General features: G+C 70.7%; 35 protein-coding genes, 1 tRNA gene and 1 pseudogene. 26 read left to right on the forward strand and 11 right to left on the reverse strand.

Annotation, left to right across the window (positions count from 1 at the left end; translation table 11 throughout):
* Nucleotides 1-113: 113 nt before the first annotated feature.
* The 3 genes and pseudogenes from AC08OJ_RS02275 to AC08OJ_RS02285 form a co-directional block, all read left to right on the forward strand.
* The gene (locus AC08OJ_RS02275; protein WP_476594945.1) at nt 114-416 is read left to right on the forward strand and encodes a hypothetical protein; all 303 of its coding nucleotides are present in this window, start codon (nt 114-116) and stop codon (nt 414-416) included.
* A gap of 2551 nt (nt 417-2967) precedes the next feature.
* Entirely contained in the window at nt 2968-3159 is a 192-nt protein-coding gene (locus tag AC08OJ_RS02280) for a hypothetical protein (RefSeq protein ID WP_476594946.1), read from the forward strand.
* Nucleotides 3160-3297: 138 nt separating this feature from the next.
* Nucleotides 3298-4263, forward strand: a pseudogene (locus AC08OJ_RS02285) (recombinase family protein); the annotation flags it as partial.
* A gap of 620 nt (nt 4264-4883) precedes the next feature.
* Here AC08OJ_RS02285 and AC08OJ_RS02290 read toward each other — a convergent pair.
* Nucleotides 4884-4956: transfer RNA gene (locus AC08OJ_RS02290), tRNA-Leu, on the reverse strand.
* Between the two features lie 247 nt (nt 4957-5203).
* On the opposite strand from AC08OJ_RS02290, the gene AC08OJ_RS02295 reads away from it, so the two are divergent.
* From AC08OJ_RS02295 to AC08OJ_RS02315, 5 genes are all read left to right on the forward strand, one after another.
* The gene (locus AC08OJ_RS02295; protein WP_009399419.1) at nt 5204-5803 is read left to right on the forward strand and encodes an ANTAR domain-containing response regulator; all 600 of its coding nucleotides are present in this window, start codon (nt 5204-5206) and stop codon (nt 5801-5803) included.
* Nucleotides 5804-5864: 61 nt separating this feature from the next.
* Nucleotides 5865-7472, forward strand: a complete 1608-nt coding sequence (locus AC08OJ_RS02300) for a branched-chain amino acid ABC transporter substrate-binding protein (RefSeq protein ID WP_476591651.1) — start codon at nt 5865-5867, stop codon at nt 7470-7472.
* 354 nt (nt 7473-7826) lie between these two features.
* Complete coding sequence (locus AC08OJ_RS02305) at nt 7827-8981, forward strand: branched-chain amino acid ABC transporter substrate-binding protein (protein ID WP_476594947.1); 1155 nt, start codon at nt 7827-7829, stop codon at nt 8979-8981.
* 189 nt (nt 8982-9170) lie between these two features.
* A complete protein-coding gene (polA, locus tag AC08OJ_RS02310) occupies nt 9171-11933 on the forward strand; it encodes a DNA polymerase I (RefSeq protein WP_476594948.1) in 2763 nt (920 codons plus the stop codon).
* Nucleotides 11934-12203: 270 nt separating this feature from the next.
* Nucleotides 12204-14273 (forward strand): putative bifunctional diguanylate cyclase/phosphodiesterase, encoded by a 2070-nt coding sequence (locus AC08OJ_RS02315; protein WP_476591631.1) that lies wholly within the window; start codon nt 12204-12206, stop codon nt 14271-14273.
* A 27-nt stretch (nt 14274-14300) separates the two neighbouring features.
* Here the strand turns inward: AC08OJ_RS02315 and AC08OJ_RS02320 are convergent, their stop codons facing one another.
* Together AC08OJ_RS02320 and AC08OJ_RS02325 are read right to left on the reverse strand one after the other, a co-directional pair.
* Nucleotides 14301-15374, reverse strand: a complete 1074-nt coding sequence (locus AC08OJ_RS02320) for a M4 family metallopeptidase (RefSeq protein ID WP_476591632.1) — start codon at nt 15372-15374, stop codon at nt 14301-14303.
* Nucleotides 15375-15537: 163 nt separating this feature from the next.
* Entirely contained in the window at nt 15538-16209 is a 672-nt protein-coding gene (locus AC08OJ_RS02325; RefSeq protein ID WP_476591633.1) for a hypothetical protein, read from the reverse strand.
* Nucleotides 16210-16308: 99 nt separating this feature from the next.
* On the opposite strand from AC08OJ_RS02325, the gene coaE reads away from it, so the two are divergent.
* Nucleotides 16309-16980 carry a dephospho-CoA kinase gene (gene coaE / locus AC08OJ_RS02330; protein ID WP_476594949.1) on the forward strand — a complete coding sequence of 224 codons (672 nt, stop codon included), beginning with the start codon at nt 16309-16311 and terminating at the stop codon, nt 16978-16980.
* A gap of 25 nt (nt 16981-17005) precedes the next feature.
* Here the strand turns inward: coaE and uvrB are convergent, their stop codons facing one another.
* Together uvrB and AC08OJ_RS02340 are read right to left on the reverse strand one after the other, a co-directional pair.
* Nucleotides 17006-19135, reverse strand: coding sequence for an excinuclease ABC subunit UvrB (uvrB, locus tag AC08OJ_RS02335; RefSeq protein WP_476591635.1), 2130 nt, complete (start codon nt 19133-19135; stop codon nt 17006-17008).
* Nucleotides 19136-19219: 84 nt separating this feature from the next.
* Complete coding sequence (locus tag AC08OJ_RS02340; protein WP_476594950.1) at nt 19220-20731, reverse strand: PucR family transcriptional regulator; 1512 nt, start codon at nt 20729-20731, stop codon at nt 19220-19222.
* Nucleotides 20732-20945: 214 nt separating this feature from the next.
* Between AC08OJ_RS02340 and AC08OJ_RS02345 the strand changes: the two genes are divergently transcribed.
* From AC08OJ_RS02345 to AC08OJ_RS02355, 3 genes are all read left to right on the forward strand, one after another.
* Nucleotides 20946-22253 (forward strand): peptidase M50, encoded by a 1308-nt coding sequence (locus AC08OJ_RS02345; RefSeq protein WP_476594951.1) that lies wholly within the window; start codon nt 20946-20948, stop codon nt 22251-22253.
* Nucleotides 22254-22421: 168 nt separating this feature from the next.
* The gene (locus AC08OJ_RS02350) at nt 22422-23408 is read left to right on the forward strand and encodes a TerC family protein (protein ID WP_476591638.1); all 987 of its coding nucleotides are present in this window, start codon (nt 22422-22424) and stop codon (nt 23406-23408) included.
* A gap of 720 nt (nt 23409-24128) precedes the next feature.
* Nucleotides 24129-24896, forward strand: coding sequence for a glycosyltransferase family 2 protein (locus AC08OJ_RS02355; protein ID WP_476594952.1), 768 nt, complete (start codon nt 24129-24131; stop codon nt 24894-24896).
* A 165-nt stretch (nt 24897-25061) separates the two neighbouring features.
* On the opposite strand, the gene AC08OJ_RS02360 is transcribed toward AC08OJ_RS02355, so the two are convergent.
* On the reverse strand, nt 25062-25760 hold the full coding sequence (locus AC08OJ_RS02360) for an MBL fold metallo-hydrolase (protein WP_476591640.1): 699 nt from the start codon (nt 25758-25760) through the stop codon (nt 25062-25064).
* A gap of 244 nt (nt 25761-26004) precedes the next feature.
* Between AC08OJ_RS02360 and uvrA the strand changes: the two genes are divergently transcribed.
* Nucleotides 26005-28944, forward strand: coding sequence for an excinuclease ABC subunit UvrA (gene uvrA / locus AC08OJ_RS02365; protein ID WP_476591641.1), 2940 nt, complete (start codon nt 26005-26007; stop codon nt 28942-28944).
* Here uvrA and AC08OJ_RS02370 read toward each other — a convergent pair.
* Nucleotides 28887-29300, reverse strand: coding sequence for an SsgA family sporulation/cell division regulator (locus AC08OJ_RS02370; RefSeq protein ID WP_476591642.1), 414 nt, complete (start codon nt 29298-29300; stop codon nt 28887-28889). The genes uvrA and AC08OJ_RS02370 overlap by 58 nt on opposite strands.
* A 250-nt stretch (nt 29301-29550) precedes the next feature.
* Between AC08OJ_RS02370 and uvrC the strand changes: the two genes are divergently transcribed.
* The 13 genes from uvrC (at nt 29551) to AC08OJ_RS02435 (ending at nt 43584) form a co-directional block, all read left to right on the forward strand.
* Entirely contained in the window at nt 29551-31662 is a 2112-nt protein-coding gene (gene uvrC / locus AC08OJ_RS02375; protein WP_476594953.1) for an excinuclease ABC subunit UvrC, read from the forward strand.
* The gene (gene rapZ, locus AC08OJ_RS02380) at nt 31659-32528 is read left to right on the forward strand and encodes an RNase adapter RapZ (RefSeq protein WP_462186159.1); all 870 of its coding nucleotides are present in this window, start codon (nt 31659-31661) and stop codon (nt 32526-32528) included. The genes uvrC and rapZ overlap by 4 nt, the downstream gene beginning before the upstream one ends.
* A gap of 7 nt (nt 32529-32535) precedes the next feature.
* Complete coding sequence (locus AC08OJ_RS02385) at nt 32536-33618, forward strand: gluconeogenesis factor YvcK family protein (RefSeq protein WP_476591644.1); 1083 nt, start codon at nt 32536-32538, stop codon at nt 33616-33618.
* 5 nt (nt 33619-33623) lie between these two features.
* The gene (gene whiA, locus AC08OJ_RS02390; protein ID WP_476591645.1) at nt 33624-34610 is read left to right on the forward strand and encodes a DNA-binding protein WhiA; all 987 of its coding nucleotides are present in this window, start codon (nt 33624-33626) and stop codon (nt 34608-34610) included.
* Between the two features lie 448 nt (nt 34611-35058).
* The gene (gap, locus tag AC08OJ_RS02395) at nt 35059-36066 is read left to right on the forward strand and encodes a type I glyceraldehyde-3-phosphate dehydrogenase (RefSeq protein ID WP_476591646.1); all 1008 of its coding nucleotides are present in this window, start codon (nt 35059-35061) and stop codon (nt 36064-36066) included.
* Between the two features lie 183 nt (nt 36067-36249).
* Nucleotides 36250-37452, forward strand: coding sequence for a phosphoglycerate kinase (locus AC08OJ_RS02400; protein ID WP_476591647.1), 1203 nt, complete (start codon nt 36250-36252; stop codon nt 37450-37452).
* 33 nt (nt 37453-37485) lie between these two features.
* Entirely contained in the window at nt 37486-38412 is a 927-nt protein-coding gene (gene tpiA, locus AC08OJ_RS02405) for a triose-phosphate isomerase (RefSeq protein ID WP_476591648.1), read from the forward strand.
* 59 nt (nt 38413-38471) lie between these two features.
* On the forward strand, nt 38472-38681 hold the full coding sequence (locus tag AC08OJ_RS02410; RefSeq protein WP_476594957.1) for an oligopeptide/dipeptide ABC transporter ATP-binding protein: 210 nt from the start codon (nt 38472-38474) through the stop codon (nt 38679-38681).
* Nucleotides 38682-38912, forward strand: a complete 231-nt coding sequence (secG, locus tag AC08OJ_RS02415) for a preprotein translocase subunit SecG (protein WP_462187980.1) — start codon at nt 38682-38684, stop codon at nt 38910-38912.
* Between the two features lie 74 nt (nt 38913-38986).
* The gene (locus AC08OJ_RS02420; protein WP_476591653.1) at nt 38987-40756 is read left to right on the forward strand and encodes an ABC transporter substrate-binding protein; all 1770 of its coding nucleotides are present in this window, start codon (nt 38987-38989) and stop codon (nt 40754-40756) included.
* Nucleotides 40757-41013: 257 nt separating this feature from the next.
* Complete coding sequence (locus AC08OJ_RS02425) at nt 41014-41349, forward strand: RNA polymerase-binding protein RbpA (protein ID WP_011436081.1); 336 nt, start codon at nt 41014-41016, stop codon at nt 41347-41349.
* Nucleotides 41350-41430: 81 nt separating this feature from the next.
* Complete coding sequence (locus AC08OJ_RS02430; protein ID WP_476594954.1) at nt 41431-43083, forward strand: serine/threonine-protein kinase; 1653 nt, start codon at nt 41431-41433, stop codon at nt 43081-43083.
* 111 nt (nt 43084-43194) lie between these two features.
* Nucleotides 43195-43584, forward strand: a complete 390-nt coding sequence (locus AC08OJ_RS02435) for an SHOCT domain-containing protein (RefSeq protein WP_476594359.1) — start codon at nt 43195-43197, stop codon at nt 43582-43584.
* A 98-nt stretch (nt 43585-43682) separates the two neighbouring features.
* On the opposite strand, the gene pgl is transcribed toward AC08OJ_RS02435, so the two are convergent.
* From pgl to tal, 4 genes are all read right to left on the reverse strand, one after another.
* On the reverse strand, nt 43683-44480 hold the full coding sequence (pgl, locus tag AC08OJ_RS02440; RefSeq protein ID WP_476594360.1) for a 6-phosphogluconolactonase: 798 nt from the start codon (nt 44478-44480) through the stop codon (nt 43683-43685).
* Complete coding sequence (locus AC08OJ_RS02445; protein WP_476594955.1) at nt 44477-45556, reverse strand: glucose-6-phosphate dehydrogenase assembly protein OpcA; 1080 nt, start codon at nt 45554-45556, stop codon at nt 44477-44479. Before AC08OJ_RS02445 ends, pgl begins: the two co-directional genes overlap by 4 nt.
* 20 nt (nt 45557-45576) lie before the next feature.
* The gene (gene zwf, locus AC08OJ_RS02450; protein WP_476594363.1) at nt 45577-47109 is read right to left on the reverse strand and encodes a glucose-6-phosphate dehydrogenase; all 1533 of its coding nucleotides are present in this window, start codon (nt 47107-47109) and stop codon (nt 45577-45579) included.
* A 130-nt stretch (nt 47110-47239) separates the two neighbouring features.
* Nucleotides 47240-48355 carry a transaldolase gene (gene tal / locus AC08OJ_RS02455; protein WP_476594956.1) on the reverse strand — a complete coding sequence of 372 codons (1116 nt, stop codon included), beginning with the start codon at nt 48353-48355 and terminating at the stop codon, nt 47240-47242.
* Between the last annotated feature and the right edge of the window lie 620 nt (nt 48356-48975).

Raw genomic sequence — 48975 nt, forward strand, 5'->3', positions numbered from 1 at the left:
CTTCCCGTAGACCCGACATAGAATAATCAAGTTATTTCAATGCAAATCCCAAGCCCACGTCTGAGGGCACGACACCGGAAGCGGCCGAGCAGCGTGCGCGGCATCTGGCTTCGGTGACGTACTTCGCGGCCATGTCCGAAGTGGTCTTCGCGTCGGCGTGGGGCGATGGCAGCGACTTCCCCACCCTTCGCAAGATCATGGACGTGGCGAACTGTGCCGATGACCTTGGTCGTGCCGGCGTGTTCTCGACAGTGGCTCAGCAGACGTACGGCGGCAAGTACGGATCACGCCGTGTCATGATCAAGACTCGGGACGCCGCACGCGCGGAGGCCCGCGAACTGTCTGCGCGCTGCGACGCCATCCGCGATGACCTCGCCCATCGCGACCGGCCAACGAAGCGTACCCCTGAGCACTGACCCCGTCTCTCGTCCTCACGGAGCCTCCGAGCGCCACGCTCGGAGGCTCCGCCCATTTCACCAGCGAATCCCGCTGGTCCCGCTGGCTCCGCCGGTCGCGGTGGTCGGGCCGGTCGCGTTGGCGCGCCGCGGTTCGTGCCTGGTCGCTTTCCTGCCCGCCCGCCTTCCTACCTTCCTTCTCGCCTCCGGGCTGTCCTGGCGTGGTGTGGTTTCTATCGTCCGGTTCCGCCTACTTGGCCTGGTTCAGCCCGGCATTGTCGGCTCCTGGCCGAGCGAGTTGGTTCCGCCGCGTCGCGCGGGCCGCCGATTCCGCGCGGCCGTCCGCCGTTCACGCCTGCGCCGGTCGCGTGTGGGCTGCGGTCGGGTTGATGTCCGGTCAGAGGGCGGCTGGGTCCGGTTGCTGACCGGGGGTCGGGTCCGGACCCGGATCTTTGGGCTTCGAGTGGGGCCGGTCTGCGCCCCCGCTGGACGATCGGGCCGGCGCTCGTGCCGTTCTTTGGGTAAGGCCGCCGATTGATGCGGCGGGTGGGTAACCCGCTCGTCGAACAGGCCGCCGTCCGGTCGGCGCGGCGCTGCGTTCGGCGCTGGGGCCTGATCGGTCCGAGGCATCGGGAGCTGCCTTGTCGGCGCGAGGCGTTTCCATCGCTGGGAAAGGGAAGCCATGTCTACTGGGTACGCCTCCGGCCAGCTCGGATGCCTGGTTTTCGCTGCCAGCGATCAATAGTCCAACCGAACTATTGATCGCTGGCATGTCGCGGCTGGTGTTATTGCGGCGAGTGTGAAGTCATTTTCCAAGATTTTTGGGAAGGTGCCGGCGGGGCCTGTCGCGCGGGCCGCTGGCACTATGCCAGCGGCTGCTGTGCACCGCCGGCAAACTTCACAGCATCACAGCATCACAGGTCAGAGGACTGCTGGGCAGGTTGGAGTGTGCCGCTGGTGGCGGCCCGTCGCCGGGCGAACGAGCTTGTCTGGATGGATCCGCTGTGCCGTTGCTGGCTGCCAGTGATCTTTGTTGGGCGTGGCGCGGAAGATCGTGCTGGCTTTTCGCTGGGCTCGATGTGGTTCGCTGAGGCCCATCCGAATTCGTGGCACCCGGAAAGGGCTCCGCGCTATGTCCGATGAGAAGTTCTCCTTGTATCCACGCGAGCGATTGACACCTGGTTTGGCGCTCACGCTGTGCTGGAGATCGCCTGCGGCTGCTACACGCTGATCACCGTCGCCGTCCCAGCGTCCCTGACCCTGGGCTGACCCCAAAACGTCGGCCGTCGCGCGGATCGCGCGCCAGCGTGGTGGACCTGTCCGCTTGGCGGCCTACCTACTGCCCACGCGCGATGCGCGATGATCGTCGCAGGCCCCTCGGCGGTCGCCACGCGGGCGGCGGCTGGGCGGCGACGGCGAGCCGCGCAGGCGATCTTCGGACCGGGCTGGTCGCCACGTCTGGTGATCATCGAACTATCGGACTAGTTCATGCGCACTATTTTTTCACCGTGAATGCACGTCACGGTATATTTCGATCTTTCAACCTGGTCCCCCGGTGGGTGGGCCCCATTTTTACTATCCGTGCCATGGAAATGACGCCTCCATGCGCTCCATTGCCCCCGCAGGCCTCGCGATCGATTGAACAACGCTCGAACAACTCTGAAGATCGACTGGCAAAAATGGGGCCAAAAACAGGATTCCTCTATAGCGGCGTTCCGTGCCGCGCGGAAGGAGGACCGCCTCGTGACCGACCCGGCCAACGTTCACCCGGACCGTCCCGACTCTCCCTACCTGTCGCCCCCCATGCGCCCGACATCGCCTGCGGCACCGCAGCCAGAGGGCCCGCTCCCCGTCCCCTCGCCCTCAGTACCGGTCCGGACGCCGGTCGATTCGTCGCCCGCAGGAAAGGACTTGGGAGGTGAGTCCGGGTCCGGACCCGGACCTTTTCCCGGTCAGTTCTCCGCCTCCGTCGTTGACGGGAATCCAGACTCGGTCGGAGCGGTCCTGTGCCCGCGATCCATTCCCGGATCGGAGTATTTTCCGTGCTTGTTGGGTTCCCTTCCGGCCCGTCCGGGTGTTACCTTTGTTGTCGATGAGCCGGATACTGCCCCGTGCCCTGCTGGGAGCGGCTGCCCGATCCTGGCCTCCTCTGCCTCTGCCTCTGCCTTTCCTGCGACGTCTGGAGGCTCTGTGACGGCTGCCGGCACCCCCGCTCCCCTCGACAACCCGGACACCGATGGCGGCGAGCCGCCAATCGCCCGGCGCGACACTGGCCACCCTGGCCAGATCGGACAGCCCTCCGCCGTGGACGGCGTCCCGGCGGCAGAAAATCCCCACGGGTCAATGGGGAAGAGGACGGAGGCGGAGAACGAGGGAGTCGTCGCGCTGCGACCCCCTTCGGAAGGCGGGCGGGGACGGCCGGGCCGGCGGTGGGTGTTTCACGGCGAGATCGAGACGATCAGCGGCCCGGGGCCGCCCGGCTTCGGGCGGAGTTCGTGGGTGCGATCCGGGACCTGCTGCTTTGGGACGCTGGCGAGGCCACCGGCAACCGTGGATCAGATGAGGAGGCAGCATGAACGATCCTGGACGACCGTCCCGGAGGGCCGGACGGGACCGTCCGGGACCCGGGCCGGCGAGCCGGGCGGCGGATCCGGCGCTGCGCGGGTTGTCGGATCTGGCGGTGTCGCCGTTCGCGTTGCCGCTGGCGGGGTTGGATCGGGAGATCCGGGTCGCGTTCGCCGGGCGGACCTCGACCGAGGAGTAGCAGGACCCCCGCCAGTCGTTGATCCGCCAGCTGGACCGGGCGAAGTCCGCGCTGCCGGAGTCGTGGGTGATCGTCGCGCACTTCTACGACGTGGAGTCGGGCCGCAAGGAACTCGATCAGCGCGGCCACGGGGCCGACGTGTCCCGGTTCGACATCCCGATTCCCCGCGACGGTGGCATCGACGACCTGCTGGCCGAGGCGGATCATCCGAACTGCCGGTTCGATGCGGTGATCTGCGAGTCGATGTCGCGGATCACCCGGCGGATGTACGAGAACCTTGCGATCGAACGCCGGCTCGAACAGACCGGCGTTGCGCTGCTGGCGTGGAACGAACCGATCAAGGTCGACGGGCCGCGGGCCTCCGCGATCCTGCAGCGGCGGATCAACCAGTCGGTCGCCGAGTACGAGGTCTGGAACACCCTCGAGAGTAGCTGGGGTGGGCTGTGCACCCATGTCCGCGACGGCTGGAACATCGGCAAACCGCCCTACGGTTACCGGCCGAAGAACTATCGGCATCCGAACTCGATAAAAGCCGACCGGGGTGCGACCAAGACCCGCCTCGAACCCGACGGGGCACGCGGGGAGACAGTCACGCAGATCGCGCACTGGCGCTACTACCGCAAGCTCGGCTATGGCGAGATCGCCGAGCAGCTCAACGCCGACCTGGAGCGCTACCCCCCACCCGAGCCGCCTGGCGGGGCCCGCCGGGCACGAGGGGCATGGTCGAAGTCCACGGTGGCCGATCTGCTGCGTAACCCGAAATACACCGGCTATCAGGTATTCAACCGGCGGGCGACCCGGTCCCGACATGGGGCGGTCAACGGGCCGGAGAAGTGGGTGTGGTCATCCGAACCTGTCCACGAACCCCTGATCCCGAAGTGGATGTACGACGAGTTCAACGCCAACCGGCAGACCCGACGCGGCTCCCGCGAGCACAACGAACTCAACCGCCACCCCGCGACCAAACGGACCTATGTGTTCCGGGGCATGATCCACTGCACCTGCGGGCGGCGGATGTTCGGAACCGTCCGCGATCCCAGCGCACCTGTCTGGTACAAGTGCTGGCCCCGAGCGAACAACCGGGGCCGTGACGACAAGTTCGCCGGACACCCCAAGAGCGTCCGTATCCGCGAAGACGTCCTTGAAGCCGCGATCGCCGACTTCTACGCCGAACGCGTCTTCGGGCGCGACAGGATCGCCCTCCTGAGCGCCGAACTCGCGACCTACGACGACCGAGCCGAGCGGGAACGAGCAGCCGAGCGAGGCCGGCTCCAGAAGAAGATCGACGAACTTGATCGCAGGCAGGGCAACCTGCTCCGCCAGGCGCAGGACGGCGACCCCGACGACCCGTTCACCCAGGGACTGCGCAGTAGCTACAACCAGCTCGACGCAGAGCGTAAGACCGTCCTCGGAAAGATCAAGGATCTCGAAGCGGCGGACGAAACCGAGCCCGACCGGCCAGGCCAAGACAGCCTCGCGCTCCTCGGCGCCCTCCCGGAGCTGCACCTCAAGCTCCGCCAGGCGCCGGAAGCGTTGCAGCGACGCCTCTACGAAAGCACTCAGCTCACCGTCCACCTCGATCACGAAAGGCAGGAGGTGCACATGATGATCAAGATTCCGGTGGCAGACCTCGACAAGGTCGCTCATCTGGCGGGAGTGACGGCCGCCGCCCCCGGGCCGCCCCCGGCAGCCACTGGGCATCCACGGCGCGTAGATGCTGTACGTACCCCGGGTGGGATTCGAACCCACACTGTCGGTGGTTTGAGCACCGTCTCTCTGCCGTTGGAGTACCGGGGCCGGCGGGTGGAGCGTGTTGGATCAGACGTAACAGGGGCGAGTTGGGGCAAGTGGAACGGGCGGAGGAACCGGGCGGGACGAGGGCGAGGAGATCGCCGTCGAACCTGGCCGGAACCTCTCCTTGAAGACTCTATCCGGGTAGGGTGCGTTTCGACCTCCAGCCCTCCGTGCCCGGGGCGGGACGGCCACCCCGATCGTCCGTCCTGTCACACTAGGGACGCACCTCCGAGACCAGGAGTCCGACTCGATGAGCCAACCCTCCTCGAACCCGCGCCGGGTTCTGATCGCCGAGGACGAAGCGCTGATCCGGCTCGACCTCAGGGAGATGCTCCAGGAGGAGGGCTACGAGGTGGTCGGGGAGGCGGGCGACGGCGAGATGGCCGTCAACCTCGCCGGCAAGCTCCGCCCCGACCTGTGCATCCTCGATGTGAAGATGCCGAGGATGGACGGCATCGAGGCCGGCGCGAAGATCGCGAAAGACCGTATCGCTCCCGTCGTCATCCTCACCGCCTTCAGCCAGCGGGAGCTGGTGGAACGTGCCCGTGAGGCCGGCGCCATGGCCTACGTGGTCAAGCCGTTCCAGAAGAAGGACCTGCTGCCCACGATCGAGATGGCGATGAGCCGGTTCACCGAGATCGTGAGCCTCGAGGCCGAGGTGGAGGACCTGCAGGGGCGCCTGGAGGCTAGGAAGATCATCGAGCGGGCCAAGGGCGTGTTGCAGACCGAGCACGGCATGACCGAGCCGGATGCCTTCCGCTGGATTCAGCGCACCTCGATGAACCAGCGCCGGACGATGCGGGCGGTCGCCGAGGCCGTGCTGTCGGGTGAGGCGTTGCCGGGCTCGTGACCTCCGTGTCCGTGATCCCGGAAGCCGGGTGAGCGATTCGTCGCGGGCGTCTCTCGCGTCGATGGCCGGTTCGATCGGGCGGTGGACCCGGGCCAGATCGCGCACCGGTCGCGGGCGCGCGGCGCTCGCGGCTCTCGCCGTCCTGATCCTCGCGGTGCCCTCGGTCCTGGGGTTCACGCTGGCCGCCAGCCTTGGCGCCGGCGATGACGCCGACGGCGGCGCTGGCGGCGCCGGCGTCATCCGGGTCGCCACCCTCGGTGTGATGGCGCCGCTGTCCGGGGATCTCTCCACGGACGGGGTGAGCGCGCGCAACGCCGTCACGCTCGCGGTCGACGAGGCCAACAAGTCCGGGGCCATCCCGGGCTGGCGCATCGAGCTGTCCGCCCACGATGACTTGTCCCGTCCGGACGGGGGAGCGCAGGCCGTGGACGCCTTCGTGGCGAACGATCAGGTCATCGGCGTGGTCGGGCCGCTGAGCTCACTCGTCGCGAAGGTGTCCTTGCCCACGCTGAGCGCCGCGGGCATCCCCGTCGTCTCCCCGTCGAACGCGGACCCGACACTGACCGATTCCGGTTCCCGGCCGCGCACCCGGCCCTTCCCGTTCTACTTCCGCCTGGCCGGAACGGACGAGCGCCAGGCCCGGGTCGCCGCCGAGTACGCTGTCAGGACGCTCGGCCGCAAGCGTATCGCCGTCGTCGACGGCGAACCGAGATACGGCACGACCCTGGGCGCCCGCTTCGCGGCGCGCGCCGCCGCCCTCGGCGCGTCGGTGACATCGGTATACCAGGTCCGGGGGGACGAGACGGATGGATCCGAGATCGCCGGCACCGCGCGGGCGATTGAGGAGGACGCCCCCGATCTGGTCTATGTCTCGACGGGTGCGGCCTTCGCCGGGAAACTGCGGGCCCGGCTCGCCGACGCGGGAACGTCGATCCAGGTACTCGGTTCGGACGCGTTGCTCGAGTCCCGCTACACCGACGAGGCGAGGTCGGCGGCCGACGGCGACCTGATCATCGGTCCGCTGGTCCCGCCGACTCGGCTGCCGTCCTCAGGCGCCTTCGTCGCGGACTACTCCGACCGCTTCGGGGGACCGGCGGATGACGAGGGCAGTACCCGTCCAGGGGCCTCGGGCGGCGTGGAATCGCCTGGCACGAGTGGGCGGCCGAGTGGGACCCTGGGCCCGCGGGGCCAGGAGGACCCTGCGGACCTGCGGAGCCAGGAGGATCCAGCGGAGACCGCCTCGCCCGGCCGGGGCGCCACCACCACCCCGAGTGCGGTCCACGGCATCTTGACACCGGCATCGGGGTCGGGGTCGGGCCTGGAGGAGGGGCCCCACGGGCCGCCGGCCGCCGGTACCCGCGGCACGTCCGGGGTGAACGAGCCAGCCGCGGAGCTGGAGCTGCGGCGGGCCGAGGCCATCCCCGCGGTCGCGGCCTATGCGTACGACGCCGCCAGGGCGATCATCCGCGCAGCGGCCACGGTGCTGCCGGGCCGGACGACCGTGGACGCGGCCACCAGGCACGACCTCGTGACGGCGATCGGGAGCGGCTCGTTCGCGGGGATCACCGGCTCCGTCGCCTTCGACCGCTGGGGGGACACCCGATCGCCCACAGTCGTGCTTTACACGGTACTCGGCGGCAGATTCGTCCCGTTGAAGACGGAGAACTGACCGACCGGCGATGACGCTGCGGCGGCTGCCGCAATGGCTGCGGCGACCGGCATCCTCCGACCAGGCCGTTGCGGGTTCTGCCGGGTCGTTCGCTTCTCCGATCAGGTCGTTCGCTTTCGGATCCACCGGCGAAACCTCCTTCAAGTTACGACACGCTCACATTGCGCTTCCCTTCCACTCCTCCGAAGGTTACGTTTTCGTCACTATCCGCTTTCGATCGGTTGCCAATGATGCGGTGGCGGCGGACCGGGTTCTGACGCCGAGGGGGCGGTGGCGGCAGCGATGTGCTGTGGGAGGGCGTGTCATGACGGGTCCTGGACGGCGACGGGGCGTGCCCCGACCGAGCGTGACGCGGTGGGGGCCCTCGGATCCGTGGGTGTGCTGACGGCCGCGGCCGTCCTTGCCGGCTGCGGCGGTGGTGCGTCCGGTGACGACGGGAAAAAGGAATACGTCATCGGCTTTCAGGGGCCGCTCTCCGGCGACAACCAGCAGCTTGGCATCAACGCCTACGACGGGGTGCTGACCGCCGTCGAGCTGGCGAACCGGCGCAAGGATCTGCCGTTCAGGCTGCGCCTGGTCGCCTCGGACGATCAGGGTATGGCCGAGCAGGGGCCCACCGTCGCACAGAAGCTGATCGACAATACGAAGGTCATCGGCGTCGTCGGCCCCGTCTTCTCCGGACCGACGAAGTCGAGTGAGCCGCTCTACAGCAGGGCCGGGCTGCTGTCGGTCAGCCCGTCGGCCACCAATCCGGCGCTTACCGATCTCGGGTTCACCAGCTTCTACCGGGCCATCGCCCCGGACACCGTGCAGGGATCCGCCGCCGCGGAATACCTCGCCAAGGTTGTGAAGGTGGACAAGGTCTACTCTCTCGACGACCGGAGCGAATACGGCACCGGCTTGTCCGGAGCGCTCGAGAAGTCCCTGACCGGCCGAGGAATCCGCGTGATCCACGACGGCATCAATCCGACGAAGGACTACACGTCCCAGGCCACGAAGATCCTCGCCGAGAACCCGGATGCCGTGTATTACTCGGGCTACTACGCGGAACTCGCGTTGCTGACCAGGGCGCTGCGCAGCAAGGGGTACACCGGGAAGGTCGTCAGCGGCGACGGCGCGAACGACGACCAGCTCATCCGCCAGGCCGGTGCCGGCAACGCCGAGGGAATGCTGCTGACCTGCCCTTGCGGTGACCCGAACAGCGATCCTGTGGCGGCGGGGTTCGTCGCCGACTACAAGACGATCAACGCCGATGCGCGGCCTGGAACCTATTCCGGCGAGGCCTATGACGCCACGAACGCCGTCATCGAGGTGCTGCGCGGGCTCGGTAGCGGCGCGATGCGGGAGGCCGTGCTCGCCCGGTTCGGCTCGGTCGACGTTCCCGGGGTCACCAAGCGCATCAGATTCCGGAAGAATGGTGAGGTCGAGGGTTCGACGGTCTACGTGTACGAGGTCCGGGCCGGGAAACGGACCGTGCTCGACCCGGTCAGCTCCCTCGTCAAACCGTGACCCTCGTCAAACCGTGACCGGACGGACCTGACCGATCGGCGGAGCGACGTGACGGAGCGACGTGGTCGACGCGTCGGTCCGCCCGCTCGCGGCGAAACTGTCCGACCCACGGCCTAAACTCGCCGCGTGTCCGTCACCACTTCGTCCCCCACCTCGTCCCCGTCCGGGAGCCCGGCAGCGTCCGCCACTGTGGCCACCACGGCCACTGTGGCCACCGCGGCCGGCCCGGCCGCGCCCTCGCCGAGTCCCGCGCCATCGAGCCCCGCGAAGCCGACCCCGGCGACGCCCCGGTTGTTGCTGCTTGACGGGCACTCGCTGGCCTACCGCGCCTTCTACGCGCTGCCGGTGGAGAACTTCTCCACCACCACGGGCCAGCCGACGAACGCGGTGTACGGATTCACCTCCATGCTCATCAACGTCCTGCGCGACGAGCGGCCGACCCATGTCGCCGTGGCGTGGGACCTGCCGACCCCGACCTTCCGGCACAGCCAGTACGCCGAGTACAAGGCCGGTCGGGCTGAGACCCCGGCCGACTTCGTCGGCCAGGTCAGCCTCATCCACCAGGTGTGCGACGCCCTCGCGGTGCCGGGGGTCAGCGCGCCGGGATACGAGGCCGACGATGTGATCGCCACGCTCGCGACCCTGGGCGCGGCCGAGGGGATGGACGTGCTGGTCGTCACGGGTGACCGTGACACGCTGCAGTTGGTCGACGAGCGGGTGACGGTGCTGATGACCCGCAAGGGCATCAGCGACATGGTCCGCTTCACCCCCGACGAAGTGCAGGCGAAGTACGGCCTGTCCCCGGTGCAGTACCCGGACTTCGCGGCCCTGCGCGGGGATCCCTCCGACAACCTGCCGTCGGTGCCGGGGGTGGGGGAGAAGACCGCCACCAAGTGGATCCAGCAGTTTGGCTCGCTGGCCGAACTGGTCGACCATGCCGACGAGATCGGCGGGAAGACCGGGGCGTCGCTGCGCGCCCACCTGTCCGAGGTCATCCGCAACCGTTCCCTGACGGAGCTGTCCCGTGACGTGCCGCTCGACGTCGTCCCCGCCGGCCTGCGGATGCGGCCCTGGGACCGGGAGGCCGTCCACCAGCTGTTCGACACGCTGCAGTTCCGGGTGCTGCGGGAGCGGCTCTACGCGGCCCTCGCGATCGCGCCGCCTCCCGCCGACGAGGGGTTCGAGATCGAGCTGACCGTGCTCGGGCCGGGCGAGGTGGCCCGGTGGCTCGCCGAGCACGCCCACAGAGCCGGCCGTAACGGCCTGCACGCCCGGGGCACCTGGGGGCGCGGCACCGGCCTGCTCGCCGGTCTCGCGCTGGCTGCGGCCGGCGGTGCCGCGGCCTGGCTCGACCCGACGCTGCTCACCCCCGCGGACGTGGCGGCGCTGGGCGCCTGGCTCGCCGACCCGAACCAGCCGAAGGCCGCCCACGACGTGAAGGGGCCGATGCTGGCCCTGACCGAGCTCGGCCTGCCGCTCGCCGGCGTCACCAGTGACACCGCGCTCGCGGCCTACCTGGCTCTGCCCGGCCAGCGGTCCTTCGACCTGGCCGATCTCGTCGCCCGGTACCTGCATCGCGACCTGTCCGCCGACCCCGTCCCGGGCGGCCAGCAGCTGACCCTCGACGGCTCCGGCGAGGCCGACCAGGCGCACGCGGACGCCGTGCGGGCCCGGGCCTGCCTCGAGCTCGCCGACGCCCTCGACGCGGACCTTGAACGCCGCTCCGCTGCCACCCTGCTGCGGGACATCGAACTCCCGCTGGTCACGGTCCTGGCCGGCATGGAGCGGGCCGGCATCGCCGTGGACTCCGAGCACCTGGCCGAGCTGCAGAAGCGCTACGGCGGCGAGGTCAGCGCGGTCGCCGCGCAGGCCCACGAGATCGTCGGCCGGCCGTTCAACCTGGGCTCCCCCAAGCAGCTGCAGCAGATCCTCTTCGACGAGCTGGGCCTGCCCAAGACCAAGAAGATCAAGACCGGTTACACCACGGACGCCGACGCCCTCGCCTGGCTGGCGGTCCAGTCCGACCATCCACTCCTGCCGGTGCTGCTGCGGCACCGTGACGTGGCCCGCCTCAAGACGGTCGTCGACTCGCTGATCCCCATGATCGACGACGCCGGGCGCATCCACACCACGTTCAACCAGACGATCGCCGCGACCGGCCGGCTCTCCTCCGCGGACCCGAACCTGCAGAACATCCCGATCCGGACGGCCGAGGGGCGCCAGATCCGCCGGGCCTTCGTCGTCGGCGCGGGCTACGAGACGCTGCTGACGGCGGACTACTCGCAGATCGAGATGCGGATCATGGCTCATCTCTCGGGTGACGAGGGCCTCATCGAGGCGTTCGGCTCCGGCGAGGACCTGCACACCTTCGTGGCCGCCGAGGCGTTCGGCCTGCCGGTCTCCGAGGTCGACCCGGAGTTGCGCCGGCGGATCAAGGCGATGTCGTATGGCCTGGCCTACGGGTTGTCCGCGTTCGGCCTCGCCGGGCAGCTCGGCATCGCGCCGGACGAGGCCCGGGAGCACATGGACGCCTACTTCGCCCGGTTCGGCGGGGTCCGCGACTTCCTGCGTGGGGTCGTGGAACGGGCTCGCAAGGACGGCTACACTGAGACGATCCTCGGCCGCCGTCGTTACCTGCCCGATCTGACCAGTGACAACTCCCAGCGGCGGCAGATGGCCGAGCGGATGGCGTTGAACGCGCCGATCCAGGGTTCCGCCGCGGACATCATCAAGATTGCGATGTTGGGGGTCGACCGGGCGTTGCGTGCCGGGGGGTACGCCTCCCGGCTGCTGCTCCAGGTGCACGACGAACTCGTCCTCGAGATCGCGCCCGGCGAGTACGAGGCGATCGAGCGGCTAGTCCGGGCCGAGATGACCTCCGCGTACACCATGTCGGTGCCGCTCGACGTGAGCGTTGGCGCCGGCCGCACCTGGGACGACGCGGCACACTGAGCGTTCCTGTCACTGAGCGTTCCTGGCGCTGAGCGTTTCTGTACCCCGGATGTCATTTTTGTGCCGAATTATTCCGCTGGTTTCCCGGATTTCCCGTCGTATCCGGTATCGGTCGAGGAATTGTACCGAGCCGTGAAATTGTATCGGTGCCGTGAAATCGCATCGGTGCCAGGAAACTGCTGGCCGTGATGTCGGTCACGCCGGATCGACGGCTATGTTGGAAGGAAACCTGACCCGGTCCTGTCGCCGTCGTGCACCGTGATCTCTCGGATGCGGGGTCGCCGCGACACCCGGGGCGACGTCCCGCTCGGTGCGGTTCGTCTCCGTTCGGCCCGCCTGATCCGCTCGGTCCGTTCGGTCGGGCTCATCGCGGGTCAGTGCGGGAGGAAGCTGTTTTTGATCAGCGGGTGTACGTTCGCCGGCCGTCGGCGTTTTCTCGTGGTCACCCCTGCGATCGCGGCGGTGCTCTTCCTGCTCGCCGGGTGCATTCCGGGCTCCCCGGGTTATCTGCGCTGGGGAAGCTGGCTGGGTCTGGTGGTCGCGGTCGGCAACACTGTCGTCGGGCTGGTGGCTAACCCGAGAGGGCGCTGGATTCCGCCCGTCGCCGTCGCCTCGCTCGCCGCCGCGCTCGCCTTCGCGCTGGCGAGCGCGGCGCCCGGCCGGAACGCGGACACCTACCTGACCTGGTTCCCGGTGCTGTGCGCCTATGCCGCTCTGGTCTCCGTCGGCTGGGCCGTCGCCGGCACCGCGGCCGTCTGCGGTGCCGTCGTCGCCGGCGTCATCGCCCACGACGGACTGGCCGAGGCCGCCGCGCCCATGTTCTCCACCATCGCCGCCGTCGTGCTCGTGGGCGCGGTGGCGAAGGCCCTGTTCCGTGAGGGCCTGCTGCAGAACCGTTCCGATCCCCTTACCCGCCTGGCCAATCGGGGCGGGACGATGGAAATCGGGCAGTCCGCCGTTGCGAAGATCAACGCCGCGAGGAACGAGGCTGTCCTCGTCCTGGTGGACCTCAACCGGTTTCACGAGGTCAACGATGCGCTTGGTCACCTCGGCGGCGACCAGCTGCTGAGGATGATTGCCGAGACGTTGCCGACCCTGACCCCGAGGCCGGTGTTCGTCGGTCGGGCCGGCGGGGACGAGTTCGCGCTGGTGTTCCGCGGACCCGAGATCACCCCGGCGCCGCCCCCCTCATCCGCCTCGCCTCCCTCATCCGCCTCATCCGCTTCACCCGTCCCGCTCGGCCCGTCGGGCGCGCCGGCCGTCCGCGGCCCCCTGCCCGCGGCCCTAGCTGCCGGGCGGCGGCGCACCCTGGGTCGGCAGGTCCTCCGCCAGATCCAGGGGCCCTTCCAGGTCTGCGGGGTCGACGTCGAGGTGGACGCCTCGGTGGGCATCGCGGTGGCCCCCCGCGACGGCGCGACCATGGCCACCCTGATGAGCTGCGCCGATGCGGCTCTGCTGCGGGCCAAGCGGGTCGGGGAGAGCGTGGGCCTGTGGGAGGCCGGCATCGCCGGGGTGCGGCCCGAGGAGATCGCGTTGAACGCCCAGTTGCGCGCCGCGATCGGCCGCGACGAGCTCGTTCTGTACTACCAGCCGGTCCAGTCGGCTCGGACCGGTGGGATCGTCGGTGCCGAGGCGTTGCTGCGGTGGCGGCACCCGAGCCGTGGGCTGCTCCCCCCCGGCGAGTTCCTGCCGATCGCCGAGCGGTCCCCCCTGATCGCGGACCTGACCCGGTGGGTTCTCGACGAGGCGCTGCGGCAGTGTGCCGCCTGGGACGTGGGAGGCCTGCACCTGCCGGTGTCGGTCAATCTCTCCCCCCGGATGCTGGTGCTCGACGACCTTCCCCGGGTGGTCTCGGACTCGATCGCCGCGCACCGGCTGGCCCCCGACGTCCTCACCCTGGAGATCACCGAGAGCGCCCTGGTCACCCAGCCCGCGCGTGCGGCGACGATGCTGGGTCAGCTGCGCTCCCACGGCGTGGCGCTCTCCCTCGACGACTTCGGCACCGGGTACAGCTCGATGGAGATCCTCAAGACGTTGCCGTTCGACGAGGTCAAGATCGACCGGGGGTTCGTCACGGACGTCCGGGGGAGCCTGCCCGACGCCGCGATCGTGCGTTCCGTGCTCGATCTGGGACATCGCCTGGGGCTGCGGGTCGTCGGTGAGGGCATCGAGGACGAACGGACCTTGACGATGATGGTCGACCTCGGCTGCGACCTGCTGCAGGGAGAGGCGATCTCGCCTCCGCTGCCGGCGGAGCGCATCCGCGAGCTGCTGCGGGCCCGGGCCGCGAAGGCGGGCAAGGTGGTTCCGGGCGGTGACGTCCGATGCCGCCGGGCGTGATGGTCCGAATTACCCGGATGCGCGGAATTACCCGGATGCGCGGACGGCGATGCCGACGGCCTGCCACGCCTCGGAGACGGCCTTCCGCGCGTCCGCACCGAACAGCAGGCCGGCCTGGCGCACGGTCACCGAGGCGAATGCGCGGAACGTCGTGTTCGGCCGGATCTGCGGTGCGCGCAGGGTCTCGTACCAGATGTGGCCGGCCTTCTCCCAGGCGTATCCACCAAGAGCCGTCGCGGCGAGGTAGAACGCCTTGTTCGGGATGCCCGAGTTGATGTGGACGCCGCCGTTGTCGGCGGTCATCCGGACGTAGCGGTCCATGTGGTCCGGCTGGATGTCGTCGCCGAGCACCGGATCGTCGTAGGCGGTCCCGGGGGCCTTCATCGACCGCAGCGCGACGCCTTGGACGGCGTCGGTGAGCAGCTCGTCGCCGATCAGCCAGTCGGCCTGCTCGGCGGTCTGGCCGCGGACGTACTGCTTCACCAGGGAACCGAAGACGTCGCTGATCGACTCGTTGAGCGCGCCGGATTGGTTCACATACATCAGCGCCGCCTCGTCCTCGGTGACGCCATCGGTCAGTTCATGACCGATGATGTCGAGTGACACCGTGAAACGCTTGAACAGCTCACCGTCGCCGTCGCCGAACACCATCTGGCGGCCGTTCCAGAAGGCGTTCTCGTAGTGGTCGCCGTAGTGCACGGTGGCGAGCAGAGCCATCCCCTCGTCATCGATGGAGCTCCGGCCGAGGACGTCGGAGTAGAACGCGAACGTCGAGCCCAGGCCGTCGTAGGCCTCGTTGACCGCCGTGTCGTCGATCGCGGCGCCACCCTCCTCGCGAACCACCGCACCCGGCAGGATCTCGGCACCGCCCGCGTCGCTGACGGTGCGCCGCGGGCCGGTCTCGGGTGCCAGCCGCGGTGGGACGGCACCGCGCCGCGTCGAGTGCATCAGGGCGTTGTGCACCCGGATGGTGCGATGAGAGGTGTCCTGGAGCAGGGTGGACAGGGCCCGGGAACGCTGCTCCTCGGTGCCGTTGCGGACAATGCGTTCGAGGACGTGGGGTGGGACCGCGCAGGGCAGGGCGTGGCGGGGGCAGGGCATCGTCGACTCCGTAGCGTGAGGTGATCGCCGGGTGGATTCCCGCGGACCTCGACGGCCGCGGATGACCCCGGAGTCACCGACCTTGCTACCTGCGACGCAGGATGTCCAGAGAGTGCCGGTTCACCACCTTCTTCTGGTTAGCCGGAAACGTTCCGTTACCGCCTTAGCCGCGATGCCCGCCGGACGAGGGGCCGGGCGATGAGCCGGGCGGGGAATCGGATGCAGCGCGGAGCCGACCCCGACGGCGCAGGACCGTTCGCGCCCCCAGCTGGATGATCGCTAACGTGAGGCTGCCGAGGATCAGGAAGGTCATGTTCTCGTCGAGCCAGGTGACAACGCCGTGCGTCCATGGCGTCACGGCACGCGCCGCCGTCAGGTAGAGGGCCGAGGACAGCAGGGAGCCGGGAACCAGGAAGCGCAGGAACCGGCGCAGCGGGACGTCGCCGGCGCCGAGCACCGCGTCCACCGCCGCGTTGGTGTTCAGCAGGCAGAACCACAGCAGCGGGCGCTGGGTGCCGCGGCGGGACAGCGCCGCCACGACGCGGCCGGTGCTGAGGCGCCGTAGGAGCACCGAGCGGATGTTGTTGCGGGCCAGACCGAAGTAGCCGACGTCGATCAGCCCGCGGAAGAACGCGGCGATCAGCAGGGCGGGGACGGACGGCACCGTGCCGCCGACCAGCAGCAGGATCGCCCACGTGGGTCGCAGCGCGACGAGCAGCAACGGCGCTGAATCGGCGAGCGCCGGTGCCAGGGCGAGGCCGAGGGCACCGAGACTGAGCAGCGTGCCGGTGAGCAGGACCGGCCAGAGCCGGTGCGCGACCGGGGCAGCTTCCATCCGCACAGTCTGCCAAGTACGCGAGCTGCCAAGTACGCGAGGGCGCAGACGGGCGGACCGGTCGGGTGGCTGGCTCCGGGAGCTGGCAGACTCGGCGATGTGTTCACAGTAGGTCTGACGGGTGGCATTGGTTCGGGCAAGAGCGCGGTGTCGGCGCGCCTCGCGGCCCGGGGCGCCCTGCTGATCGACGCCGACCAGGTCGCCCGGGACGTGGTGGCGCCCGACACCCCGGGGCTCGCCGCGGTCCTGGCGGAGTTCGACACCGAACTGGCGAACGCGGACGGTGGCTTGGACCGCGAGGCGCTCGGCCGGATCGTGTTCGCCGATCCCGCCGCCCGTGGCCGGCTCGAATCGATCGTCCATCCGTTGATCCGCGAGGAGACGGCGCGGCGCATGGGGGAGGTGCCACCGAGCGGGATCGCCGTGCACGACATCCCGCTGCTCGTCGAGGTGCACGCCGAGGGGACCTACGACGTGGTGCTGGTCGTCGAGGCGCCGCGGGAGCTGCGACTGCACCGCATCGAGGCCCGCGGCCTGCCCCGCGACCAGGCGCTGGCGCGGATGGCGAACCAGGCCACGGACTCCCAGCGCCGGGCCGTCGCCGACATCGTGGTGGACAACGGTGGGAGCCTGGACGACCTCGACGCCCGCATCGAGGAGGTCTGGCAGGACCTGCTGGCCCGCCGCGACGCCAAGGCCGCAGCCAAGACCGGGACCGTCGCCACGGATACCGTCGCCAGCGGCACGGATACCGCCGCCCCAGCCGGCTGATCGTGGCAGGCCGGCGCTCACGGCATCACTGCACGCCGGCGGCGCCCATGCCACGCAGCTCCTTCTTCAGCTCGGCGATCTCGTCGCGCAGCCGGGCGGCCAGCTCGAACTGCAGCTCCTTCGCCGCCTCGTGCATCTGGTCGTCGAGCTGGCGGATGAGCTGCGCGAGTTCGTGGGAGGGCAGGCCGGCGAGTTCGGCGGCGTACCGGCCGGCGGCACCCTCCCTGCCGGCGCGCGACTTCATCCCCGGAACCGGGGCCTTGCCGCGGGACTGCGACCGGCCGCCGCCGATCAGCTCGCCGTCGGCCGACTCGCGAACCATGTCGTCGAGGATGTCAACGACCTTCTTGCGCAGGGGCTGGGGGTCCAGCCCGCGTTCGGTGTTGTAGGCGATCTGCTTCTCGCGCCGCCGGTTCGTCTCGTCGATGGCGCGGTGCATCGACGGGGTGATCGCATCCGCGTACATGTGGACCTGCCCGGACACGTTACGGGCGGCCCGGCCGATCGTCTGGATCAGTGACTTGTCCGAGCGCAGGAAGCCCTCCTTGTCGGCGTCGAGGATGCTCACCAGCGACACCTCGGGCAGGTCGAGACCCTCGCGGAGCAGGTTGATCCCGACGAGCACGTCGAACTCGCCGCGGCGCAGTTCGGTGAGCAGCTCCACCCGGCGCAGGGTGTCCACCTCGCTGTGCAGGTACCGCACCCGGATGCCGAGCTCGAGCAGGTAGTCGGTGAGGTCCTCGGCCATCTTCTTGGTCAGCGTGGTGACCAGGACCCGTTCGTCCCGCTCGGCGCGCAGCCGGATCTCGTGGACGAGATCGTCGATCTGCCCCTTCGTCGGCTTGAGCACGACCTCGGGGTCGAGCAGGCCGGTAGGCCGGATGATCTGCTCGACGACGCCGACGGACCGGCCCAGCTCGTAGGGGCCCGGGGTCGCCGACAGGTAGACCGTCTGGCCGATGCGACCGAGGAACTCCTCCCACCGCAGCGGGCGGTTGTCCATGGCGCTGGGCAGCCGGAACCCGTGCTCGACGAGGTTGCGCTTGCGGGACATGTCGCCCTCGTACATCCCGCCGATCTGCGGGACGGTGTTGTGCGACTCGTCGATCACCAGCAGGAAGTCGTCGGGGAAGTAGTCGAGCAGGGTGTGCGGCGGGCTCCCGGCCTCGCGGCCGTCGATGTGCCGGGAGTAGTTCTCGATGCCCGAGCAGAACCCGACCTGGCGCATCATCTCGATGTCGTAGGTGGTGCGCATCCGCAGCCGCTGCGCCTCCAGCAGCCTGCCCTGCCGCTCCATGGTGGCCAGCCGCTCGGCGAGCTCCGCCTCGATGCCGGCGATCGCCCGCTCCATCCGCTCCGGCCCGGCGACGTAGTGCGTGGCCGGGAAGACGTAGATCTCTTCCGCCTCGCGGACGACCTCCCCGGTCAGTGGATGCAGGTAGGTGAGCCGCTCGATCTCGTCGCCGAACATCTCGGCTCGGACGGCGAGCTCCTCGTAGACCGGGAAGATCTCCACCGTGTCCCCCCGGACCCGGAACGTCCCGCGGGTGAAGGCGAGGTCGTTGCGGGTGTACTGCACGTCGACGAAGCGGCGCAGCAGCAGGTCCCGCTCGATCTCGTCACCGACCCTCAGCCGCACCATCCGGTCGATGTACTCCTGAGGCGTGCCGAGTCCGTAGATACAGCTGACGCTCGCGACCACGACGACGTCCCGGCGGGTGAGCAGGCTCATCGTCGCCGAGTGCCGCAGCCGCTCCACCTCCTCGTTGATCGAGGAATCCTTCTCGATGTAGGTGTCCGTCTGCGCGATGTACGCCTCGGGCTGGTAGTAGTCGTAGTACGAGACGAAGTACTCGACGGCGTTGTGCGGCAGCAGCTCCCGGAACTCGTTGGCGAGCTGCGCGGCGAGCGTCTTGTTCGGAGCCATCACCAACGTCGGCCGCTGCAGGCGCTCGACCAGCCACGCGGTGGTCGCGGACTTTCCAGTGCCAGTGGCGCCGAGGAGAACGACGTCGGACTCGCCGGCCCCGACCCGCCGGGCCAGCTCGTCGATGGCGGCGGGCTGGTCGCCCGACGGGGAGAAGTCGGACACGACCTGGAATGGCGCCCGCGTCCGCTCGATGTCGATGGTGGGCCGTTCGAACGTTGTGCTCACGGCTCCTAGCACACCACAGGCCTCCGACAGTTTCCGCCCGGTCCCCCGGGACCGCGGGACCAGCCGCTGTCAGCCGGGGTGCGGTCAGTCGGGCGAGGGATCCCAGCCGATCAGCCGTGCCCCGAGCACGGCGGTCTGCAGGACGTAACGGTCGGTAGGCGAGGCCGGGTCGTGCCTGGTCAGGGCGTGGATACGGTCCAGCCGGTAGGTCAGGGCACGCACGGACAGGTGCAGCCGCCGCGCCGCCGCGAGCGCCACCCCGCCGGTGGTGAAGTAGGCGTCGAGGGTATCGATCAGCGGACCGGCGCCGCCCCGCGCCGTGCGCAGCGGCGAGAGCACCGCGTCCACCAGTTCGGCCAGGGCCTCCCGGTCACGCAGCAGGACCTTGTAGATGAGCAGGTCGTCGGCGTGGACGACGTGCCCGTCGAGCCCGAGCCGCCCGGCGATGTCGACGGCGCCGCGGGCCTCCTCGAACCCGATGCGGACCCCGGCGACCCCGCTGCGCCCCCGGCTGACCCCCAGCCGCCAGACCAGCCCGGGCTCGGCCTGCAGCCGCCGGGCCAGCGCCGTCACCGCCGTCACCGCCGTCACCGCCGTCATCGTCGTCACCGCCGCGGCCGCCGTGGCCGTGCCCTCCGCCAGCGCGAACGCCGGCAGCGGGGAGAATCCCGCGTCGCCGGTCTTCGGCAGGTCCGGGCGGCGACGCCCACGCGGCCGGGCTCCCGGCGCCGGCCGGCCGGCCGGGGAGGTGAGGTTCGCGGCGGCACCGGCCGGGAACCGGGTCAGGTCGTTCTCCTCGGGCATGAGGCAGACGAGCAGACCGTTCCTGGTGGCGACCAGCGAGTCGGTCGGACAGTGCTCCCGCAGCGTCGCCTCCGCCGACCGGGTCAGGCCGCGGCCGTCGAGAAACCGGCGGTTGCCCGCGACGACGACGACCACGTGCCGCGCCTCCAGGCGCAGGCCGAACGTACCGGCCCGTTCCAGTAGTTGCCCCACCTCCGACGTGCCGGTCAGCAGGTCGTCGACGAGCTCGCGGCGCAGCGCCTCCTCGAAGCGAGCCCGGGCGGTGCGGGCGGCCTCGTAGCCCTCGCAAACGGCGGCGACCACGTCGTCGCTGGCCCGCAGCACCGCCGAGGCCGCCGCCCGGGTCCTCGAGACGGCGCCGACGGCCTCGGCCATGGAGCGCGGGGCATCCGTGGGCTGACCGGGCTGTGCCGGGCTACTCGAAGCCCGGCCGAGCTCGCGGGCCGCCCGGTCGGCTGCCCGGACGGCCGGCAGCGACGGCCAGATCCGCCAGGTCGCAGAGAGGTAGAGGTCGACGAGGGCACGCAGCGCGGCGCCGGACTCCGTCGCCGTCCGGCCGAGCGCACGGAACGTATCCAGCTCCGCCGCGGACAGCCGCCGTCCGCTGTCTGCGGCGGAGGCTAGGACGTCGAGATAGTCCCCGAGCAGGCCGGCGTGCAGCCGGGCGTCGGCGGCGGCCAGCACGGCCGCCCGGGGGAGCCGGGTGAGGCTTGTCCCGGGCAGTCCCGCCGGGGCGTCGTTGTCGACCGCGGTGATCTCAGCTGGCCGGGCTACTTCCTCTACTTTCTCCATCTGCCGGTCTCCTTCCTCGATGCTGCCGCATCTCGATGGTGCCGAACTTCGATGATGCCGAACCTCGGCAACGAGATCGTAGGCAAAGTCGCAGACTCCCTGCGGTGTCTGCCTGGACGTTGAAGGGCAGGCTAGGCGTTGAGCATGTGTGACACCTGGTCGTGACCGCGGCCAGGTGAAGGGTGAAAGAACTCATTAGGAGCTCTGAGCGGACATGACCACCCATGACGCCACCCGACGGGCACATCTCCCGCCGATCACGGTGCGTCCGGGATTGGCTATCTCGGTGGCGATCGTCACCGTCCTCCTCTCCGCGATCACGCTGCCGGCCACCGTGCCCGGCCGGCCCGGATTCGCCTACCTGTCCGGCGGCCTGATCGGGGCGGGCCTGCTCGTGGGCGTCCTGCTGGCCGCCGATCTGATGCGGGCCCGGTCGGCCCGCCGGTCGGGGGTGACCGCTCTCGGCATCACCCTCGGCGCCTTTGGAAGCCGGCTGGTCCTTGCCGGCGCACCCGACCGCTCCGCGAGCGTGGTGGCTGCCCCGCGCCCGGCACCCCCCCACCCGGCATCCCGCGGCATCGATCTCGCGCCGCCGCCCGTGGTGGCCCTCGATCCCGCGCCGGGGATGGGCACCCAGGTCGGCACCCAGGTCGAGGCGCGGATCGCGCGGGCCGGCCTGCTCGTCACCGCCGCCGCCGGGGCCCTGCTCGTCGTGCTCGGCGCCCTGGCACCCGCCGGCACCTGGGAACTGGCCGGGGAGGTGGCCCTGTGGGTGGGTACCTTCGCGCTGCTGGTGACCCTCGTCGACGTCCTCCCCTCCCCGCGCAGCTCCGGCGGCCGGTTGATTGCCGCCCGGGTGGAGCGCCGCACCGGCAGTCGTGCGCGCGCCGAGCAGGCCGCGGCCCGCGCCGGCGTGATCACTGGCTGGTCGCTGATCGCCGTCGGGGTGGTCGGGTCGTTCCTGGTTGGGCTCGTCGCGCTGTGGGCCGTCTTGCTGGGTTGGTTGGCGCTGGGCACCTCCCGGTGCGCCCAGGCGCAGCAGCGGGCCTACGTCGTGCTGGAGGGTCTGACCGTCCGGGACGTGATGAGCCCGTCGCCGCTGTCGTTGTCCGCCTGGACGACCGTCGCGAGCGCGCTGGACGAGGTCGTCCTGCCCTCGCGGAGGGCGGTGTTCGGGGTCGAGGACTTCGACGGATCCCTCGCCGGGGTGGTGCTGTTGCGTGACCTCGCCGCCGTGCCGATGGACGATCGAGGTCTCGCCCGGATCAACCGGGTCATGATTCCGCTGGAGATGGTTGCCACCGCCCGTCCGGACGAGCAGCTGACGGGCGTCACCGGCCGACTTCTGGAGCGGCCGGCCGCGGGCTGCGTCGTCGTCCTCGACGCCGCCCCGGATGACGGTCGCCTCCGCTTGGTCGGAACGGTGGGCCCGGTGGAGCTGAACCAGGCGGTGGAGACCGCCCCGCTGCGCGGGCGCGCCACCACGGTCCGCCCCGCCCACCCCGGCGGCTTCTGGCGTTGACCGCCCGCCGCGGCGGGCACCCGGCTCCCCTCCTACTCCTCGGCGTGACCATCGCCGGGTGAAGTGTGCTCTGACCGACTGCTGGCAACGGGGCCCGGTCGGTCAGGGCGACACCGTTTCGCGCCGCGTGCCCGCGGCGCCGCGTTCCGACACCACTGGAGATCACCTGTGTACGTGCCCCCCTGGGCCTGGGCCGCCTTCGTCGGCGTCCTGCTCACACTCCTGACCATCGACCTGCTGGCACATCGTCGGGCTCACGTCATCGGCTTTCGCGAGGCCGCGTGGTGGAGCGTTCTGTGGGTCTCGCTGGGCATCGGATTCGCCGGTGTCATCTGGGCCTGGCAGGGCCCGGGGCCCGCCGGCGAGTACGCCGCCGCGTGGCTGCTGGAGAAGAGCCTGTCCGTCGACAACCTCTTCGTCTTCGCGCTGATCTTCTCTTATTTCAAGGTGCCTCGCGCCTACCAGCACCGCGTCCTGTTCTACGGTGTGCTGGGAGCGCTCGTGCTCCGTTTCCTGTTCATCGCGGCCGGTATCGCGCTGCTCGAACGCTTCAGCTTTGTCATCTACGTCTTCGGGGCTTTTCTGCTCTACACGGCAGTCACGATGCTCCGGGGCAACGGCGTCGAGATGGATCCGGGCCGGAGCAGGGCGGTCGCGCTGCTGCGCAAGGTCATTCCGGTCACCGACGACTATCAGGGGCAGCGTTTCGTGTTTCGGCGTGCCGGGAAGCTGGTCGCCACGCCGCTACTGGCCGTCCTCGTCATGATCGAGACCGCCGACGTCCTGTTCGCGTTCGACTCGGTGCCCGCTGCGCTCGGTGTGACCGACAAGGTGTTCCTGGTCTACACGAGCAACGCCCTGGCCATCCTGGGGCTGCGGTCGTTGTTCTTCCTGCTCTCCGGTCTGATGGATCGTTTCCACCACCTGGCGACGGGGCTCGCGTTCATCCTGGCCTTCATCGGCGTGAAGATGTTGCTCACCGACGTGTGGCACCCGCCGATCGCGCTGTCGCTCGGCGTCATCGCGGTGACATTGATCGTGGCCATCGTCTGGTCGCTGCGTACCACCCCGCCGGCCCCGCGGTCCGTGGCCGAGCCGGAGGGGGTGGCCGAGCCGCGGTCCGTGGCCGAAGGCTCCCAGGCGGCGCCCCGATGATCAGCGGGCGATGGGCCGGCGGGGTCGTCACGTCGAGCGGCTTCTCTAACGCCGTCGCCCCGTCCCGGGTGAGCGGACCGTCCGGGGCGGTGGCCAGCGCCACGGCGCTCGCCGTGGCCTGGCCCTCGGTGAGCATGATCGGCGCAAGGGCCGTGGTCTGGTCGGGAAAGTGCGACTGTTCACCCGGAGGCGGGCCGCCCGTGACGTCAGGCGGGTGACGAACCGGGCCCGGTTCGCCGCGCGTCCGGAAACATATCGAGGAATGGTGTCGCGACGCGCCGGGAACGAGGATGCCGGACAGCCCTGGCTCAGCGGTTATGCTGGTTCCGGCGGGTACTGCGGTACATCGGTGCACGTCCAGCCGCCGGGACGTATCTCTCTGACGCGGGCGAGGAGACGCGCGGGCGGGAATACTCGACGTTCCAGGGCCGATCGTGTGTACTCGTTCGGTGTGAGCTGTGGTCCTTCCTCGCCGATTCTTCCCGAAGTTTCGCAGCTCGTTGCGGGCGCACTAGCCGAAGGCGGATGATGCACAGGCTGTTGGCGGTCGTCGTTTCTCACGGGGGATCGACGTCTCTGTACCGGTTGCTGACCACACTGGATGCCATGGAGGAATGCCGGGTATTTCTGGTGGAGAATGACGGGAAATCCCGGCATGATGCGTTGCCGGACGGTGTGCGCGCGGTCCAGGGGCACGGGAACGTCGGATACGGTACCGCGGTGAACCTCGCTGTCCGCCGTGCCGTGGAGGACGGGCTGCGGCCGGAGTGGATCCTGGTGGTCAACAGTGACGTGACGGTCCCTGCCGACACCGCGACGATGATCCCGAAGCTGCTCGCCTGGGCCGCGTCGTCCGCCGACGTGGTCGGCTTCCCGATCCGCGGCATGGCGGGCGAGCGGGGGCGGGCGAGTGCCGTCCTGCCGCGCCCGCGGACGAACGCTTACACGGCGGTACGGGGCGAGATCGCCGCGGTGGAGAGGTGGCCGGAACTGCGCTATCCGGTCGGCGCCTTCTTCGCCGTCCGTTCGGAGATTTTCCTACGGCTGGGCGGATTCGACCCGTCGTACTGGATGTACTACGAGGAGACGGATCTGTTCGCCCGGTTGCACGCCGCGGGCGGGCGCATCGTCTGGGCGGACGACGCCTGGCCGGTCGTACATGTGGGCGGGGAGACCGTCGGGCGGTCCGGGCTGCTGTACGCCGAACTCGGCCGGTCGGCCGCCACCTATGCCCGGCGGCACCGTCACGACGTGGGCCGGTCGTGGACCGCGGTGCACGCGGCCCAGCTGACCGTCCTCGCCGCGCGCAAATTGGCCGTGGGCCGGTCGCATGACGCGTTGCGCGCGGTCCGGATCCTCTCCGGGCTGGTGAGCGGGCTGGCCCGGCCAGGCTGGGAGCCCGCGGTCAGCTCACGGTGGCGCGCCGTCCCGGCCGAGACGCGGCTGCGTCTCGGCCATCTCCGCCCGGTACCGCGGACGCCGCAGTAGCGGCAGGATGATCCGATCGGTGATCTTGCCGACGGCTTCCCCGGACAGTAGGCACAGCGTCAGCATCACCTCGTTCCGGAGGAGGTCTCAACGGACTGAGCGCATCCGTGGCGTGAGCGCGTCGAGGCCGAGCTCGCCATACCGGAGCCGGCCTCACCGCCGCCGTCACCAGCCGCGGGTGCGCCATTCCGCCAGGTGCGGGCGTTCGGCGCCGAGGGTGGTGTCGTGTCCGTGGCCCGGGTAGATCCAGGTGGTGTCCGGCAGTGGGCCGAAGATCTTGCGTTCGAGGCCGTCCATCAGCGTCGTAAAGGCCTGTTCGTCACCGAACGTGTTTCCAGGGCCGCCAGGGAACAGGCAGTCTCCGGTGAAGAGGTGGGGGGCGGCGGGATCGGCCTCGTAGAGCAGGGCGATGGATCCGGGTGTGTGCCCGACCAGGTGGATCACCCGAAGGGTGGCCGTCCCGACGGCGACCTCGTCTCCGTCGCGCACCTGCCGCGCGGTGGGCACCGGAATGGCCGGGGCGTCGTCCGGATGGGCGACCGTGCTGGCCCCGGTGGTGGTGACCACATCTGCGAGGGCCTGCACATGATCATCGTGCTGATGGCTGGTGACCACCGTCGCCAGCCCCGCGTCCCCGACGAGCCGCAGCAGCGTGTCGGCCTCGTTTGCCGCGTCGACGAGCAGCTGCTCCCCGGTGACCGGGCAGCGCAGCAGGTAGGCGTTATTGTTCATCGGGCCGACGGCGATCTTGGTGATCGACAGGCCTGGCAGGGTCCGTACGTCGGCCGGACCGCCGACCGTGACTTTCCCGGTGTAGCCGGTGTAGCCGGTGCGGCTGGTGTCGCCGCCGTCGGCGTCGCTCATGGTGATCCTCTCCGGAGCGGATGGCGCGGATGGGACGGGAGCAGGGGATAGCTGCCGGTCGTTACGGTCCGTCAGGTGGCACCGGGAGATCTGATGCCTCTGACGCCTCCGAGGTCTCTACCGGATTCGACGGATTCGTCCGGCTGGTGGTAGGTGACCGCCCCCGGAAAAGTGTCGGTCCTCATCCGTAGCATGGCCACACTCGCCCAGGTCCGGTCTTACTGAAGATCATGAGGGTTTGTCGATGGCCGATCGTCTTGTCGTGCGTGGCGCGCGTGAACACAATCTCCGTGACGTCGACCTCGACCTGCCCCGCGACGGGCTGATCGTCTTCACCGGTATGTCCGGGTCCGGCAAGTCCAGCCTCGCCTTCGACACAATCTTCGCCGAGGGGCAGCGGCGCTACGTGGAGTCGCTGTCAGCCTATGCTCGGCAGTTTCTTGGGCAGATGGACAAGCCCGACGTCGACTTCATCGAGGGGCTGTCCCCGGCCGTCTCCATCGATCAGAAGTCGACCTCGCGCAACCCGCGGTCCACCGTCGGCACGATCACCGAGGTCTACGACTACCTGCGGCTGCTCTTCGCCCGCGCCGGCCGCCCGCACTGCCCGAAGTGCGGGCGGCTGATCTCCCGGCAGACCCCGCAGCAGATCGTCGACCGGCTGCTGGAGCTGCCCGAGGGCACCCGCTTCCAGGTGCTGGCCCCGGTGGTGCGTGGCCGCAAGGGCGAGTATGTCGACCTGTTCGCCGAGCTGCAGAGCTCCGGGTTCGCGCGGGCCCGCGTCGACGGCACGGTGGTGCCGCTCACCGATCCGCCGAAGATGGAGAAGCAGCGCAAGCATACGATCGAGGTCGTCGTCGACCGGCTCGCGATCAAGCCGTCGGCGAAGCGGCGGCTCACCGACTCGGTGGAGACGGCCCTGAAGCTAGGCGGCGGGCTCGTCCTGATCGACTTCGTCGACCGCGACGCCGACGACCCTGAGCGCGAGCGGATGTACTCCGAGCATCTGGCCTGCCTCTACGACGACCTCTCCTTTGAGGAGCTGGAGCCGCGGTCGTTCTCGTTCAACTCGCCATACGGTGCCTGCCCCGAGTGCACCGGGATCGGGACCCGCAAGGAGGTCGACCCGGAGCTCGTCGTGCCCGACCCCACCCTGTCGCTGGCGCAGGGCGCGGTGGCCCCCTGGTCGGGCGGCCACAACAAGGAGTACTTCGAACGGTTGCTCACGGCCCTTGCCGAGGACCTCAGCTTCAAGATGGACACCCCGTGGGAGGGGCTGCCCGAGCGGGCCCGCAAGGCCGTGCTGTATGGCAGCGGCGACACCGAGATCCACGTCGGCTACACCAACCGCTACGGCCGCAAGCGTTCCTACTACACCTCCTTCGAGGGCGTGATCGGCTTCCTGGGCCGCCGGCACCGCGAGGCCGAGTCGGACAGCAGCCGGGAGCGGTACGAGGGCTACATGCGCGATGTCCCCTGCCCGGCCTGCCGCGGCGCGCGGCTGAAGTCGGAGTCACTTGCGGTGACGCTGGGCGGTCGGTCGATCGCCGAGGTTTCGGGTATGGCGATCGGTGAGTGCGCCGTGTTCCTGCGCGGGCTCGACCTCACCGAACGGGAGCGGGCCATCGCCGGCCGGGTGCTCAAGGAGGTCGACGCGCGGCTGACGTTCCTGCTGGACGTGGGGCTGGACTACCTCTCCCTCGACCGGGCCTCCGGCACTCTGGCGGGCGGCGAGGCACAGCGCATCCGGCTGGCCACCCAGATCGGTTCCGGGCTCGTCGGGGTGCTGTACGTGCTCGACGAGCCGTCGATCGGCCTGCACCAGCGGGACAACCGCCGGCTCATCCAGACCCTGCTGCGGCTGCGCGACCTGGGCAACACGCTCATCGTCGTCGAGCACGACGAGGACACGATCCGCGCCTCCGACTGGGTGGTCGACATCGGCCCCGGCGCCGGCGAGCACGGCGGTCGGGTCGTCGTCTCCGGGCCGGTCGAGAAGCTGCTCGCCAGCGAGGAGTCGATGACCGGCGCCTACCTGTCCGGGCGGCGCCGGATCCCGGTGCCCGACATCCGCCGGGTGCCGACCAAGGGCCGGGCACTGACCGTGCACGGGGCCCGGGAGCACAACCTGCGCGACATCACCGTGTCGTTCCCGCTGGGCTGTTTCGTGGCCGTCACCGGGGTGTCGGGCTCGGGGAAGTCCACCCTCGTCAACGACATCCTCGCCGCCGTCCTGGCGAACAAGCTCAACGGCGCCCGGGAGGTGCCGGGCCGGCACCGCACCGTCAGCGGGCTCGACCATCTCGACAAGGCGGTCCGGGTTGACCAGTCCCCGATCGGACGCACGCCGCGGTCCAACCCCGCCACCTACACCGGCGTGTTCGACCACATCCGCCGGCTGTCCGCCGAGACGACTGAGGCGAAGGTCCGCGGCTATCTGCCGGGCCGGTTCTCGTTCAACGTCAAGGGCGGGCGGTGCGAGGCGTGTTCCGGTGACGGCACCCTCAAGATCGAGATGAACTTCCTGCCGGACGTGTACGTGCCGTGCGAGGTCTGCCACGGCGATCGGTACAACCGGGAGACGCTGGAGGTGCACTACAAGGGCAGGAACATCGCCGAGGTGCTCGACATGCCGATCGAGGAGGCGGCGGAGTTCTTCGCCGCGGTGCCGGCCATCGCCCGGCACCTGCGGACGCTGAACGACGTTGGCCTGGGGTACGTCCGGCTCGGCCAGTCGGCGCCGACCCTGTCCGGCGGCGAGGCGCAGCGGGTCAAGCTCGCCTCGGAGCTGCAGCGGCGCTCCACCGGCCGGACGGTCTACGTGCTCGACGAGCCGACGACCGGTCTGCACTTCGAGGACATCCGCAAGCTGCTCGGCGTGCTCGGCCGGCTGGTCGACGCCGGGAACACGGTCATCGTGATCGAGCACAACCTCGATGTCATCAAGACGGCGGACTGGATCATTGACTTGGGGCCGGAGGGGGGCACGGGAGGCGGCCGGGTCGTCGCGCAGGGGCCGCCCGAGGCCGTGGCGGCGGTCGAGGAGAGCCACACCGCGGTCTTCCTCCGGGAGATCCTCGGTGATCGGGTCGCCGAGGTGGGACCGGTCCCGCCTTCTCAGGCTTCTCAGGTCTGCAGCAGGTCCGCGAGGACGGCGTCCAGCTCCTGTTCGGTGTGCTCCTGACCGGTCGGGACAAGTCGCTCGGTGCGGTCCAGGAAGCTGCGCAGCGACGACGCCGCGACCACCACCACGGACCGGTGGTCGCCGTGCATCAGGTCGAGCCGCACGCCGCGCCGATCCGCGTCGGGACCGATCCGGACGTCCCCGTCGCCCACCGCCGTCTCCAGGCCGGCCCGCAGGGTGTCGCGTGGTGCGACCCAGCTGCCCTGCGGCAGCGCGGGATGTTCCGGCCTGGACACCAGCGTCATGGACACAGCCAACGGGTCGCGGGCGCCCCAGCAGATCTGGAACACGGTGATCCGCCCACGGCTGGACGCGTCGTCCACGACGAACTCCGCCGTGACGTCCTTACCAAGCACGCGCTGGCTCCCTCGGTTCGCTTGCCCGATGTGTCGAGGGTCGCAGCCCTCCGCCCCGGACGCCAGCGGGGGCTCCCGAAACAGCGGAAGGTGTGTAATCGGTCACGACACTGCCGGGTGGCCGTCGCCGCTCGTCACCCTACCGCCACCATCGGAGGGAACCCGCTGCCAAGCCCGCACGCTATGCGTGATGAAATGGTTACGTGCAGGTGCTGCTTGCTCGGGATGAAGGTCGCCGTAGGCTCGCTTCATGGCTGATCCGGCGTTCTACCGGCCCGCCCCGGGCTCGATCCCCGAGACACCCGGTGTCTATCGTTTCCGTGACGAGCACGGTCGCGTGCTCTATGTCGGCAAGGCCAAGAACCTGCGGGCCCGGCTGGCCAACTACTTCGCCGAGTTGCACACCCTCCATCCGCGCACGCAGCACATGGTCTCCTCGGCGAGCTCGGTCGACTGGACCGTTGTCTCGACCGAGGTCGAGGCCCTCCAGCTTGAGTACACGTGGATCAAGGAGTTCGACCCGCGCTTCAACGTCCGCTACCGCGACGACAAGAGCTACCCGAGTCTCGCCGTGACCCTCCACGAGGAGTTCCCGCGCCTGCAGGTTATGCGGGGACCCAAGCGCAAGGGTGTCCGGTACTTCGGCCCGTATGCGCATGCCTGGGCCATCCGGGAGACCCTCGATCTGCTCCTGCGGGTCTTCCCCGCCCGCACGTGCTCGGGCGGGGTCTTCAAACGGGCCGCGCAGGTCGGACGGCCGTGCCTGCTCGGGTACATCGACCGGTGCTCGGCACCCTGCGTGGGACGGGTCGACGCGGCCACCCACCGGGAGATCGTCGAGGATTTCTGCGACTTCATGTCCGGGCAGGCGGGCCGTTACCTGCGTCGGCTCGAACGGGAGATGCAGCAGGCGGCGCAGGCCCAGGAGTACGAACGCGCCGCGCGGCTGCGCGACGACATCGGTGCCCTGCGCCGTGCGGTCGAGAAGCAGGCCGTGGTCCTGCCCGACGGCACCGACGCCGACGTCATCGCCTTCGCCGAGGACGAGCTGGAGGCCGCCGTCGCGGTGTTCTACGTGCGTGGCGGGCGGGTACGCGGCCAGCGGGGCTGGGTCGTCGACAAGCTCGACGAGGTCACGACCGCGGACCTCGTCGAGCAGTTCCTCACCCAGGAGTACCTCGACGGCACGGGAGCGGCCTCGACCGGGACCGCTGGTTCGACGGTGCCCACGACCACCGCGGGATCCCAGGGGGAGGGCATCCCCCGCGAGATCCTGGTTCCCGCCCTGCCGCCCGGCGTCGAGGCGGTCACCGAACTGCTCGGCGCGGCCCGGGGCAGCCGCGTCGAGGTCCGCGTGCCCCGCCGCGGGGACAAGCGCACCTTGCTCGAGACGGTGGAGCGCAACGCCAAGCAGGCGTTCGCGCTGCACCGGACGAAGCGGGCCAGTGACCTCACCGCCCGCAGCCGTGCCCTCGCCGAGCTTCAGGAGGCCTTGGAGCTGCCCGACGCGCCGCTGCGCATCGAGTGCTTCGACGTCTCGAACACCCAGGGCACGAACGTCGCGGCGAGCATGGTCGTGTTCGAGGACGGACTGCCGCGCAAGTCCGAGTACCGCAGGTTCGCGATCCGCGGCATCGCCGGCCGGGAGGGTGCCGGCCGGGACGGGGCTGCCGGGGACGACGTGGCGAGCATGTACGAGACCATCCACCGGAGGTTCTCGCGCTACCTCGCCGAGCGGTCCCGCGTCGGCGAGCTTGCCGACATCGCCGACATCGCCGACGCGCCGGATGCCGCGCAGCCGATCGATCCGGGGACCGGGCGGCCGCGCCGGTTCGCCTACCCGCCGAACCTCGTCGTGGTGGACGGCGGGGCGCCCCAGGTGGCCGCGGCGGCCCGGGCGCTCGACGAGCTCGGCATCGACGCCGGCCCCGGCGGGGTGGCGCTGTGCGGGCTGGCGAAGCGGCTGGAGGAGGTCTGGCTGCCGGGCACCGCGGACCCGGTCATCCTCCCGCGGACGTCCGAGGCGCTCTACCTGCTGCAACGGGTACGCGACGAGGCACACCGCTTCGCCATCGCCCACCACCGGCAGAAGCGGTCCACGGCCATGGTGGCCTCCGCCCTCGACGAGGTCCCCGGCCTGGGTGACACCCGGCGCAAGGCCCTGCTGCGCTACTTCGGTTCGGTGGCGAAGGTACGGGCGGCGAGCGCCGAGCAGATCGCGCAGGTGTCCGGCATCGGCCCGCGGACGGCGGCGGCGATCGTCACCGCGCTGGCCCGGTCGGCGCCGGGCCGCGCTGACGCGCCCGCCCCCGTCGTCGACCCGCACACCGGAGAGATCCTCGACGCGGAGACCGTCTCATGACCACCCCGACCCTGGATTTGGCGATCATCACCGGGCTGTCCGGCGCCGGGCGCAGCACCGCGGCGAAGTGCCTGGAGGACCTGGGCTGGTTCGTCGTCGACAACCTTCCCCCGGAGCTGCTGTCCACCATGGCTGAGCTGGGCCGTCGTTCTGGTGGGACGGTCAGCCGCATCGCCGTCGTGGTGGACGTGCGGGGCCGGCCGTTCTTCTCTGACCTGCGCGCCGCGATCGCGGCACTCGACGCGCGGGGCATGCATCCCCGGATGCTGTTCCTCGAGGCCAGCGACGATGCGCTGATCCGCCGGTTCGAGCACGTCCGCCGCCCGCATCCGCTGCAGCGCGACGAGCGGGTGGTCGACGGCATCAGCCGGGAACGGATTCTGCTCGCCGAGCTGCGCGGCGAGGCTGACCTGGTCCTCGACACCACCGACCTGAACGTCCATGAGCTGCGGTCGAAGATCGACGCCGCGTTCGGGCAGCCGAACGCCAACCGGCTCAACGCCACGGTGGTGTCGTTCGGGTACAAGTACGGACTTCCGCTGGATGCGGATCTCGTCGCCGACTGCCGGTTCCTGCCCAACCCGCACTGGGTGGAGGCGCTGCGCCCGTTCACCGGCCGCGATCCGCAGGTGCGCGACTATGTGCTGGCCCAGCCGGGAGCGCAGGACTTCCTCGACCAGTACGCGGCGCTGCTCCGCCTGGTCGGCGAGGGCTACGCCCGCGAGGGCAAGCGGTATCTCACGCTGGCCGTCGGGTGCACCGGCGGCAAGCACCGTAGCGTCGCGATCGCCGAGCAGCTCGGCACCCGGCTCGCCGCGGGCGGCGTGGGGGTCCGGGTGGTGCACCGTGACCTGGGACGGGAGTGAACCATCCGTGAACCTCAATGGCGTAGCCGCGCGCTCCGACGGTCCGGACCGGGCACCGGCGGTCGTCGCCTTCGGCGGCGGCCACGGGCTCGCCGCCTCGCTCGCCGCGCTCCGGCAGATCACCTCGGCGCTTACCGCCGTGGTGACCGTCGGTGACGATGGTGGATCCTCCGGGCGGCTGCGCGCGGAGCTCGGTGCGCTGCCCATGGGCGATCTACGAATGGCCCTGGCCGCGCTGGCCGGACCGGACGGATGGTCGACCACCTGGGCGGGCGTGTTCCAGCACCGGTTCGGCGGCGACGGGCCGCTCGCCGGGCACGCGGTCGGCAACCTCGTGCTCACCGCGCTCGCCGAGCGCACCGGATCACCGGTGGCCGCGCTCGACCTGGCCGCCGCCCTCCTCGGCCTGCGGGGGCGGGTGCTGCCGCTGTCGACTAGGGGCATCGACATCGTCGCCGACGTCGTGGGGCTGGATCCGGGGGCGCCCACCGCCGAGGTCGAGGTGCGCGGGCAGGCCGCGGTGGCCACGACCGGTGGACGGGTCGTGGGTGTCCGGCTGTCGCCGGCGGCACCGCCGGCCTGTCCGGAGGCGGTGGCCGCGGCGGGCGCGGCCGACTGGATCATCCTTGGGCCGGGATCGCACTACACGAGCACGCTGCCGCATCTGTTGGTTCCTGGGATGAACCGGGCGATTGCGACGTCCCGGGCGAACCGGGTGATGGTGTTGAACCTGGCCGCCCAGCCGGGGGAGACCGAGGGATACACCCCCCAGGCCTATCTCCACTCCCTCGGCCGGCACGTTCCCGGCCTGCGGCTGGACGTGGTGATCGCCGATCCGACAGCGGTGCCCGACCCCGACCTGCTCGCCCGGGCGGCGGCGGACGTCGGCGCCCGGCTCCATCTGGCGCCGGTGCGGATCCCTGGCGCGCCCGTGCACGACCCGGTCCGGCTCGCCGCGGCCTTCCGCGCGGTGTTCGCGGGACTCCCGGAGGCGACCTGCCCGGCGCCCGCGTCCCGGCGCCCGGTCACGCAGTACTCATCGTCCGGCGGACCGGTCCGCCGGACCCCATCCGGTGAAGCCAAGGAGTGATCGGTGTGGCGGCGATGACGGCCACCGTCAAGGACGAACTGAGCCGGCTGCGGGTCGCGAAGCCCTGTTGCCGGCGGGCCGAGATGGCAGCCCTGCTGCGCTTCGGTGGGGGGCTGCACATCGTCGGTGGTCGCATCGTGGTCGAGGCGGAACTCGATACCGGCGCGACCGCCCGCCGGTTGCGTCGCGAGATCGCCGAGGTCTTCGGCTTCCCCTCGACGGTGGCCGTGCTGGCCGCCGGTGGGCTGCGCCGCTCGGTGCGCTACATCGTGCGCGTCGAGCGGGATGGCGAGCAGCTCGCGCGGTCCACCGGCCTGCTCGACCAGCGTGGCCGCCCGGTGCGCGGGCTGCCGCCGCAGGTGGTCACGGGCTCCGCCTGTGACGCCGCGGCGGCCTGGCGGGGCGCGTTCCTCGCCCACGGTTCGCTGACTGAGCCGGGTCGGTCCTGCTCGCTGGAGGTGACCTCGCCCGGTCCGGAGGCCGCGCTGGCCCTGGTCGGCGCGGCGCGCCGGCTGGGGGTCCAGGCCAAGAGCCGGGACGTGCGCGGCGTCGACCGTGTCGTCATCCGCGACGGCGACGCGATCGGCGCGCTGCTGACCAGGATCGGTGCGCATGACAGCCTGCTCGCCTGGGAGGAACGGCGGATGCGCCGGGAGGTCCGGGCGACGGCCAACCGGCTGGCGAACTTCGACGACGCCAACCTGCGCCGCTCCGCCCGGGCCGCGGTGGCCGCCGGCGCCCGGGTGCAGGCCGCGATGCGCATCCTCGGCGACGACGCCCCGGAGCACCTGCTGGCGGCCGGCCGGTTGCGCCTCGATCACGCGCAGGCCTCCCTGGAGGAACTGGGCGCGCTCGCGGACCCGCCGCTGACCAAGGATGCGGTCGCCGGCCGGATCCGCCGGCTGTTGGCGCTCGCCGACAAGAGGGCCAACGCGCTCGGTATCCCCAACACCGAGGCGAGCGTCTCCCCGGATCTCCTTGAGAACGCCTGAGCGACAGCGGCCCAGGTCGTACCCAGACATTTCATACCTGTAATGTGGAAAACTGGCCCAGTAGCACCATCGGGATCGGATGGCTCTTCGGGGTGGGGTCTGCCCGTGGGGTGCCCGCCTGGCCGGTTCGGCCGGCGTCAGCGCAGGCCCACGGAATCTGCCCGGCCCCCGGCCCTGCGGAGGCGCACCGGCGGTGCGGCAGCGCAGCGATGTGATGGGATGGGATGTAGTTTCCGGGTGGGGCGTGCCCGCATCGTGTGAGGAGACCAGCATCGCACGGTTCGGATTCCCGCCGATGATGTGCAAACTCGTTAGGCTCCTGCCTTGACAGCGCCACATGAATGACAGTGCCACATGAACGAGAACGTCACAACCGAACGACGACGTCGCGACGGAACGACGGCGTGACTATCGAAACGACGAGACAAGACGGTAGGGAGTCCTGGACGTGGCTACGCGGGTGGGTGTCAACGGCTTCGGGCGAATCGGTCGTAACTGCTGGCGGGCGCTCGCGGCGAGCAACCGGAACGATCTCGAGATCGTCGCGGTCAACGACCTGACCGACAACAAGACTCTTGCGCATCTGCTCAAGTACGACACCACGCTGGGTACGCATCCTGCTGCGGTCAGTGTCGTCGACGAGGGTATCCGCGTCGGTGACACCGTGATCAAGGTGCTGGCCGAGCGCGACCCGGCGGCGCTGCCCTGGGCCGATCTGGGTGTGGACGTTGTCATCGAGTCCACCGGCCGCTTCACCAAGGCGGCGGACGCGGGCAAGCATCTGCAGGCAGGCGCCAAGAAGGTCATCATCTCGGCGCCGGCCAAGGACGAGGACATCACCGTGGTGATAGGCGTGAACGACGACGCCTACGACCCGGCCAGGCACCACATCCTGTCCAACGCTTCCTGCACGACGAACTGCGTCGCGCCGATGGCGAAGGTGCTCGACGAGGCCTTCGGCATCAGCCAGGGGCTGATGACCACCATCCACGCCTACACCAACGACCAGGTCATCCTGGACTTCCCGCACTCGGACCTGCGGCGGGCGCGGGCGGCGGCGCAGAACATCATCCCGACCACCACGGGTGCGGCGAAGGCCACCGCGCTGGTCCTGCCCCACCTCAAGGGCAAGCTCGACGGGCTGGCGATGCGGGTACCGGTCCTCGACGGCTCGGTCACCGACCTGGTGGCCACCCTGGACAAGAAGGCCAGCAAGGAAGAGGTCAACGCGGCGTTCAAGGCGGCAGCGGAGGGCCCGCTGAAGGGCTACCTTGTCTACACCGAGGACCCGATCGTCTCCTCCGACATCGTCAACACCCCGGCGTCCTGCACGTTCGACTCGCTGCTGACGATGTCCGCCGGCAATCAGGTGAAGATCGTCGGCTGGTACGACAATGAGTGGGGCTACTCCAACCGGCTGGTCGACCTGACCGCGCTGGTCGCCGCGCGCCTCTAGGCCCGCGCGCCGCTCTAGGCCCGCACGCCGCTGGGCCCGCACGCCGCCGGCCGGCGAAACCCGTCGGGCGGCGCCGGTCCTCCCCGGCCGTTCCTCCCGACCGGGCCGGAGGGGATCCTCGCCCGGAGAGGATCCCCTCCGGCCCTTCCTCGACAATTTCTCTCCCCGATGGAGTAACGAAGCGTGAGGACGATCGACGACCTGCAGGTCGCCGGGCACCGGGTGCTGGTCCGCAGCGACCTGAACGTGCCGTTGGACCGTTCCGGTGACACCCCGCGCATCACCGACGACGGCCGGGTCCGCGCCAGCGTCCCGACCATCGCCGCACTGCTGGACCGGGGCGCCCGGGTGGTCGTGAGCTCGCACCTGGGCCGGCCGAAGGGCGAACCGGACCCGAAGTACTCCCTGGAGCCGGTGGCGGGTCGGCTCGCCGAGCTGCTGGGCCGGCCGGTGGCGTTCGCCGGCGACGGCAGCGGTGACATCGCCGGTGCGCATGCCCGCGAGGTGATCGCCGGGCTCGGGGACGGCGAGGTGGCGCTGCTGGAGAACCTGCGCTTCGCCGCCGGGGAGACCAGCAAGGACGCGGCGATCCGCGCGGCCTTCGCCGACGAGTTGTCGGCGCTCGCCGAGTTCTACGTCGGGGACGCCTTCGGCGCGGTCCACCGGGCCCACGCCAGCGTCGCCGACGTCCCGAAGCGGCTGCCGCACGCCGCGGGCCGGCTCGTGCTCACCGAGCTGGAGGTGCTCCGCCGGCTCAGCAGCGACCCGGCGCGTCCCTACAGTGTCGTGCTCGGCGGGTCCAAGGTGTCCGACAAGCTCGGCGTGATCCGCGCGCTGCTGCCCAAGGTCGACACGTTGCTCGTCGGCGGAGGGATGTGCTTCACCTTCCTGGCGGCGCTCGGTCACGGGGTCGGCGGGTCGCTGCTGGAGACCGAGATGATCGAGACGTGCAAGGAGTTGCTCGCCGAGGGCGGGGAGCGGATCGTGCTGCCGACCGACGTCGTCGTCGCGGACAGGTTCGCCGCCGACGCGGACACCGCCGTCGTCGCGGCCGGCGCCATCCCCGCCGGCTGGCTTGGGCTCGACATCGGCCCGGCGTCGACGGAGCTGTTCGCCGCGCGGCTGGCCGGAGCGGCTACGGTCTTCTGGAACGGGCCGATGGGCGTGTTCGAGCTCGCGCCGTTCGCCGCGGGCACCCGGGGGGTGGCCGAGGCGGTCGCCGCCGGCAAGGGGTTCTCCGTCGTGGGTGGCGGAGACTCCGCCGCGGCGGTCCGCACGCTCGGCATCCCGGAGGATGCCTTCAGCCACATCTCGACCGGCGGCGGCGCGAGCCTGGAATACCTGGAGGGCAAGACGCTGCCCGGGCTCGCGGCCCTCGATGTCTGACTTCCGCGGGATGCCCGGCGCCGGGGCCGGCTGATGGCACTGCTGGGCCGGGGAAGATCTGAGCGAGGTTCCGACAGGGGATCCGGGAAGAACAGGGGATCCGGGAAGGACGAGGACGGCGTGGGCAAGGACAGATCGGCGAAGGGCGCTGCCGGCTCGAAGGGCGCCGTCGGCGTCAAGGGCACCGGCCGACGGGCGCTGGTGGTCGGCAACTGGAAGATGAACCTCAATCACCTCGAGGCGATCGCGCTGGTGCAGAAGATCGCCTTCGATCTCAAGCCCGCCGAGCTGGAGACCGTCGAGGTCGTCGTTCTCCCACCGTTCACCGATCTGCGCAGCGTGCAGACCCTGGTGGACGGAGACAAGCTCGCCATCGCCTACGGGGGGCAGGACCTCTCCCCGTACGCGTCGGGTGCGCACACCGGTGATATCAGCGGGGCGATGCTGGCCAAGCTCGGCTGCGACTACGTCGTCGTCGGGCACTCCGAGCGCCGGGCCGACCACCACGAGGACGACGCGCTGGTGGCGGCCAAGGCGAAGGCGGCCTTCTCCGTGGGGCTCACCCCCATCCTGTGCGTGGGGGAGCCCGAGGAGATCCGGGCCGCCGGCACCCATGTTGAGCACGTGCTGCGTCAGCTCGAGCAGTCGCTGGCTGGCATCACCGCCGAGCAGGCCGCGACGATCGTCATCGCCTACGAGCCGGTGTGGGCGATCGGCACCGGCCGCACCGCCTCCGCGCAGGACGCCCAGGACATGTGCGCGGCGGTCCGCGGCCAGCTGGCCAGGCAGTACGGCGATGAGATTGCCGCTGGGACCCGTGTCCTCTACGGCGGCTCGGTGAAGGCGGCGAACGCCGGCGAGCTGTTCACCATGCCGGATGTGGACGGCGGGCTGGTCGGCGGGGCGAGCCTGGTCGCCGAGGAGTTCGTCGGCATCGTGCGCAGCGGGCCGCCGGCCTGACGGCGGACGCGTCTGTGTACTCGCCCTGCCGCGCACTCGCCCTGCCGCCGGCCGTCCCGGTGCCGGACCAGGCGAAGCACCGTCGGTGGGAGCGGATACTGTTGCGTGGCGACGTGCCCGGCCCGCCCGATCCCCTCGAGGCGTGCCGGTTCCACCCACGTTGCTGGAAGGCCGAGGAGGTGTGTAGGACAGTGGAACCGCCCTTGTCGGAGGTTCGGCCTGGGCACCGGGTGGCCTGCCACTTCCCCGAGGAGCGGGAGCTGGTCTAGATGACGATCGGTCTGTCGATCGCCCTGATTGTCGCGAGTATTCTGATGATCATGCTTGTGCTGTTGCACCGGGCCAAGGGAGGCGGGCTGTCCACCCTGTTCGGCGGCGGCGTGTCCTCGTCGCTGGGTGGGTCCTCGGTCGTGGAGAAGAACCTCGACCGGTTGACCATCGTGGTTGGGATCATCTGGTTCACCTGCATCGTCGGTCTCGGTCTGCTGCTGAAGAATTGAACGCCCAGTTCGGCCCGCGCCCTGGTCCCGGCCGCGGGAGTGGTCGCGGCCGTGGAGGCCGGCTGCCCCGCCCCCTGTCCGTGCTCGCCACGGTTCTGCTCGCCACGGTCCTGACCGCCACGGTGACCGCCTGCAGCGGCGGCGGCTCGGGGGGCGGATCGCGTGAGCTCGCCGCCAGTCCCACCCCGGTGGCGACCGCCACGCCCCCTCCGCCCGACAAGCCGGGCGGCACGCTGCGGATCGTCACCCAGTGGATGCCCAGCGGCGATCCCGGCTGGGCCGACCAGCCCGGCGAGCGGGCGGTCAGCCGGCTCGTGACCCGCCAGCTGTTCAGCTATCCCTCCGACGAGGACACGACGAAGTCGACCATCCCGCGGCCGGACCTCGCCGTCGGCGCGCCGGTCGTCACCGAGAACGGGCTAGTCTACACGGTGCGGCTGCGTCCCGCGGCGCGCTGGGACACCCCCAACCAGCGCCGGATCACTGCCAACGACGTCGCCCGCGGCATCAAGCGACTGTGCACGCCCCCGAACCCGTCACCGCTGCGCGGCTACTTCACGGCGACCATCGTCGGATTCCGGGAGTTCTGTGCCCAGCTGGCGGCGATCCCGGTTGCCGACGCCGCGGCCTTCGTCGAGAGCAGCACCGTGGAGGGCATCGAGATCGTCGGCGACGACACGCTCGCGTTCCATCTACTGGCCCCGGTGAACGACTTCGTGGACGTGCTGGCGCTACCGGCGGCCTCCCCGGTGCCGCTGGAGGCCCTGGCCTACCCGCCGGACTCGCCGGAGTACCTGCACAACCTGGTGTCGGCCGGGCCGTACCGGTTCACGGTCGCTCCCGGCGAGGGGTACCGGCTGTCGCGCAGCCCATCCTGGAGCGCATCCTCGGACGGGATCCGCCGCGCCCTGCCCGACCATATAACGATCTTCGACGGCCTGAGTCCGGAGGCCATGCAGCAGGAGCTGGAGAGCGGCGACGCGGACATGTCGCTCGATGGGAAGATCCCCGACAGCCGGGCCGTGGAGCTCGCCAGGGCGAATGACCCCCGTCTCGTGGTCGACGGGGTCGGGGTCACCCTGGCGCTCACCGTCGGATTCAACGGGCCCTCCGCGGCCGCGCTGCGTGAGCTGCCGGTCCGCCGGGCGCTGCCCTACTGCATTGACCGGGTGAGCCTCGCGGCGGCGCTCGGCGACCCCGAGTTCGCCGCTGCCGCCACCGGGTTGCTGCAGGAGACGATGACCGGCTACACCGACGCGGATCCCTTCCCGAGCCCGGCGGGACTCGGCGACGCGGCCCGTTGCCGGGAGGCGCTGAGCCACACCCCCGGCGGGCCCGTCACGGCGCTGTCCCTGCTCACCACGGACAGCGCCACCGACGTGGCGGCCGCTGAGGCATTGCGGACCGCCTTCGCCCGTTCCGGCATCCGCCTCGATATCCGGATCCGGACCGGCGAGCGCTACCGTGCGGCCGCCGTCCACCCCACCGGGCAGTTCTGGGACCTGGCGCTCACCACCATCGCCCCGGACTGGTACGGCGACGCGGGCCGCACCGTCTTCCAGCCATTGCTGGACGAGACGTGGGCCGGCCCCAGGCCGGCCGACGGCGGCTACCGGGATCCGGGCGCCCTGCATCTGCTCGCCACGGCGCTGCGGGCCACCAGCGAGGCGACCGCCGCGAGCGACTGGGCCGACCTGGAGCACACGGTGGTCGAGCAGGTCGCGGTAATCCCGCTGGCCGTCGTGCACACCCCGCAGTTCCATAGTACGAACGTCACCGCGTTCACGATCGTGCCGTCGGTCGGCACCGCCGATCCGACCGCGGTCTCGCTGGGGTCCGGATGACACCCGACCTGAACACGCTCCTCCCGCTGAGGGTAACGCCAGGGGTAACCAAGCGGGGGTGGTCGGTGCATCCATGTGTGGCTCTCGCGGCCTACACTCCCCCCAGGACGTACCCGGAGGAACACCCGGGGAAAAGTGCCGGGAACGTCAGGTTTACGGAACCGGGTACGAGGTTCCGCGGCGCTCGAGGCCGCGGAATCGGCAGGCACGGTTTCCGTGCTACCACCCATGGGACGAGACGAAGGAGCACGCGGGCCGTGGCAGGTGGCAATGCCATCCGGGGGAGCCGGGTCGGGGCAGGACCGATGGGAGAGGCGGAACGGGGTGAGACCGCGCCCCGGCAACGTATCTCCTTCTGGTGCGCCAACGCGCACGAGACGAGACCGTCGTTCGCCGCGGACGCGGCGATCCCCGACACGTGGGATTGTCCGAGCTGTGGTTTTCCGGCGGGACGGGATCGGGACAACACCCCCGCCCCGCCGCGCACCGAGCCGTACAAGACCCATCTCGCCTACGTGCGGGAACGACGGAACGAGAAGGACGGCGAGGCGATCCTCGCCGAGGCGCTCGCCAAGCTTCGGGGCGCCTCCTAGCCCGGGCCCGTTCCCGGCAGCGGCCGACGGTCGCCGCCGGGAACGGGCTGCCGCCGTTGCGCCGCCGCCGAGGATGCCCCTGTGACTGTGGATGATGTCGGCATCGGCCGGATCGTCGCCGGGCGGTACCGGCTCGTCGAACGGATTGGCTCCGGTGGGATGGGCACCGTGTGGCGGGCCCACGACGATGTGCTCCGGGTCGAGGTGGCGATCAAGGAGATCCGGGTCTCCGCCGACCTCGACGACGACGAGCGTGCCGCCGGAGTGGAGACGGCGATGCGTGAGGCCCGCAACGCCGCCCGGCTGCGGGGGAACCCGCACGTGGTCACCGTCCATGACGCCGTGGAACACGACGGCCTGCCGTGGATCGTGATGGAGCTGGTCCGGGCCGGCACACTCGCCACGACGGTCAACCGGGACGGTCCCCTGCCGCCCGAGCGTGCCATCCAGGTCGGGCTCGCGGTCCTCGACGCCTTGGTCGCGGGCCAGCAGATGGGCGTGCTGCACCGGGACGTCAAACCATCGAACATCCTGCTGGCCGACGACGGCCGGGTGCTGCTGACCGACTTCGGCATCGCCACCCACGCCGCCGACCCGACCCTCACCGGCGGCGTCGGCAGCGGCGGGACGCCCGCCTACATGGCGCCCGAGCGCCTCCTCGGCGGCCCCGCGACCCTGGCCGGCGACCTGTTCGCCCTCGGAGCCACCCTCTACTTTGCCGTCGAGGGGGTCTCACCGTTCCAGCGCGACACGCTGCTCACCACTATCGGCGCCGTGCTGCACGCCGATCCGCCACCCTTCCTCCGGGGCGGCAGGCTGTCGGCAGCGATCGCCGGGCTGCTGGCCAAGAACCCGGCGAGCCGGCTGCGCGCGGAGGGAGCGCAGGCGTTGCTGACCTGGGCCGCGTCCCACCCGGCCGATTCCGCCCCGGTATCCCCGCCGTCCCCGCTGTCCCCGGCGCCGGACCGGGTCGCGACCCGTGCCGTTCCCGCCGGCGTGGCCAGGGACGGCGCGGCCCACCGGTGCGGTCGGATGGGCCCGGCCGTGGCGGGCACCCCGGCTGATGGCCGGGGCGATGATCGTCCTGGTGCTGCTCGCCGCCGTGGCCGCCGGGGCGTACCAGCTGTTCGGCGCGGACGGCAGCGGCGACGACGGCGACCGGCGTCGCGCCTCGCCGCCGACGGTCGCCACGCGGGATCCGGCGGGGGTCGGGTCGCAACCGGGTGCCGAGGCTGGCGAGGCGCTGCCCCCGGGCATGATCGGCAGCTGGAGCGGATCGGTGACGCAGGCGTTCGTGCACTTCAACGCCGAGCTGGTGCTGCGGGGCGGCCGGATCGGCGAGGTGATCGGCACGAGTGCCTACCCGGAGAGTGGATGCGCCGGCGAGCTCGTGCTGCGGGCGGTGTCCGGCGCCTCGGTCCGGCTCGAGGAACGTCTCACCCGGGTCGGGGCGTTGTGCTTCGCCGCCACCTGGCTGGACCTCGTGCTCCACGGCGACGGCACGCTCGACTGCTCGTATCCGGCGACCGAGATCAGCTCGGCGGGGCAGGCGACCATGCGCCGCTCGGCGCCCCCCGTGTCCCCATCGTCCCCCGTGCCCCCAGGCTGACCGGGGCCGCCGGCTGGCCGGACCGCCGGGTGAGCGGGCTGTCGGGTGAGCGGGTGAGTGCGCTGGGCGGTCCACCCCCGGCGGGTGAGGCGGCGCGACGGCGGGACGGCCCGGCGCGGGTATGAACGGACCGGGTCAGAAACCGGGTCCGGGCCGGAACCGGGGCCCCAGGACGCCGGGACGACCGTGGCCCGCCCAGGCCACCACCCGACCACGGCGTGGACAGGAGGTACTCCGTGGATCCCGATTTTCCGCTGCTCAGCGTCTTCCTCTATATGCTGTGGTTTTTTGCTTTCATCCTGTGGCTGTGGCTGCTGTTTGTCGTGATCATGGACGTGTTCCGCAGCCAGGATCTGTCCGGATGGGCGAAGGCCGCCTGGACGGTCGCGATCGTGGTGCTGCCCTGGCTTGGCGTGATCGCCTACCTGATCGTGCGGGGTGGCAGCATGCACGAGCGCAGCCGCGCCGCGGCGCAGCGCGACGAACAGGCCTGGCGCGCCTACCTCCAGGAGGCCGCCAGGACGACGAGCGACGCCGACGAACTTGGCAAGCTCGCGCACCTGCGAGACCGGGGGATTATCAGCGAGGCCGAGTTCGAGCGGGGCAAGACCAAGATCTTGACCTGACAAGATCCTGACCTGATCCGCCGGTGCCGTCCCGTGGGCCCGGCACGCGTACCGGGCCCACGGGACAGGTCTACGGGACAGGTCGTCCGCGGACCGCGTCACTGCCAGCCGGGCAGCCGGGAGGCGGCGGCCCGGTCGGCGAGCCACAGGCTGCGGTCGCGGCCGACCGCTCCCGTCGCCGGGATCGTGATCGGTCCCGCTCCGGAGAACGACGCCGCGACCGCATCGGCCTTCTCCTCCCCGGCGACGATCACCCAGACCTCGTGGGCGGACTGGATGGCCGGCAGGGTCAGTGTGACGCGTTCCGGCGGTGGCTTGGGGCAGTCATGCACGGCCACCACCGGCTCGGTCGCGACGACCGCGGGGGAGCCCGGGAACAGCGAGGCGACATGGCCCTCCGGGCCGAGCCCGAGGAGCACCACGTCGAAGCTCGGCACCGCCGATCCGGTGACGGCACGGGTGGCCAGCAGCGCGGCGTACTCCACCGCGGCGGACTCCGGGTCGGCATAGCCGGAGGCCGCGGCTCGTCCCTCGACGTCACCGCCCGCGGTCGGAGCCGCCAGATGGCCCATCGGGAAGATCCGTTTGGGATCCACCGGGATGTGATCGAGCAGCGCCTCCCGCGCCTGCCGCTCGTTGCGGTCGGGCGAGCCGGCCGCGACGAACCGCTCGTCGCCCCACCAGATGTCGACCTTGCTCCAGTCCACCGCGTCGAGAGCCGGGTTCGATCGCACCGCCCGCAGCAGGGCGATGCCGATGCCACCGCCGGTCAGGACGAGTGAGGCCTCCCCGCGGGCCGTCTGGGCGTCCACCAGCCGGGTGATCAGACGGGCCGCGGCGGCCCTGGCCAGCACCCCGGCGTCACGATGGAGGACGAGCTCCGGCTTGGCCGTCATGCGCCACCCACCGCCCGTTCGTTGTTCGAGGCACTCGTCGGGGCGGTGCCCGGGGCCGCGGCGCTCGACGTCACGGTGCTGGCGGCCAAGGCGTCCGTGGCGCCCACGGTCTGGTCCATCGGGTCCCGCCAGATGTGCTCTCGGTGCGGCGAGCGCCTGGTCAGGTTCGGCAGGCCGCTCCAGGTACCCAGGGCCTCGGCGTAGACGGCGTCGTCGTCGAGCCGGCGCAGCTCCTCGGCGAGCAGGTCCCCGACGCCCCGGTCGGACAGGGGCAGTACCCGGTCCGGGTACCCGGTGCGGGAGATCATCGCCGACTGGGAGTCGGTGCGGGAGACGGCCAGCCGGTCCCCGTCGAGGGCGACGGCGACCGCCGTGATACCGGGCCGGCCACCCGTTTCGTCGACCGTCACCGGGACGGCGAGCCTGTTCTGGAGCCAGCCGGCGAACAGCTGGGCGCTCGGATCGGCCCGGCCGGCGGTGATGACGGCTGAGTCCGGCCGCTCGCTGACCACCGCGTCGAAGGCGGCAGCGAGCAGGGTGCGCCAGGGCGACAGCCTGGTCCAGGACAGGTCCGTGTCGCCGGGGGCGAAGTCCGCGGCCCGCTGGAACAGCGCCGACAGCGGGTCCGGGCTGGCAGTGACGTCGGTGACCCGCCGGTCGGCGAACACGCCGAGCGGGTCGTAGGCGATCCGGGTCGGCGGCTCGTCGTGCCACCAGGTGACCACCGGGGCGTCCGGTGCGAGCAGGGGAAGCACGACCGATTCCGCGTGCAGCGCCAACCGGCCGGACATCCGCATCACGACCGCCTCGCCCGGGCCGAGCCGACCGCCGATCGAGACCTCGGCGTCGAGCCGGGGATGCGGCACGTTGACCTGCCGGCGGACGACGATCAGTAGCCGGCACGGATGGGCGGAGGCCGCCAGCGTCGCCGCGCCCTCGGCGGCGCTGACGTGCTTTTCGTCAACGACGACGACGAGGGTCAGCGCCAAGCCGAAGGCCAGGGCTCCGGCCGCCCGTCGTTCGGCGGAGAGGGCCTTGACCACCTCAGAACCGGTGGTGTCCCACAATGTGGTCACGAGGGGCTCCTAATCCATGGTCATGGCCGCCGCCACCGGCGACCGTCGTGGGCGAGCATCTCGTCGGCGGCTGCCGGGCCCCAGGTGCCGGCCCGGTAGCGGTGCGGGGTGGTGCCCGCCCAGTGCCGCTCCAGCGGATCGACGATCCGCCAGGACTCCTCGACCTCCGCGTTGTTCGGGAACAGCGTCGCGTCGCCGAGCAGCACGTCGAGGATCAGCCGTTCGTAGGCCTCCGGCAGCGCCTCGGTGAACGCCTCACCGAACAGGAAGTCCATCGCGACGTCCCGGACCTCCATCGCCGAGCCGGGGACCTTGGAGCCGAACTTGAGCGTGACCCCCTCGTCGGGCTGCACCCGGATGACCAGTTGGTTGTTGCCGAGCTCGGTGGTGGCGGTCTCGTCGAACGGCAGGTGCGGCGCCTTCTTGAAGAAGATGGCGATCTCGGTGACCCGCCGTGGCAGCCGCTTGCCAGTCCGCAGGTAGAACGGCACCCCGGCCCACCGGCGCGTCTCGATGCCGAAGCGCACCGCCGAGAAGGTCTCCGTCCGCGACTGCGCGGGGATGTCCTGTTCGTCGAGGTAGCCCGGGACCCGCTCCCCGGCGAGCCAGCCCTGCTCGTACTGCCCCCGTACCGCGTAGCGGGTGAGGTCCGTGGGCAACGACACCGCGCGGAGCACCTTCAGCTTCTCGGTGCGGATGGTCTCCGCGCCGAAGCTGACCGGCTCCTCCATCGCGGTCAGGGCGAGCAGCTGCAAAAGGTGGTTCTGGAGCACGTCCCGGGCGGCGCCCGTCTCGTCGTAGAAGCCGGCCCGGGTGCCGATCCCGACGTCCTCGGCCATGGTGATCTGCACCGAGTCGACGAACTGGGAGTTCCAGATCGGTTCGAACAGCGTGTTGGCGAAGCGCAGCGCGAAGAGGTTCTGGACCGTCTCCTTGCCCAGGTAGTGGTCGATGCGGAACACCCCGGACGGGGTGAAGACGTCGTCGACGAGCGCGTTGAGCTGCCGGGCCGACTCCAGGTCGTGACCGAACGGTTTCTCGACGACGACCCGGCGCCAGCCGCCCGAACCAGCGGCCGAGGAGAGCCCGGTGCGCTGCATCTGCTTGAGCACGACCGGGAAGGCCAACGGCGGGATCGACAGGTAGAACGCCGCGTTGCCACGGATACCGTGGGAGTGCTCCAGGCTTTCCAGTGCCCGGGCGAGCCGGTCGAACGCGGCGTCGTCGTCGAAGGACCCCGGCAGGAACCGCACGGAGCCCGCCAGCCGGTCCCAGACCTCTGCATGGAAGGGGGTGCGGGCGCCCTTCTCGGCGGCCTGCCGGGCGAACTCGGCGAAGTCCTCGTCGGGCCAGTCCCGGCGGGCGAACCCGAGCAGGACGAAACCCGGCGGCAGCAGGCCGCGGTGGGCCAGGTCGTAGACGGCGGGGATCAGCTTCTTGCGGGCCAGGTCGCCGGTAGCGCCGAACACCACCAGGGCGCTCGCGTCCGGCAGGCGCGGCAGTCTGCGGTCACGTGGGTCCCGCAGCGGGTTGGTACTCACCGTGGGCGCCACCCGTTCCCCCTTCATTCTGCTTGTGGTCTCTCCGAGGTTGTTTCACCGGGGACCGTCGGGTGTCCATGAACGACGCTGAGACGATCATCATGGCCGTGGCGACCGCCACGGCCACGGCCGGCGCCAGGCCTTACGCGGACGAACCGGGTGAGCCCAGGTGCGCCGCGATGGTGTCCAGCAGCTGGGTCCACGAGTCCTCGAACTTCTGTACGCCCTGGCTCTCCAGGGTCTCGATCACGTCGTCGAGATCGATTCCGACGGCCGTGAGCTGGGCGAACACCTCGTGGGCCTCCTCGTAGCGGGGGCGGATCGTCTCGTCCGTCACCGACCCGTGGTCGGCGAACGCCTCCAGGGTTGCCTCCGGCATCGTGTTGACGGTTCCGGGCGCGATCAGCTCGGTGACGTAGATCGTGTCCGGCAGGGATGGGTCCTTGGTGGACGTCGACGCCCACAATGGGCGTTGGGGCTTCGCGCCCGCCGCGGCCAGGGCCGCCCAGCGGGGAGTGGCGAACGCCTTCTCGTACCGCTCGAAGGCCAGCCGGGCGTTGGCGACGGCGGCCCGGCCGCGCAGCGCCTTCGCCTCCGGAGTGCCGATCTTCTCCAGCCGCTGGTCGACCTCAGTGTCCACCCGGCTGACGAAGAACGACGCGACCGAGGCCAGGTCGGTGATGTCGCGCCCCGCGGCCAGGGCCTTCTCCAGACCGGTCATGAACGCGTCGATCACGGCGTCGTACCGGTCGAGTCCGAAGATCAGTGTCACGTTCACGCTGATGCCCTGGGCGAGCGTCTCGGTGATCGCCGAGAGGCCGGCCCGGGTGGCGGGAATCTTGATGAACAGGTTGGGCCGGTCGACCAGCCACCACAGGGCAGGCGCCTCGGCGAGCGTGCGCTCGGCCTCGTGGGCGAGCCGGGGATCGACCTCCAGGGACACCCGGCCGTCGACGCCGCCGCTGGCGTCGTAGACGCCGCGCAGCACGTCGCAGGCGTCGCGCACGTCGGCGGCCGTGATGGCCCGGACGGCCTCGCCGACGTCCACGCCGCGGATCGCCAGGTCGTGCAGCTGCTCGTCGTACAGGTCGCTCGAACTGATCGCCTTCTGGAAGATGGTCGGGTTGCTCGTCACGCCGACGACGCTGCGGTTCTCGACCAGGTGGGCGAGGTTGCCGGTGCGTAGGCGGTCCCGGCTGATGTCGTCCAGCCAGACCGCCACTCCGGCGGCTGAGAGCTCGGACAGGGGATTGCTCATCGGGCTGACTTCCTCTCCGCGGGCGGTGGCGTCCTCACCATGTCTCCAAGCTGTCCTCGTCTCCAAGCTGTCCTCCGATGGGCGCACCCCCTTCAGGGCACTACCCTCTGGGGCCGGCTCCATCCCAGGCTGTTTCCAGTCTGATCCCAGTCTGCGGATCCCCGTGACAGTCGGGTGGCGGTTGGGAGAACAACGCGCACGACGAGTGGAATCCCGGTCCCTGTGGTTCATGCCCGATGCCCGCCGTCCATGCGTCATACCCACCGTCGCTGTCCGATGCCCCACGCCAGTACATGTCGGTCGCCGCCGCCCGGGGGGCCGCGTGGCGCGGTTGTGAGAGAGGACGCAGGGCGGCGGCGGGGGTCCGGGCGCGGTCGACGCGCGTACGCAGCGCCGCGGCGGCTAAACTCCGACACGTCGTAGAACACCGCCCGCTCCGACTTTCGGGGCACCGTCCTGCGTGGGTCGCCCGTCGATCCCGCCGATCGCGAGGTCGCTCTGTCTACCGAGGCCGTCCTTCGTCGCCGGCATGTCCCCGCCCGCGGACCGGGGCGGGCGGGCGCCTCCAAGCCAACGACCGCACCGGCGCCGGCGCTCGAGCCGCCCGGTGTTCCCGCACC

The organism is Frankia sp. CgKIO3 (assembly GCF_977946435.1).

Excerpts from the sequence above, each read along its gene's own strand:
- AC08OJ_RS02340 (WP_476594950.1), bottom strand. The coding sequence starts at position 20,731 with ATGGAGAAAGTAGAGGAAGTAGCCCGGCCAGCTGAGATCACCGCGGTC.
- uvrC (WP_476594953.1), top strand. The coding sequence starts at position 29,551 with ATGGCTGATCCGGCGTTCTACCGGCCCGCCCCGGGCTCGATCCCCGAG.
- AC08OJ_RS02300 (WP_476591651.1), top strand. The coding sequence starts at position 5,865 with ATGGCCGGTTCGATCGGGCGGTGGACCCGGGCCAGATCGCGCACCGGT.
- pgl (WP_476594360.1), bottom strand. The coding sequence starts at position 44,480 with ATGACGGCCAAGCCGGAGCTCGTCCTCCATCGTGACGCCGGGGTGCTG.
- AC08OJ_RS02315 (WP_476591631.1), top strand. The coding sequence starts at position 12,204 with ATGCGGGGTCGCCGCGACACCCGGGGCGACGTCCCGCTCGGTGCGGTT.
- AC08OJ_RS02280 (WP_476594946.1), top strand. The coding sequence starts at position 2,968 with ATGAACGATCCTGGACGACCGTCCCGGAGGGCCGGACGGGACCGTCCG.
- secG (WP_462187980.1), top strand. The coding sequence starts at position 38,682 with ATGACGATCGGTCTGTCGATCGCCCTGATTGTCGCGAGTATTCTGATG.
- AC08OJ_RS02360 (WP_476591640.1), bottom strand. The coding sequence starts at position 25,760 with ATGAGCGACGCCGACGGCGGCGACACCAGCCGCACCGGCTACACCGGC.
- AC08OJ_RS02295 (WP_009399419.1), top strand. The coding sequence starts at position 5,204 with ATGAGCCAACCCTCCTCGAACCCGCGCCGGGTTCTGATCGCCGAGGAC.
- uvrA (WP_476591641.1), top strand. The coding sequence starts at position 26,005 with ATGGCCGATCGTCTTGTCGTGCGTGGCGCGCGTGAACACAATCTCCGT.
- rapZ (WP_462186159.1), top strand. The coding sequence starts at position 31,659 with ATGACCACCCCGACCCTGGATTTGGCGATCATCACCGGGCTGTCCGGC.
- AC08OJ_RS02320 (WP_476591632.1), bottom strand. The coding sequence starts at position 15,374 with ATGCCCTGCCCCCGCCACGCCCTGCCCTGCGCGGTCCCACCCCACGTC.
- tal (WP_476594956.1), bottom strand. The coding sequence starts at position 48,355 with ATGAGCAATCCCCTGTCCGAGCTCTCAGCCGCCGGAGTGGCGGTCTGG.
- tpiA (WP_476591648.1), top strand. The coding sequence starts at position 37,486 with ATGGCACTGCTGGGCCGGGGAAGATCTGAGCGAGGTTCCGACAGGGGA.
- AC08OJ_RS02325 (WP_476591633.1), bottom strand. The coding sequence starts at position 16,209 with ATGGAAGCTGCCCCGGTCGCGCACCGGCTCTGGCCGGTCCTGCTCACC.
- AC08OJ_RS02345 (WP_476594951.1), top strand. The coding sequence starts at position 20,946 with ATGACCACCCATGACGCCACCCGACGGGCACATCTCCCGCCGATCACG.